Origin of the sequence: Streptomyces sp. HNM0575, from assembly GCF_012726265.1 — a bacterium.
GTDB lineage: Bacteria > Actinomycetota > Actinomycetes > Streptomycetales > Streptomycetaceae > Streptomyces.
In genome coordinates this window covers 115,344-172,296 of sequence record NZ_JAASAG010000005.1, presented here as the reverse complement: position 1 = coordinate 172,296, position 56,953 = coordinate 115,344, and the positions used below count along the sequence as shown (strand labels likewise).

51 protein-coding genes (2 of these 51 only partly in view) are annotated in these 56,953 nt (G+C 70.8%); 18 read left to right on the top strand and 33 right to left on the bottom strand.

Translation table 11 applies throughout. The annotated features are described in order from the left end of the window. Positions 1-289 carry the 5' portion of a helix-turn-helix domain-containing protein gene (locus HCC61_RS14385; protein WP_240969005.1) on the bottom strand. Its footprint begins 62 nt before the window's first position, so 289 of the gene's 351 nt are visible here — the first part of the coding sequence; its start codon is at positions 287-289; its stop codon lies beyond the left edge, outside the window. 166 nt (positions 290-455) lie between these two features. On the opposite strand from HCC61_RS14385, the gene HCC61_RS14380 reads away from it, so the two are divergent. Beyond that, positions 456-1,310 (top strand): NAD(P)H-binding protein, encoded by an 855-nt coding sequence (locus HCC61_RS14380; protein ID WP_169135830.1) that lies wholly within the window; start codon positions 456-458, stop codon positions 1,308-1,310. 131 nt (positions 1,311-1,441) lie between these two features. Here HCC61_RS14380 and HCC61_RS14375 read toward each other — a convergent pair whose 3' ends face one another. The 5 genes from HCC61_RS14375 to HCC61_RS14355 all read right to left on the bottom strand — a co-directional run bounded on the left by HCC61_RS14375 (position 1,442) and on the right by HCC61_RS14355 (position 7,738). Then, complete coding sequence (locus HCC61_RS14375) at positions 1,442-2,641, bottom strand: ABC transporter permease (RefSeq protein ID WP_240968983.1); 1,200 nt, start codon at positions 2,639-2,641, stop codon at positions 1,442-1,444. Beyond that, positions 2,638-3,603, bottom strand: a complete 966-nt coding sequence (locus tag HCC61_RS14370) for an ABC transporter permease (protein ID WP_169135829.1) — start codon at positions 3,601-3,603, stop codon at positions 2,638-2,640. Before HCC61_RS14370 ends, HCC61_RS14375 begins: the two co-directional genes overlap by 4 nt. Next, a complete protein-coding gene (locus tag HCC61_RS14365; protein ID WP_169135828.1) occupies positions 3,596-5,341 on the bottom strand; it encodes a sugar ABC transporter ATP-binding protein in 1,746 nt (581 codons plus the stop codon). Before HCC61_RS14365 ends, HCC61_RS14370 begins: the two co-directional genes overlap by 8 nt. Further along, complete coding sequence (locus HCC61_RS14360) at positions 5,341-6,420, bottom strand: ABC transporter substrate-binding protein (RefSeq protein WP_169135827.1); 1,080 nt, start codon at positions 6,418-6,420, stop codon at positions 5,341-5,343. The genes HCC61_RS14365 and HCC61_RS14360 overlap by 1 nt, the downstream gene beginning before the upstream one ends. Positions 6,421-6,622: 202 nt before the next feature. Continuing rightward, a complete protein-coding gene (locus HCC61_RS14355; RefSeq protein WP_169135826.1) occupies positions 6,623-7,738 on the bottom strand; it encodes a LacI family DNA-binding transcriptional regulator in 1,116 nt (371 codons plus the stop codon). Between the two features lie 172 nt (positions 7,739-7,910). On the opposite strand from HCC61_RS14355, the gene HCC61_RS14350 reads away from it, so the two are divergent. From HCC61_RS14350 to HCC61_RS14340, 3 genes are all read left to right on the top strand, one after another. Continuing rightward, positions 7,911-10,556: a PA14 domain-containing protein gene (locus HCC61_RS14350; RefSeq protein ID WP_346777195.1), complete on the top strand. Its 2,646-nt coding sequence runs from the start codon at positions 7,911-7,913 to the stop codon at positions 10,554-10,556. Between the two features lie 281 nt (positions 10,557-10,837). Further along, positions 10,838-13,207 (top strand): GH92 family glycosyl hydrolase, encoded by a 2,370-nt coding sequence (locus HCC61_RS14345; RefSeq protein WP_169135824.1) that lies wholly within the window; start codon positions 10,838-10,840, stop codon positions 13,205-13,207. A gap of 312 nt (positions 13,208-13,519) precedes the next feature. Beyond that, positions 13,520-14,197 carry a peptidoglycan-binding protein gene (locus HCC61_RS14340; protein ID WP_169135823.1) on the top strand — a complete coding sequence of 226 codons (678 nt, stop codon included), beginning with the start codon at positions 13,520-13,522 and terminating at the stop codon, positions 14,195-14,197. 138 nt (positions 14,198-14,335) lie between these two features. On the opposite strand, the gene HCC61_RS14335 is transcribed toward HCC61_RS14340, so the two are convergent. The 6 genes from HCC61_RS14335 to HCC61_RS14310 form a co-directional block, all read right to left on the bottom strand. After that, positions 14,336-14,941, bottom strand: a complete 606-nt coding sequence (locus HCC61_RS14335) for a hypothetical protein (protein WP_169135822.1) — start codon at positions 14,939-14,941, stop codon at positions 14,336-14,338. Positions 14,942-15,121: 180 nt separating this feature from the next. Next, positions 15,122-15,247 carry an ANTAR domain-containing protein gene (locus tag HCC61_RS30205; RefSeq protein ID WP_206322493.1) on the bottom strand — a complete coding sequence of 42 codons (126 nt, stop codon included), beginning with the start codon at positions 15,245-15,247 and terminating at the stop codon, positions 15,122-15,124. Positions 15,248-15,629: 382 nt separating this feature from the next. Then, positions 15,630-16,448, bottom strand: a complete 819-nt coding sequence (locus HCC61_RS14325; RefSeq protein WP_169135820.1) for a GAF and ANTAR domain-containing protein — start codon at positions 16,446-16,448, stop codon at positions 15,630-15,632. A gap of 424 nt (positions 16,449-16,872) precedes the next feature. Next, complete coding sequence (locus HCC61_RS14320; protein ID WP_169135819.1) at positions 16,873-17,475, bottom strand: isochorismatase family cysteine hydrolase; 603 nt, start codon at positions 17,473-17,475, stop codon at positions 16,873-16,875. Then, entirely contained in the window at positions 17,451-19,382 is a 1,932-nt protein-coding gene (locus HCC61_RS14315) for an MFS transporter (protein WP_346777220.1), read from the bottom strand. The genes HCC61_RS14320 and HCC61_RS14315 overlap by 25 nt, the downstream gene beginning before the upstream one ends. A gap of 80 nt (positions 19,383-19,462) precedes the next feature. Beyond that, entirely contained in the window at positions 19,463-19,924 is a 462-nt protein-coding gene (locus HCC61_RS14310) for a MarR family transcriptional regulator (RefSeq protein ID WP_169135818.1), read from the bottom strand. Between the two features lie 162 nt (positions 19,925-20,086). On the opposite strand from HCC61_RS14310, the gene HCC61_RS14305 reads away from it, so the two are divergent. Next, complete coding sequence (locus HCC61_RS14305; protein WP_169135817.1) at positions 20,087-22,537, top strand: glycoside hydrolase family 32 protein; 2,451 nt, start codon at positions 20,087-20,089, stop codon at positions 22,535-22,537. 27 nt (positions 22,538-22,564) lie between these two features. Further along, positions 22,565-23,857 (top strand): MFS transporter, encoded by a 1,293-nt coding sequence (locus HCC61_RS14300; RefSeq protein WP_240969002.1) that lies wholly within the window; start codon positions 22,565-22,567, stop codon positions 23,855-23,857. A gap of 77 nt (positions 23,858-23,934) precedes the next feature. On the opposite strand, the gene HCC61_RS14295 is transcribed toward HCC61_RS14300, so the two are convergent. Further along, on the bottom strand, positions 23,935-24,441 hold the full coding sequence (locus tag HCC61_RS14295; protein WP_169135815.1) for a nitroreductase family deazaflavin-dependent oxidoreductase: 507 nt from the start codon (positions 24,439-24,441) through the stop codon (positions 23,935-23,937). 168 nt (positions 24,442-24,609) lie between these two features. On the opposite strand from HCC61_RS14295, the gene HCC61_RS14290 reads away from it, so the two are divergent. After that, the gene (locus HCC61_RS14290) at positions 24,610-25,695 is read left to right on the top strand and encodes a PP2C family protein-serine/threonine phosphatase (RefSeq protein ID WP_169135814.1); all 1,086 of its coding nucleotides are present in this window, start codon (positions 24,610-24,612) and stop codon (positions 25,693-25,695) included. A gap of 34 nt (positions 25,696-25,729) precedes the next feature. Further along, positions 25,730-26,266 carry a MarR family transcriptional regulator gene (locus tag HCC61_RS14285; RefSeq protein ID WP_169135813.1) on the top strand — a complete coding sequence of 179 codons (537 nt, stop codon included), beginning with the start codon at positions 25,730-25,732 and terminating at the stop codon, positions 26,264-26,266. A 119-nt stretch (positions 26,267-26,385) separates the two neighbouring features. On the opposite strand, the gene HCC61_RS14280 is transcribed toward HCC61_RS14285, so the two are convergent. Further along, positions 26,386-28,068 (bottom strand): chloride channel protein, encoded by a 1,683-nt coding sequence (locus HCC61_RS14280; protein ID WP_169136038.1) that lies wholly within the window; start codon positions 28,066-28,068, stop codon positions 26,386-26,388. A 361-nt stretch (positions 28,069-28,429) separates the two neighbouring features. On the opposite strand from HCC61_RS14280, the gene HCC61_RS30700 reads away from it, so the two are divergent. The 3 genes from HCC61_RS30700 (at position 28,430) to HCC61_RS14270 (ending at position 30,742) form a co-directional block, all read left to right on the top strand. Beyond that, positions 28,430-28,633: a hypothetical protein gene (locus HCC61_RS30700; protein ID WP_240968981.1), complete on the top strand. Its 204-nt coding sequence runs from the start codon at positions 28,430-28,432 to the stop codon at positions 28,631-28,633. After that, entirely contained in the window at positions 28,623-29,069 is a 447-nt protein-coding gene (locus HCC61_RS14275; RefSeq protein ID WP_240968980.1) for a DUF4142 domain-containing protein, read from the top strand. Before HCC61_RS30700 ends, HCC61_RS14275 begins: the two co-directional genes overlap by 11 nt. 170 nt (positions 29,070-29,239) lie before the next feature. Further along, positions 29,240-30,742, top strand: a complete 1,503-nt coding sequence (locus HCC61_RS14270; protein WP_169135812.1) for an FG-GAP repeat protein — start codon at positions 29,240-29,242, stop codon at positions 30,740-30,742. A gap of 165 nt (positions 30,743-30,907) precedes the next feature. Here the strand turns inward: HCC61_RS14270 and HCC61_RS14265 are convergent, their stop codons facing one another. From HCC61_RS14265 to HCC61_RS14255, 3 genes are all read right to left on the bottom strand, one after another. Continuing rightward, on the bottom strand, positions 30,908-31,588 hold the full coding sequence (locus tag HCC61_RS14265; RefSeq protein ID WP_169135811.1) for a class I SAM-dependent methyltransferase: 681 nt from the start codon (positions 31,586-31,588) through the stop codon (positions 30,908-30,910). An 88-nt stretch (positions 31,589-31,676) separates the two neighbouring features. After that, a complete protein-coding gene (locus HCC61_RS14260; RefSeq protein ID WP_169135810.1) occupies positions 31,677-33,026 on the bottom strand; it encodes a class I SAM-dependent RNA methyltransferase in 1,350 nt (449 codons plus the stop codon). Positions 33,027-33,166: 140 nt separating this feature from the next. Beyond that, positions 33,167-35,323, bottom strand: a complete 2,157-nt coding sequence (locus tag HCC61_RS14255; RefSeq protein WP_169135809.1) for an APC family permease — start codon at positions 35,321-35,323, stop codon at positions 33,167-33,169. 69 nt (positions 35,324-35,392) lie between these two features. On the opposite strand from HCC61_RS14255, the gene HCC61_RS14250 reads away from it, so the two are divergent. Together HCC61_RS14250 and HCC61_RS14245 are read left to right on the top strand one after the other, a co-directional pair. After that, positions 35,393-36,061 carry a TrkA family potassium uptake protein gene (locus HCC61_RS14250; protein ID WP_169135808.1) on the top strand — a complete coding sequence of 223 codons (669 nt, stop codon included), beginning with the start codon at positions 35,393-35,395 and terminating at the stop codon, positions 36,059-36,061. Between the two features lie 34 nt (positions 36,062-36,095). After that, the gene (locus tag HCC61_RS14245; protein WP_169135807.1) at positions 36,096-36,758 is read left to right on the top strand and encodes a TrkA family potassium uptake protein; all 663 of its coding nucleotides are present in this window, start codon (positions 36,096-36,098) and stop codon (positions 36,756-36,758) included. 196 nt (positions 36,759-36,954) lie between these two features. Here HCC61_RS14245 and HCC61_RS14240 read toward each other — a convergent pair whose 3' ends face one another. The 5 genes from HCC61_RS14240 to HCC61_RS14220 all read right to left on the bottom strand — a co-directional run bounded on the left by HCC61_RS14240 (position 36,955) and on the right by HCC61_RS14220 (position 40,474). After that, complete coding sequence (locus HCC61_RS14240) at positions 36,955-37,884, bottom strand: DUF3159 domain-containing protein (RefSeq protein WP_169135806.1); 930 nt, start codon at positions 37,882-37,884, stop codon at positions 36,955-36,957. Positions 37,885-37,887: 3 nt separating this feature from the next. Continuing rightward, entirely contained in the window at positions 37,888-38,298 is a 411-nt protein-coding gene (locus HCC61_RS14235) for an OB-fold nucleic acid binding domain-containing protein (RefSeq protein WP_169135805.1), read from the bottom strand. Positions 38,299-38,599: 301 nt separating this feature from the next. Then, the gene (locus tag HCC61_RS14230; RefSeq protein ID WP_169135804.1) at positions 38,600-39,391 is read right to left on the bottom strand and encodes a DUF3710 domain-containing protein; all 792 of its coding nucleotides are present in this window, start codon (positions 39,389-39,391) and stop codon (positions 38,600-38,602) included. Position 39,392: 1 nt separating this feature from the next. Beyond that, positions 39,393-39,914, bottom strand: coding sequence for a dUTP diphosphatase (dut, locus tag HCC61_RS14225; protein WP_346777194.1), 522 nt, complete (start codon positions 39,912-39,914; stop codon positions 39,393-39,395). Then, on the bottom strand, positions 39,911-40,474 hold the full coding sequence (locus HCC61_RS14220) for a PaaI family thioesterase (RefSeq protein ID WP_206322519.1): 564 nt from the start codon (positions 40,472-40,474) through the stop codon (positions 39,911-39,913). Before HCC61_RS14220 ends, dut begins: the two co-directional genes overlap by 4 nt. A 241-nt stretch (positions 40,475-40,715) precedes the next feature. On the opposite strand from HCC61_RS14220, the gene HCC61_RS14215 reads away from it, so the two are divergent. Beyond that, positions 40,716-41,192 carry a DUF3093 domain-containing protein gene (locus HCC61_RS14215; RefSeq protein WP_169135802.1) on the top strand — a complete coding sequence of 159 codons (477 nt, stop codon included), beginning with the start codon at positions 40,716-40,718 and terminating at the stop codon, positions 41,190-41,192. Between the two features lie 41 nt (positions 41,193-41,233). Here the strand turns inward: HCC61_RS14215 and HCC61_RS14210 are convergent, their stop codons facing one another. The 4 genes from HCC61_RS14210 to HCC61_RS14195 all read right to left on the bottom strand — a co-directional run bounded on the left by HCC61_RS14210 (position 41,234) and on the right by HCC61_RS14195 (position 44,821). Then, on the bottom strand, positions 41,234-41,926 hold the full coding sequence (locus tag HCC61_RS14210; protein ID WP_346777193.1) for a hypothetical protein: 693 nt from the start codon (positions 41,924-41,926) through the stop codon (positions 41,234-41,236). 163 nt (positions 41,927-42,089) lie between these two features. Further along, complete coding sequence (locus tag HCC61_RS14205; protein ID WP_070010553.1) at positions 42,090-42,389, bottom strand: DUF4193 domain-containing protein; 300 nt, start codon at positions 42,387-42,389, stop codon at positions 42,090-42,092. 471 nt (positions 42,390-42,860) lie between these two features. Continuing rightward, on the bottom strand, positions 42,861-44,162 hold the full coding sequence (locus HCC61_RS14200) for a HAMP domain-containing sensor histidine kinase (RefSeq protein ID WP_169135801.1): 1,302 nt from the start codon (positions 44,160-44,162) through the stop codon (positions 42,861-42,863). 5 nt (positions 44,163-44,167) lie between these two features. Continuing rightward, a complete protein-coding gene (locus HCC61_RS14195) occupies positions 44,168-44,821 on the bottom strand; it encodes a response regulator transcription factor (RefSeq protein WP_169135800.1) in 654 nt (217 codons plus the stop codon). Positions 44,822-45,208: 387 nt separating this feature from the next. On the opposite strand from HCC61_RS14195, the gene HCC61_RS14190 reads away from it, so the two are divergent. After that, complete coding sequence (locus HCC61_RS14190; protein ID WP_169135799.1) at positions 45,209-45,382, top strand: hypothetical protein; 174 nt, start codon at positions 45,209-45,211, stop codon at positions 45,380-45,382. Positions 45,383-45,590: 208 nt separating this feature from the next. Here the strand turns inward: HCC61_RS14190 and HCC61_RS14185 are convergent, their stop codons facing one another. Both HCC61_RS14185 and HCC61_RS14180 read right to left on the bottom strand, forming a co-directional pair. Continuing rightward, positions 45,591-46,400, bottom strand: a complete 810-nt coding sequence (locus HCC61_RS14185) for an inositol monophosphatase family protein (RefSeq protein ID WP_169135798.1) — start codon at positions 46,398-46,400, stop codon at positions 45,591-45,593. A 231-nt stretch (positions 46,401-46,631) separates the two neighbouring features. Beyond that, entirely contained in the window at positions 46,632-47,831 is a 1,200-nt protein-coding gene (locus HCC61_RS14180; protein ID WP_169135797.1) for a ferrochelatase, read from the bottom strand. Between the two features lie 197 nt (positions 47,832-48,028). Here HCC61_RS14180 and HCC61_RS14175 point away from each other — a divergent pair, with 197 nt between their 5' ends. Continuing rightward, positions 48,029-49,399, top strand: a complete 1,371-nt coding sequence (locus HCC61_RS14175; RefSeq protein ID WP_169135796.1) for a D-arabinono-1,4-lactone oxidase — start codon at positions 48,029-48,031, stop codon at positions 49,397-49,399. A gap of 723 nt (positions 49,400-50,122) precedes the next feature. After that, positions 50,123-51,226, top strand: a complete 1,104-nt coding sequence (sepH, locus tag HCC61_RS14170; protein ID WP_169135795.1) for a septation protein SepH — start codon at positions 50,123-50,125, stop codon at positions 51,224-51,226. A gap of 173 nt (positions 51,227-51,399) precedes the next feature. On the opposite strand, the gene HCC61_RS14165 is transcribed toward sepH, so the two are convergent. Then, complete coding sequence (locus HCC61_RS14165; protein WP_169135794.1) at positions 51,400-52,263, bottom strand: sulfurtransferase; 864 nt, start codon at positions 52,261-52,263, stop codon at positions 51,400-51,402. Positions 52,264-52,452: 189 nt separating this feature from the next. Between HCC61_RS14165 and HCC61_RS14160 the strand changes: the two genes are divergently transcribed. Further along, on the top strand, positions 52,453-53,349 hold the full coding sequence (locus HCC61_RS14160; protein ID WP_169135793.1) for a VOC family protein: 897 nt from the start codon (positions 52,453-52,455) through the stop codon (positions 53,347-53,349). Here the strand turns inward: HCC61_RS14160 and HCC61_RS14155 are convergent. The 4 genes from HCC61_RS14155 to HCC61_RS14140 all read right to left on the bottom strand — a co-directional run. Then, positions 53,346-54,014: a thymidine kinase gene (locus tag HCC61_RS14155; RefSeq protein ID WP_169135792.1), complete on the bottom strand. Its 669-nt coding sequence runs from the start codon at positions 54,012-54,014 to the stop codon at positions 53,346-53,348. The genes HCC61_RS14160 and HCC61_RS14155 overlap by 4 nt on opposite strands. An 81-nt stretch (positions 54,015-54,095) precedes the next feature. After that, complete coding sequence (locus HCC61_RS14150) at positions 54,096-55,289, bottom strand: nucleotide pyrophosphatase/phosphodiesterase family protein (RefSeq protein WP_169135791.1); 1,194 nt, start codon at positions 55,287-55,289, stop codon at positions 54,096-54,098. Next, positions 55,289-55,873, bottom strand: a complete 585-nt coding sequence (locus HCC61_RS14145; RefSeq protein ID WP_169135790.1) for a DUF5998 family protein — start codon at positions 55,871-55,873, stop codon at positions 55,289-55,291. The genes HCC61_RS14150 and HCC61_RS14145 overlap by 1 nt, the downstream gene beginning before the upstream one ends. A 28-nt stretch (positions 55,874-55,901) precedes the next feature. Further along, on the bottom strand, positions 55,902-56,953 hold the 3' portion of the coding sequence (locus HCC61_RS14140) for a GNAT family N-acetyltransferase (protein ID WP_169135789.1). Its footprint extends 2,098 nt past the window's final position; only the last 1,052 of its 3,150 coding nucleotides appear in the window; its start codon lies beyond the right edge, outside the window; it ends in the stop codon at positions 55,902-55,904.

Sequence of the window (56,953 nt, the reverse complement as noted above, 5' to 3'; positions counted from 1 at the left end):
CCATGCGCTCCTCGGTCCACGCGGCCAGCGCCCGCACCTGCCCGGCGGCCTCACGGCCGAGTCCGGTGAGGGAGTAGTCGACGCGGGGCGGGATCACGGGCTTGGCGTCGCGGTGCACGAGCCCGTCGCGCTCAAGGGTCTGAAGGGTCTGCGTGAGCATCTTCTCGCTGACGCGCCCGATCGCCCGGCGAAGCTCGTTGAACCGGTGCGGACGGTCGAGCAGGAGGATCAGGACCAGGACGCCCCAGCGGCTGGTGACGTGCTCAAGGATCAGGCGGTACGGGCACATTCCCTCGTTGCCGACGACGTACTCGCCGGAGAGGGTGCCGTCCGCCGCGGTGCTGCTGCTTACGGCCATGCCGGTACCTTACTTCAAGGTGGGTACTGACGCCGGGGCAGGTACGAGCCATAAGGTGAGCGAACCTGATACGCCCCCCGCAGAGGAGAACTCAGAGATGCGCACTGTCGTCACCGGAGCCACCGGGAATCTCGGCCGCCACGTCGTCGACGGCCTGCTGGAGAAGGTTCCGGCCGACCAGATCGTCGCCGTCGTACGGAACCGCAAGAAGGCGGCGCCGCTCGCCGCGAAGGGCGTCGCGCTCCACATCGCCGACTACGGCAAGCCCCGCACCCTCAACGGCCTCTTCGCGGCCGGCGACAGGGTGCTGCTGATCTCGGGCAGCGAGGTCGACAAGGACCGCGTCGCCCAGCACACCGCCGTCATCGAGGCGGCGAAGGCCGCAGGCGCCGGGCTGCTCGCGTACACCAGCGCCCCCGGTGGCCTGACCGCCGCGCTCGCCGACGACCACCACGCCACGGAGAAGGTGGTCCTGGAGTCGGGACTGCCGTATGTCCTGCTGCGCAACAACTGGTACAGCGAGAACTACACCGAGCAGCTGGCCACGGTGCTGGAGCACGGTGCCGTCGTGGCCGCCGCGGGCGAGGGCCGCGTCGCCTCCGCCACGCGCGCCGACTACGCGGCGGCGGCCGTGGCCGTGCTGACCGGGGAGGGGTACGAGAACACGACGTTCGAGCTGAGCGGCGACACCGCCTGGGGCTTCGCCGAGTACGCCGCCGAGATCAGCAGGCAGAGCGGCCGCCAGATCGAGTACAGGCCGGTCACGCCCGAGGTCTATGCGGGCATCCTCACGGGCGCGGGGCTGCCCGAGGGCGTCGCAGCGATACTCGCCGACGTGGACGTGTCCATCGGCAAGGGCCAACTCGCCGACACCAGCGGCGAGTTGGCCCGCCTGATCGGCCGCCCGACCACGCCGGTCGCGGACTCCGTCGCGGCGGCGCTCAAGGGCTGAGTCCGGCGCTCAAGAGCTGAGCCGTACGCCCGGGCGGTCCGGGTCCGGGCACGGGTTCGGACCCGGGTGGTCCCGTTCCCGGACCCGCGCCCGGGCGCCGGGAACCGCGGACCCGCCCGGCGCCTTCGGCCTCATGCGGGGGCCGTAAGTCGCGCCTTGCGTCTGCGGCCCAGCCACGTCTGCACGACCACGACCACCACCAGGAACGCGCCGCTGACCACCTGCTGGTAGGCCGAGTCGAGCGAGCCGATCTGGTTGATGACGTTCTGAATGACCTTCAGCAGCAGCACGCCGACCAGCGAACCGCTCACGAAGCCGAGCCCTCCGGTCAGCAGCGTGCCGCCGATGACGACCGCGGAGATCGCCTCAAGTTCCATGCCCTGGCCGAGGATCGTCACGCCGGAGGCCAGCCATGCGGCGTTGAGCGCTCCGGCGAGTCCGGCCAGCAGCCCGGACAGGACGTACACCGAGACCTTCGTACGAGTCACCGACGTGCCCATGAGCGAGGCCGCGTCCTCGTTGCCGCCCACCGCGTAGACGTGCTGCCCGAAGCGGGTGCGGCGCAGCAGCACGCCGCCGAGCAGGAACAGCGCCAGCATGATCCACACCGGTACGCCGACGCCCAGCAGCTTGCCGCGTCCGAGGTCGGCCAGGAGCGAGTCCCTGGCGACGAGGAAGGTGTCGGCCCCCTCGTCGGTGATGTTGAGCATCAGCCCGCGGGCGCCCAGCATCGCGGCGAGCGTGACGATGAACGGCGCCAGCCGTGCCCGCGCGATCAGCAGGCCGTTGACGAGGCCGATCGCCCCGCACACGGTCAGCGCCAGCAGCAGCGCCACCAGCGGGCCGTGGCGCGAACCCCATGCCGCGAGCACGCCGCCCAGCGCGAAGACGGAGCCGACCGACAGGTCGATGCCGCCGGAGACGATCACGAACGTCATGCCCAGCGCGACGATCGCCAGGAACGCGGAGGAGACGGCGATGTTCCCCAGGTTGCCCGGGTCGGCGAAGGAGTCGAAGGACAGCGAGGCGGCCAGCACCGTCAGCAGCAACGCCACGAGTGCGCCGTGCTGTTGGGCGAAGGCGCTGAGGCGTTCGGCACGGGCGCCCGTACCGCCGCGGGAGGTGCGGGCGGTGCCGTCGGCGGTGCGGTCCGCCGGGCGTCCTTCCTTCGGCGGGGCCGCGGGCCCGCCGCCGTCGGGTGCGCCCCGGCCCTGCGAAGCGCTGTCCCCCGAACCGCTGTCGTGTGCACCGCTTCCCTCTGCACCGCTGCCCTGCGAACCGGCGTCGCCGTGCGAACCGGCCTCGTGGCGACGGGTGTTGGTGGCGCTCATCGCTTGCCCCTCTCGCGTGCCGCGTACACCGCGAGCACGATGACGACGGCCTGTGCCATCTGCGTCCAGGAGGCAGGCAGGTCGTGCTTGATGAGCGTGGCCGTCAGCAGCTGGATGAGCACGGCGCCGGCTACCGTGCCGCCGACGCGTACCCGGCCGCCGCTGAGCGGCGTGCCGCCCACCACGACGGCGGTGATGGCCGACAGCTCCATCAGGGTGCCCAGCGACGTGGGGTCGCTGGCCTGCAACCGTGCCGTCGCGAGGAAACCGGCGACGGCCGCCAGCGCCCCGGAGGCCGTGTAGACGCACAACAGCACGCGGCGCACGGGGAGTCCGGCCAGCCAGGCGGCGGGACGGCTGTCGCCGATCGCCAGTAGCTGCCTGCCGAACGTCGTACGCCGCACCGTGAACCCCACCAGCACCACCAGCGCCAGCGCGATCAGCACCGGATACGGAACCCCCAGCAGGTCGCCCGAACCCAGCGCACGCATCCCGGGGTCACGCACGTCCTCCAGCTGCGGCACCAGCACCAGCGCCAGGCCCCGGCCGCCGACCATCAGCGCCAGCGTCGCCACGATGGGCTGCACGCCGGCGAACGCGATCAGGGAGGCGTTGACCATGCCCACCGCCACGCCGCCGAGTACGGCCGCCAGCAGTGCGATCCACGGTCCGTAGCCCAGATACAGCGCCACCAGCGAGGTGGACAGGGCCATCACCGAACCGACCGACAGGTCGATGCCCTCCGAGCCGATGGCCAGCGCCATGCCCAGCGCCACGATCAGGATCGGTGCCACCTGCACGGCCTGCGTGCGGAAGTTCTCCATCGACAGGAAGTTGCCGGTGAAGGCGATGTTGAACAGCAGCAGCACCGCGACGCCCACGTAGACGCCGTACGCCTGGAGCCAGGCGTAGACGGCGGTACGGTCCGGCGCGGTGCGGCGGCCGAGCGCGATCTCAGCCATGCGGCGCCTCCTCTCGCGGGGAACGGGCGGAAGGCGGCCCGGAGTCGCCCTCCGCGGCACGCCGCTCGGCGTCATCCGCGGAACCCGGCCCGGAGTCGTCATCCGCGGCACCCGGCCCGGAGTCGTCCCCCGCGGCGCGCGGGGCATCCTCCGCGCGGGCTTCCATACGGTCCTCCGCCGGGAGGGCCTGCGGCAGGTCCTCCCGCGCCACCTCCCCGTCCGCCGCCGCCGCGACGGCCTCCATCAGCCGGTCCTCGGTGACGTCGTCCCCGGTCAGCTCGCCGACCACGGCGCCGTCCCGCAGCACCACGACCCGGTCGGAGCCCTCGATCAGCTCCTCCAGCTCCGAGGAGATCAGCAGCACGCCCAGGCCGTCCTCGGCCAACTCGTCGACGAGCCGCTGCACTTCGGCCTTCGCGCCCACGTCGATGCCGCGGGTGGGCTCATCCAGCAGCAGCACGCGCGGTTCGGCGGCCAGCCAGCGCGCCAGCAGGACCTTCTGCTGGTTGCCGCCGGAGAGTTCGCCCGCCTTCTGGTGCGGCGAGGACGCCTTGATGCGCAGCCGTTCCATGAACGTACGCACCAGGGAGTCGATCCGCGCCTCCGACACCAGTCCGCCACGGGACAGCCGGGGCAGCACCGCCAGCGCGATGTTCTCCCGTACGGACAGGCCCGGCACGATGCCCTCGCTCTTGCGGTCCTCGGGCAGCAGGGAGATCCCCGCGCGGATGGCCGCGCCCGGAGATCCCGTGCGCACCGGGGCGCCGGCCACCGTGACCCGGCCCGCGCCCGGCGTCAGCGCACCCGCGACGGCCTTGGCCGTCTCCGTACGGCCCGAGCCCAGCAGCCCGCCCAGGCCCACCACTTCGCCCGGCCGCACTGTGAAGGACACGTCGTGCAACTGGTGCGGGACGCTGAGCCCTTCGGCCCGCAGCACGGGCTCGGCCGAGGCCGCCTCGTGGTCGCCGCCGAACTTCGTGGTGCCCTCGGCGCGCACCTCCCCGATCTCACGTCCGAGCATCAGCGAGACCAGCCGCAGCCGCTCCAGCCCCGCCAGGGGGCCGCTGTGCACGCCGCGCCCGTCGCGCAGCACGGTTACCGCGTCGCACACGGCGTACAGCTCGTCGAGCCGGTGACTGACGTAGACCACGGCGACGCCCGCGTCCCGCAGCCGCCGGATGACGCCGAAGAGGGTCTCGACCTCGCGCGGCTCCAGCGAGGAGGTCGGCTCGTCCATGACGACGACCCGCGCGTCGACGGAGACCGCGCGGGCCAGGGCGACCATCTGCTGGGCGCCGACGCCGAGTTCGCCCAGCGGGCGGCGCACGTCGGCGCGCACGCCGTAGTCGCGCAGTATCCGCTCGCTCTCCCGGTGCATGCGGGCGAAGTCGATCAGCCCGAAGCGGCCGCGCGGCTCGCGCCCGAGGAAGAGGTTGCGGGCCACGCTCATCAGCGGGACGAGGTTGACCTCCTGGTAGATGGTGGAGATGCCCGCCTGCTGGGCGGCGAGCGGAGTGGCGAACGAGGCGGGCTCGCCGCGGAGCCGCACCTCGCCCTCGTCCGGCGCGTACACACCGGTGAGCACCTTGATCAGCGTGGACTTGCCGGCGCCGTTCTCGCCGACCAGCGCGTGCACCTCCCCCGCCCGTACGCCGAAGTCGACGCCGTCCAGGGCGAGTACGCCGGGGAAGCGCTTGGTCAGCCCGCGCGTGGAGAGCACGTACTCCGCCTCGGCCATCAGTACGCCTTGCTCAGGTCCTGCTCGGCGTTGGCCGGTGTGTAGGCGCTGTCCTTGATGACGATGGTCTGGCCGACCTTCTTGCCGGCGGTGAAGTCGTCGAGGGTGGAGAAGGCGAGCGGGCCGAACCGCGGGTTGGACTCGATGACCCCGTGGATCCACTTGTCGACGACGCCCTGCACCGCGTTGCGGGTGCCGTCCACGGTCACGATCTTGACCTGGCCGGCCTTCTTGCCCGCGCTCTTGAGGGCGTTGACCGCTCCGAGGCCCATCTCGTCGTTCTCGGCGTAGATCCCGTCGATGTCCGGCTTGGACTGGATGAGCTGCTCGGTGACCTGCTGGCCCTTCTCCCGGGCGAACTCGCCGGTCTGCTTGAAGACGACCTTCAGGCCCGGCGCCTTCTTCTCGATGCGGTCGCGGAAGCCCTTGGTGCGCTCGGTGGTGACGTTGTTGCCGGGCGCTCCGAGCAGGATGGCGATCTTGCCCTTGCCGCCGGTGGCCTTGATCATCTGGTCGGCGGCGCGCCGGCCCTGCTCCACGAAGTCGGAGCCGATGAAGCTGACGTAGTCCTTGCAGGCCTTCGCGTTGATCTTCCGGTCGACGGTGACGATCGGGACCTTCTTGGCCGCCGCCTGCTTGAGCACCGGCTCCCAGCCGTCGGAGTTGAGCGGCGCGATGACCAGCAGGTCGGCACCCTTGGAGATGAGGTCTTGGACATCGCTGATCTGCTTGGAGAACTGCGACTGCGCGTTGGCCGTCAGCAGCTCGACCCCCCGCTTCTTCGCCTCCGCCTTGATCGAGGCGGTCTCGGCTATCCGGAAGGGGTTGGCCTCCTTCTCGGACTGCGAGAAGCCGACGGTGGCCTTCGAGAGATCCAGCTTCTTGCCGCCGTATTGGCCGGCGGTGCAGGTCGCGGCGCCCTTCGCGGGCTGGGCGGCGATCTGGCCGCCGCCCTCGCCGCCCGAGCCCTGCTTCGCCTTGTCGGCGTCGTCCTCGGACTTGGCGCAGCCGGAGGCGAGAGCGAGAGCGGTGAGGAGGGCCGTTGTGGTGGCGGTGAGACGTCTTGCGTACGGCTTCATGGGGACTCCCACGGTGTTCGTGCATACGACGTGACGCTCAGTTTTTATATCGTTGGAAGATCGCTGTAAACAGTGCGCGCCCGAACTGCACGTCGAACGGTCCCCCGCCCGCCGCCGGTTGGCCGCGGGCACGGGCAACGCGGCGGAGCCGTACGTACGTTGAAGTGCCCCCGACGGCGTCCGTTCGCCCCACGCGACGGTGTCAGCGCCGCACGCCGCCCCGTCCGAGCGTGCTCTCCCGCTCCATCAGGGCGAATCCGGGCTGGAGTTGACGGGGCGAGCTGCCGCCGCGGGATGGGCCGCCGCCGTCCCGGTCGCGGCCCGATGCGCCGTCGCCAGCCCGGTCGTCGCCGTCGCCGCCACCGCCGCCCCCTTCCTTGCGCTCCGTCAGGCTGCCCACGACCGACTCCACCGCCAGCCTGGCTATCGCCTGCTTGTCCGGCGCCACGGTCGTCAGCGTCACCGCGCCGTACCGTCCCTCCGTCAGATCGTCGAAGCCGACCACGGCGACGTCCTCCGGCACCCGCAGCCCCCGCTCGGACATCACCCGCATCGCGCCGATCGCGATCAGGTCGTTGTAGGCGAAGACCGCGTCGGGCCGCCGCCCCGCGTCCAGCAGTGCGGCCATCGCCGCAGCGCCGTCGGCGCGTTCCCAGCCCTCCACGGGCGCGATCAGCGCCTCGTCGGCCGTCACGCCCTGCGCGGCCAACTCCGCTTGCCAGCCCAGGAGTCGCAGGTGGGACGGCTGGCTGGGCCGGTCCCCGCGGGCGCCGAGGAAGGCGATGCGGCGCCTGCCCAGGTCCAGCAGGTGGCGTACGGCTGCGCGCGACGCGGCGATGTTGTCGATGGCGATGTGGTCGTACGGCAGGTCGTAGCGCCGCTCGCCGATCAGCACCAGCGGCGCGTTGTCCGTACGGGCCGTCAGGTCCTCGGCCTCCAGCTCCAGCGGATTGAGGATCAGCCCGTCGATGACGCGGGCCTGGAAGCCCTGGGTGACGAGGAGTTCGCGCTCGCGGCGGCCCTGGGTGTGGTCCAGCAGCACCGTGTAGTCGTGTGCGGCGGCGGCGTCGATCACGGCGCCCGCCAGCTCGGCGAAGTACGGATTGCCCAGCTCGGGCACGGCCAGCGCGATGATCCCCGTACGGCCCTTGCGCAGGTGGCGGGCGGTCAGGTTCGGCCGGTAGCCGAGGTCGTCGATGGCACGCTGCACCTTCTCCCGCATGGCCGGGGTGACGTGCTGATAGTTGTTCACCACGTTCGAAACGGTCTTGACGGACACCCCGGCGTGCTCCGCGACGTCCTTGAGACTCACCCTCACCCTGCGCTCCTCATCCTCCGGGGCCGTCGTGCTTCCACCGCGGTCACGCACCTGGACAGGGGACAGCGGCCGTGCTCTCATGCCAACGACCCTTGTTTCCAACGTTATACAAGACGGATCGGATCAAGGGCAGTGCCGCAATCATCTCCTGCACACCTCATCCGGAGGTCCCGTGAGACGCGCACACTCCTGGCCCGCGGCCGCTGTCGCCGCCTTCGCCTTCCTCGTACTCCTGGCGGCCTCGCTGGGACCCGCATCGCCCGCCTCCGCCGCGCCGCCCGACCCGGAGCCTCCTCAACTGCACGGGCTCAAGGGCGAGTACTGGACCCAGTCGGCCCCCGACGCCCACGACTTCGGCACCCTCAAGACCACGGCCTTCGACCCCTCACTCGACTTCGCCGACCTGGAGCCGCGCCTGAAGGAGCGCTCCGGGCAGGCCGACAACGCCAGCGTCCGCTGGACCGGGACGCTCACACCCACCAGGACCGGCGCGCACACCTTCCACATCTCCGGCGACAACGGCTTCCGCATGTGGGTCGACGGCAAGCCGGTCATCGACCACTGGGTCGCCGACTGGGACAACGAGCAGACCTCCGAGCCCGTACAGCTGACGGAGGGCACCCAACACACCGTCAAGATCGAGTACTTCGAGGACGACGGCGGATCGAACCTGCACGTGCGCTGGACACCGCCCGGCGGCGAGAAGAGCGAGATCCCGCAGTCCGCGTACACGCCGCCGGACGACTTCCGTTACGACGGACCGGCGGAGGTGCGCGTCGGCACCTCGGGCCGCACCCTGGAGATGGCCTTCACTCAGCGCCTCGCGGAGCCGCCCGCCGACTTCCCGGAACACCTGGACGCCGTGATCGGCGGCGCCGAATGGCCGCTGGGCGAGGCCCGGTTGAAGCCCGGCGACCCCTACAGGCTGGTGGTCGGCCTCACCGAGCCGGTGGTCGGCCAAGGCGGCACGGCAGACGTGCGCTACGACGGCGAGGGCGGCCTCGCCGGCGCCGGCGGCGACGAGGTCGGCGGCTTCTGGACCTCGGGCGGGAACGACTCGACGTACCAGCTCACGACCCAGTGGACCGACGACGTCGGACCGGACAACGCGCTGCCCGAATACCCGCGCCCCCAGCTCAAGCGCGACGAGTGGCGCAACCTCAACGGCACCTGGCAGTTCGCCGGCGCCGAGAAGGGCGAGGCGCCGCCGGTCGGCAAGCGTCATCGCCTGGACGAGAAGATCCTCGTGCCGTACCCGGTCGAATCGCGGCTCTCCGGAGTCGAGCGGCACGAGGAACGCATGTGGTACAAGCGGTCGTTCACCGTCCCGGACGACTGGCACGTCGGCTCCGGCAAGCGCCTGCACCTCAACTTCGACGCCGTCGACTGGCAGGCCGAGGTCTACGTCAACGGCAAGCAGGTCGGCGGCCACAAGGGCGGCTACGACCGCTTCACCGTGGACGTCACCGACGCCCTGCGCCCCGGAAAGGACCAGGAGCTGGTCGTCGGCGTCTACGACCCGACGGACTCCCCCGACGGCGAGAACCCGCCCGTCGGCAAGCAGCGCCTGGACCCCGAGGGCATCTGGTACACCCCGTCGTCCGGCATCTGGCGGACGGTGTGGATGGAGCCCGTGGCGGCAGAGCACACCACCGACGTCCGTACGACGCCCGACGTGAGCGGGGAGAAGGTGACCGTCACGGCGCGCGGGGTGCCCGACGGTGTGCCCGTCACGGCGGTCGCCTACGACGGCCGGGGCGGCGGCGAGGCGCGAGAGGTCGGACGGGCCACCGGGACCGGCGACCGGCCGTTCGCCGTTCCCGTGCCGGACCCGAAGCTGTGGTCGCCGGACGACCCGCACCTCTACACCCTCAAGGTGACCGTCGGAGAGGGCAGTTCGGCCGACAGCGTCGAGAGCTACTTCGGGATGCGCGAGATCTCCGTGAAGACCGTCGACGGCCGGCGGCACATGATGCTCAACGGCAAGCCCGTCTTCTCCATGGCCACGCTCGACCAGGGCTTCTGGCCCGACGGACTGCACACCGCGCCGACCGACGAGGCGCTCGCCTACGACCTGGAGGCGCACAAGAAGCTGGGCTTCAACTCGGTGCGCAAGCACATCAAGGTCGAGCCGGACCGCTGGTACTACCACGCCGACAGGCTGGGCCTGATGGTGTGGCAGGACATGCCGTCGATGCGCTCGGACCGTACGCCGGACGGCGCGGCGCGCGAGCAGTTCGAGCACGAGATGAAGCAGATGATCACCCAGCACGACAGCCACCCGTCGGTGATCATGTGGGTCACCTTCAACGAGGGCTGGGGACAGTACGACCAGGCCCGTATCGCCGACTACGCCAAGGAGCTCGACCCCACGCGCCTGGTGAACAACATGAGCGGCCACAACTGCTGCGGCGCCGTCGACGGCGGCAACGGCGACATCTCCGACGCGCACGGCTACCCGAGCGCGCAGCTGCCGGACGCCGACGGCGAACGGGCACTGGTCAGCGGCGAGTACGGCGGCCTCGGACTGGCCGTACCGGGACACGCGTGGCCCGTGCGCCACACCTACGTCGGCGTGGAGAAGGAGAAGTTCACCGACGAGTACCTCGCCAAGCTCAAGGAGATCGAGCAGTTCGCCGCCTGCGACGGCAGCAGCGGCGCCGTCTACACCCAGATCACCGACCTGGAAGGGGAGTTGAACGGCCTGCTGACCTACGACCGCAAGGTCTCCAAGGCCGACGCGGGACGGCTGGCCGCGGCGCACCGCGCGCTTCTGAAGGGCGTCGCGGACGGCACCCTCACCTGCGAACGGCGGTAAGGGGAACCGTCAGCACCGTCGGCACCGTCAACTCGCCCCGCACGGGCCCCGGTTCGGCACCGAGCCGAACCGGGGCCCGTCTCGGCCGAGCGGAGCCGCGACCGGTCCCGCGGTACTCCCCCGGCGCAGTCGCTCCTCTTGACGTGAACGCGAATCGATCGAAGAATGCCGCAAGTTGACAACGTTGTCTCTGTTCGTGCGCGTTCCCGTCCGCCAGCCGGCGCCCCACGGAGCGGTCCTCCCCCGCGCACCGGGCGCCCGACCACCGGAGGCCCCCCAGCATGAGATGGACCAGGCGCCTGCACCTTCGTACCGCCGTGGCGCTGACCGCCGCCACGCTGCTGGCCGGCACCCTCACCGGCGCCGCCCCGCAACCGGACGCCCGGCAGGACGGCAGCCCGTCCGGCGCCCGGCAGGACGGCCGGCTCACCGACCTCGTCAACCCGCTGATCGGCACGGAGAACGAGGGCAACACCTATCCGGGGGCGGCCGTGCCGTTCGGCATGGTGCAGCTCTCGCCCGACACCGGCCACAACACCGGCTACGACCACTCCCAGAACCACATACGCGGCTTCTCGTCCGTCCACCTCTCCGGCGTCGGCTGCGGAATCGGCGGCGACCTGCCGGTGCTGCCGACCACGGGCGACGTCACCGAGACCGACGACGCCAAATACCAGGCGCACTTCAGCCACGACGACGAGAAGGCGAGCCCCGGCTACTACCGGGCCGGTCTCGACGGCGGCATCCGCGCCGAGTTGAGCGCGACCGAGCGCACGGGCGTCCAGCGCTACACCTTCCCCGCCACCGGGAAGGCCAACGTCCTGCTCAACGCGGGCCAGTCGCTCCACAAGACGGTCTCCACGAAGGTGGAGATACTCGACAGCAGGACGGTGCGCACCTCGATCACGGGCAGCGGCTTCTGCCAGGACACCCGCCCGTACACCGTCCACACCGTCACCCGCTTCGACCGGCCCTTCGCCACCTCCGGCACGTGGAAGGGCGACGAGGTCAGCGAGGGCTCGAAGGAATCGTCCGCCGGCAGCGGCCGCAACGGAGCGTGGGTGCGCTTCGACACCCGCAAGGACCGCACCGTCGAGGCCACCACCGCGCTGTCCTACGTCGACGCGGGAGGCGCCGCCCGCAACCTGCGCGCGGAGGGCGGCCGTTCGTTCCGGCAGGTCGCGCGGGCGGCGCGGTCGGCCTGGGAGAGCCGCCTGGACGACGTGCGGGTGCGGGGCGGCGACACCACCCTGCGGCGCACCTTCTACTCGTCGCTGTACCGGTCGTTCCTCGCCCCCAACATCGGCAGCGACGTCGACGGGCGCTACACCGGCTGGGACCAGAGGACACACCGTGCCAAGGACTTCACGTACTTCCAGAACTTCTCGCTCTGGGACACCTATCGCACGCAGAGCCAGCTGCTGTCGCTGCTCGCTCCGCGCGAGGCGCGGGACATGGCAGTCAGCGCGCTGCACATCGACGAGGACGGCGGCTGGCTGCCCAAGTGGGGCTACGGCACCGTCGAGACCAACATCATGACCGGCGACCCGGTCACCCCGTTCCTGACCAACGCCTATCAGCAGGGGCTGCTCAAGGGTTACGAGGAACGGGCGTACCGCGCGCTGAAGAAGAACGCCGACGGAGTGCCGCCCGCCGACTCGCCCGCCGCCGGCCGGGACGCCAACAAGCCCTATATCGACGGCGGTTACGCCCCGTATGAGAAGGGCCGCCCGCACAAGCCCGGCGACTCCGACTACGACCAGGGCGCCTCGGCCACCCTGGAGTACGCGCTGTCGGACGCCATGCTCGCCCAGATGGCCCGCGACCTGGGCCACGGCGCCGACGCGAAGCGCTACGCCGGACGCGCCCAGAACTACCGGAACATCTTCGACGGCTCGACCGGCTTCTTCCGCGCGCGTGACGCCGACGGCGACTTCACGGGACCGGCCGACCCGGCCAAGAGCGAAGGCTTCCACGAGGGCACGTCCTGGCAGTACCAGTGGCTGGTGCCGCAGGATCTGCCGGGCATGGTCGGGCTGATCGGCGGCGAGGACGCGGCCAACAAGCGTCTCGACTCCTTCTTCGCCTACGACGAACTGCTGAAGGACCCGGAGAAGACCGCGCGGGAGGTGTGGGTCAACGGCCCGTACGACTACTACAACGCGGACAAGTACAACCCGCAGAACGAGCCCGACCTCATCGCGCCCTACACGTATCTGTCGACGCGTCAGCCGTGGAAGACCACCGACGTGGTGCACGCGGCGCTGACGCTCTTCACCGACGCCCCGACGGGCATGACCGGAAACGACGACCTGGGCACCATGTCCGCCTGGAACGTGCTCTCTTCGATCGGCATCTTCCCGGTACAGCCCGGCACGGACACCTGGGGTCTGTCCACGCCCGTCTTCGACCGCGTCGACCTCGCCCTCGACCGTCGCTACTACCCGCGCGGCGGGCTGACCGTACGGGCACCGGGCACGTCGGACACGGACCGGTACATCCAGTCGGCCCGCACGGACGGCCGCCCCCTGGAGAAGACGTATCTCACGACCGACGCCCTCCGCCGCATCGGGGATCTGTCGTTCCGGGTCGGCGACTCGCCCTCGTCCTGGGGCACTTCGGAGGGTGCCGCACCGCCGGCGCTGAACTGACCTGACGGCCCCGGGCCCGACCTGGCGGCCCCTTCCGTGACACGGATCACACTCAGCCGTGTCATACGGAAGGGGCCGCCTGTGCGTGTGGCGCGTATGCACGCCGGACCGGCCACCCGGTGCAGCGCCGTCCGGCACACCACCGGGCACGCACCGGCGAGGGCCCCGCGACGGGGGCCGGATGCCGGAACGGGGATCGATCCACGAACGATCCATGACATATCGGCTCGACCAAGTACATATGTCACGAGTCTCGGATATCGGGTTCGATACACCTTGACTCTTTTACGTGTACACGTCAGGGTCGCCCGCATGCAGAGAAAACGAGCAGCAATCACAGCCGCCGCTCTCGTCGCGGCCGGCACCATGCTCGCCGTACCGGCAGTCGCCCAGGGCGCCCAGTCCGGCTCGTCGGCCGGTGCGTCGGCACAGGCCTCCGGCCACGGCCTGAAGTGGTTCCAGGCCAAGCACGGGCTCAGCGAGACGGGCAAGGTCAACAAGGCGACCGGGAAGGCGCTCCAGAAGGCCCCGGACAGCGAGATGCGGAAGGTGTTCCGCAGCGCCGCCGACCTCGGCCCGCAGGAACTCGCCAACGCCCGTACGGTCATCGGCGTCGGCAAGGGAGCGAACATCCCCGAACAGGGCATCGTCATCGCCCTCATGACGGCGATGCAGGAGTCGAAGTTCGTCAACTACACGACGCCCGTCGACCACGACTCCCTCGGCATCTTCCAGCAGCGGCCGAGCACGGGCTGGGGCACGCCGGAACAGATCACCGACGTTCCCACGTCCTCCAAGTCCTTCTACGGCGTCGCCCCGTTCGGCTCCAACCCGGGCCTGATCCAGATCCCCGACTGGCAGAACAAGCCGCCCGGCGACGTCTGCCAGGCCGTACAGGGCTCGGCCTTCCCCGACCGGTACGCACAGTGGGAGCAGTTCGCCCGCGACCTGCTCGCCCAGGAGAGCCCCAACTCCCCGCCGATCCCCTGACCTTCACACCCCACCCCCCACCCCGCCGACACCCCCATGAAGCAGGGCCGCACCTCTCCGCCCGGCCGACCACGGCCGCTCATCGGCCCGGAGAGGCGCGGCCCTGCGGTGGGTTGGAGGGGGCGAGCCGCCCGTTCCCTACTTCGTGAGCCGACTCGGCCGCCAGCCTGCGAGCAGCTCGTCCTCCGCTACGCGCACCACGCGCCGGATGGCTTCGACATTGGCGAGGTGCTTGTTCGTGAACTCCCTCTTGTTGCGCGTCCTGCGAATAAAGCTGCGAGTCGCCCCGTAAAGAGAAGCGGCCGCGAGGACGAACAACGGGATGGACACAGGAAGGGTGGCGCTGAAGAAGATTCCCCAGTAGGCGAGAAACAGACCGATCGCTGCAAGCCACGATGTGTTCCACGCTCCGCTGACAGCAGCGGCCTGCCACTTGCTCGCTTGCTCTTCGATCCGGTAGCACTCGTCGGCATCGAGAACATCTACGCCGGTCTCTTGCAGAACCTTCCTGGCCTCTTCCTGCGCCTTCGGATTCGCCCGCACCAGGTCTCGCCTGGGACCGCCGATGATGTCCGCCGCGGGCGGTGCGTCTGTACGGCGGACATTCCAGTAGTGGCGACTGCCGATCTTCTTTGTGCCCAGAACCTCGAAACCCCAGGAATCCGCAATCTGCCCGGCTCGTTCATGGTCGAACGAGGCATTGAAGAGTGCAGCCACCCGCATGTCTTCCGCTGGAACATGCACGGCCCTCCACATGCTCCCCCGCCAGTGATCATTCCGAGTACTCAGGAAATACAGAAAGCTTGACGCTACGCGGTCCAAACTCCCGTCGTCACTCATCCAAACCCCCCTTTGAGCCCATCCGTCAGTGGTCAACAGCCGTCACTACCTACGGCGTTCGCGGCGCCCGCCCCCGCCCCCCGCTCAGGTCGCCGGAAGCTTTCGGGTGCTCACGAAGTCGGAGGCCACGTCCCGTAGTTTGACATTGGTGTGCTGGGAGACCTTCACGAGCATCTCGAACGCCTCCCGTGAGCCGATGCCGTGGCGCATGCGCGGCGAAGACCGTGGCCGTCTCGATGGCGAGGGAGTCGAAGACATGCCGCCGCTTGCCGTGGATGTTGAGCGCGGCATGTATGCCGGGTTCGCCGGGGAACTGGCAGCACAGCATGGAGTGGATGCCCAACTCGCGGGCGCGGCCCGCGAATCGCGGCCAGCGCCGCCTCCAGCGTCGCCTTGAACGCGAGCGCGCTCTGAAGGCGGGTGAGGACCTCTTCCGGCCGGGGCACGTCCAAGGGACGGTTCCGCTGGTAGCACTCCATGCAGGGGCCCGTGAGGTCCTCCGCGGCAGTGCCGGCCATGGCCACGAACGCTCGGCTCACCTGCTGCTCACGGCTCATGATCCGCCTTCCGCAAGCGCAACCGCGAGCCCTGGTCACCGGATACCGAAGTCGTCCGTGCGGTCGATGACGTCCCTGGCCACCTCGGTGACCGTCCTGTCCAGTGCGAAGGCGCGCCCGCGGAGCCTGGCCATGGCGGTGTCGGCGTCGACGCCGAGCCGGACCATGAGCATTCCGGTGGCCTTGAAGACCTCCTCATGGCCGGCCTCGGGCTCTGTCACCCAGGCCGGGCCCGGGTCCGCCGCGTCCGGCTGCCTGAGGTGCGACACCGAGAGCGCCAGGGCGACGGCGTCCCCGGCGCGCAGCGCGAGACGCATGGCGTCGCCGGGCAGCGCTCTGGGAGAAGCGCCGTAGAGATCCAGCGTCCCCATGACGCTCCCGGCCATGTCCAGCGGGATCGAGAAGACGCAGTCGGCTCCGGCCGCGACCGCCTGCCGCGCGAACAGCGGCCAGCGGTGTACGTCCCGGCCCTGGGTGAGATCGCTCGCCGAGACCGGCGCGCGCAGCTCGATCGCCTGCCGGCAGAGCCCCTCACCGAGGCTGTACTGGATCTCGGCGAGCCGGGCGGCCGACTCGTCGCTGGCCGAGAGCGTCACGCGAGCACCGCTGCCGCCGAGTACGGAGATCGAGGCACCGGCCACCGGCAGCACCCGTACGCAGGCCGCGCACAGCCGGGCGGGAAGCTGCTCCAGAGGGCCGCTGCGAAGCTCCGCGGTGATCTCCGAGACGGAGACGGAACTCTCCGCCGGCGCCGCCGAGTTGCCTCCCTCCTCCGCGTCCCGGCCGTACTCGGGACCGTCGTCCGGGCCCTCGCCCCGGCCGTGCTCTCTGCGCACCGCTTCACCTCCGATCACGGCGCTCCTGCACGTCACCCTAGGGAAAGCGATCCGGTCCGTACGCAGGGCCCGCCCGATCCGTCCGTCAGCACGCGTCACCACTTGACGCGGACGCATGCACGAACCCGAGGGAAAACACGGCTCTACGGCGGCCTGCCGACGGGCGGGCCCGCGCGCCCCGTCACGCGCGCCCCCGTCACGCGCGCACCCGCGCACCCACACGCACCCGCAGGCGTCACAAACGGACGGATGTGCAGACGCGCAGACGCGCAGACGCGCGGATGCGCAGACGCGCCAACTACCGCCTCTCACAACGGTGTCGACCGAATCGACGGCGGGCGCTCAACCGGCATTCCGAATAGTGGCGGCGGGGCTCTGCCTCGGAGTCGCCGACCTGGTGCCGTTCACGGTCCTGGTGGCGACGGACAGTTCACCGCCGGTGTCAGGGATGTGACGCCGACGGATCCGCGCCCGCCTTCTCCGTCGCGGCCACCCACTCGTCGACGGTGGTCACCTCCGCCTGCCTGGGGAACACCCGCTCCGTGAGCACGCGGTGGACCTCCTCGTCGCCGTCCAGGCAGCCGTCGGCGAGAACGGTGAGCGCGAAGTCCAGGTCCGCGGCCTGGCGCAGGGTGGAGAGCACGACACCGCTGGTGGCGATGCCCGTGAGGACGAGACCGTCGATGCCCCCGGCCCTGAGCACCACGTCGAGGTCGCTGCCCGCGAAGGCGCTGACCCGCTTCTTGGTGACGACGATGTCGCCCGCCACCGGCGCGACGTCCGGGTGGATCTCCGCGCCCGGGTCGCCCTCGGCGAAGCCGCCGCCACCGCTTCGGGCGATCGCGCTGAACGACGCGTTACGCGGGCTCACTTCGGGGTGGCCCGCACGGAACCCGATGACGACGTGGATCACCTGGATCCCGGAGCGGCGTGCCGCGTCCGTGGCCCGGCGCAGCCCGCCGAGGTAGCCGCCGTCGCCGTCCCCTCCGATGCGGTCCACGATGCCCTGCTGCACGTCCATTACGAGAAGGGCGCTCTTGGCCATTCCTGCTGTCCTTTCGTGGTGTCGTTCCCGCCGGACCGGGCGGGAGCCCCGTCACCGCCGGAACCCTTGCCGTACGAGTCCTCGCCATACGAGTCCTTGCCGTACGAGTCCTCGCCGTACGAGTCCTTGCTGCCCGGCCCCTCGCCGTCCGGATCCGTGACGCCCGGCCCCTCGCCGCCGGGGCCCTTACCACCGGGGCCTTTCCCACCGGGCCCCTTGCTGTACGGACTCTTGCCGTACGGCTCCTTGCCGTACGGCTCCGCGCCGCGGCGTCCACGCAGCCCGGAGGCGAGCGCGGCGACGAGAGCCATCGCGGTGGCCGCGCTGAAGACCGTGACGAGCCCGTGGTGGAAGGCTCCGGAGACGAGTTCGGGGAAGAAGCGGGTGCCCGTCAGGGTCCGCACCGCGTGCTCGGGCAGCCGCTCCAGCACGCCGCTGGGCCCGAGGAGATGCCCGATCGGGTTGTGGCCGAGGAAGGTGGCGAACAGCGTGCTCACCGGGGGCAGTTCGGCCACGTGACCGGCCGTGCCCGCGGGCACGCCGTGCGAGCGCAGACCGCTCTCCAGGGCCCCGGGCAGCGAGCCGGCCAGACCCGAGATCATCAGCGAGAAGAAGAGCCCGATGGACAGCGCGGTGCCCGAGTTCTGGAACGTCGAGCGCATGCCGGAGGCGACCCCCCGCTGCTCCGGTGCGACGCTGCCCATGATCGCGGAGGTGTTGGGGGCGGAGAACATGCCCTGGCCCAGCCCGCTGAGCAGCAGCAGACCCGCGAACGCCGGGTACGCGAAGTTCACCGGCATCGCGAGGAGGCCGACGAACGCGGCGGCCACCAGCAGCAGTCCGGTGGTGGAGAACAGCCGCGCCCCGAAGCGGTCCGAGAGATGACCGGAGAGCGGCCCGGCGATCAGGAACCCGACCGTCAGGGGCAGCATGAAGATCCCGGCCCACAGCGGCGTGCTCTCGAACTCGTAGCCGTGCAACGGCAGCCATATCCCCTGCAACCAGATGATCAGCATGAACTGCATGCCGCCGCGGGCGATCGCGGTGAGCAGGGCCGCCAGATTGCCGGCGGCGAACGCGCGGACGCGGAACAGCCCGAGCTGGAACATCGGTTCGGCGACCCGGTTCTCGGCGACGCAGAACAGTGCGAGCAGCCCCACGCCGGCAGCGAGTCCGCCCAGCACCCAGGGGTTGGTCCAGCCCGTGGAGTGGCCGCCGTAGGGCTGGATCCCGTAGGTGATGGCGGCCAGCAGCCCGCCGGCCCCCACGGTGAAGGTGAGGTTGCCGATCCAGTCGATGCGGCCCGGCCTGCGCGAGCCGGTCTCCCGCAGACTGCGGTACGACCAGAAGGTGCCGACCACCCCGATCGGGACGCTGATCCAGAACACCGCGCGCCAGTGGACGGTCGCCAGCAGTCCTCCGGCGAGCAGCCCGAGGAACTGGCCCGCCAGCGCGGTGATCTGGTTGACGCCGAGGGCCATGCCGCGCTGGCGGGCCGGAAAGGCGTCGGTCAGGATCGCCGCCGAGTTCGCGGTGAGCATCGAGCCGCCGAAGGCCTGCACGACGCGGAACCCGATGAGCCACAGGGCGCCTCCCCCGCCGCGCAGCGGATCGAGGGAGAGGGCCAGCGACGCGCACGCGAAGATCGCGAAGCCCATGTTGTACATCCGCACGCGCCCGTACATGTCGCCGAGCCTCCCGAGCACGACGACGAGCACCGCGGAGACCAGCAGGTATCCCAGGATCATCCACAGCAGATAGCCGATGTTGGCGGGCAGCAGCGGGTCGAGGCCGATGCCGCGGAAGATCGCCGGCAGGGAGATGATCACGATCGAGCCGTCCATGGCCGCGATCAGCACGCCCAGCGTCGTATTGGACAGCGCGACCCACTTGTAGCGCCCGTCCACCGGGGCGGGCCCGGAGGCGCCCGCGGAGCCGGAGGGACTCGAAGTGCCCGAAGCGCCGGGCCCGTTGGGCCGTCCCGTCGTCACAGCTGTTCCGCCAGGCGTTCCAGGAGCGGCAGCACCGAGTGCAGCGTCCGGCGCTCGGAGGGCGTGAGCTCCTCCTCGATCGCGTCGGTCAGCAGCCGTACGGATTCCGACCGGCGGTCGGCCAGCAGCCCTCGCCCCGATTCGGTCACGGACATGGCGGCCCGTCGCCCGTCGGCTGCGTCCTGCCGCCGGACCACCAGGCCCCGCTCCTCCAGCGCGGCGAGCGTGGAGGCCACGGCCTGCGGACGCACCCGCTCCAGTTCGGCGAGCGAGCCCGGTGACGCGGCACCGTCCCGGTCCAGCCGCGCGAGCACGGAGACCTCGGAGAGCGTCAACTCCCCCACGCTGTGGGCCTGTCGCACGCGGCGGGCGATGCGCCCGACGACCAGCCGCAGCGCGGCCGCCACCTCCGCGGCATCGCCGGACCTCGGCCCCGCCCCCGTTGGCACTTTCTTCATGGGTGCTAACCATAGGTTAATCAAGCAGATGTAACTACCTGCGGACGGAATCCCGTGCGTGCGGCCGGATGCGGCTTGTCTCATACGTTGACGAGTCGGGCGAGCAGTCCCATCATCCAGCGTGATGGCATGTCCATGCCCTAATTCAGAGGGTGGGTTCACGTGCGTCGAAGAGCCTTGCTCGTCTCCCTGGCCGCGCTCCTGCCGGGCACACCGACCTTCGCCCGCCGCGTGTCCGTCTCGCCGGCCGCGCTACGGGCCGGCACACCGGCCGTCACCGGCGGCGTGCCGGACTACCCGGAGTTCCCCTACCCGCCGACCGCCTACGACGAGCCGTACCGGGGCCGGTTCCACTTCAGCTCCCGCTCCGGCTGGATGAACGACCCCAACGGCCTCGTCCACGCCAACGGGCACTACCACCTCTTCTACCAGCACAATCCGCACGGCCTGTCCTGGGACACCATGCACTGGGGCCACGCCACCAGCCCCGACCTGGTCCACTGGACGCAGAAGCCGGTCGCGCTGGAGCCCGGCGTCCATCACGGCACGCTCTTCTCCGGCGGCGGCGTCGACGACAGGGACAACACCTCGGGTCTCAAGACCGGTTCGCTCGACCCGATCGTCGTCTTCTCCAACACCGACGGCGTGAGCGTCTTCTACAGCAACGACGACGGGCGGACCTTCCAGGAGTACGACAAGGGCCGCAAGGTCATCGAGATCCCCGACGAGAGCCGCGACCCGAAGGTGTTCTGGGACGCGGCCCGGCAGCGCTGGGCGATGGTGGTGTGGTCCTCGCAGGGCGGCAACGGGGTGGACGTCCACACCTCGCCGGACCTTCTGCACTGGACGTTCGCCAGTCGCTTCAGCGCCCCATGGCTCTTCGAGTGCCCTGACCTGTACCCGCTCGACCTGGACGGCGATGCGGGACGGCGCCGCTGGATCCTGACGTCCGCGTCCAGCCAGTACGTCGTCGGCTCCTTCGACGGAGAGACCTTCACCACCGACTGGCAGCAGCCGCAGCTGATGGACCTCGGCACCACCCACGCGGGCGGCGGCTTCTACGCAGCGGAGACGTTCACCAACACACCCGACGGACGCACGGTGCAGATCGCCTGGCAGGGCGGCAACGAGGGCAGCACCTGGACGGGCAACGCCACCTTCCCGGCGGCGCTCGCCCTGGTGACCAGCCCCGACGGCCCCCGCATCACCCGCACCCCCGTCGCCGAACTCACCTCCCTCGCCTCGGACATGAGGACCTGGAAGAACACGACGGTCGACACCGCCGGGAAGGGCAACCTCCTCGCCGGCGTCAGGGCCGACACCTATGAACTGACGGCGCAGTTCGACCTCAGGGGCGCGACGGCCAGGCAGTTCGGCTTCGAGTTGCACCTTCGCCCGGACGGAACCGCCGACCGCAAGGTCGTCTACGACACCGAGGCGCGGACGCTACAGGGCAAGCCGCTCGAGCCGAGAGACGGCAGAATCGCGATGCGCATCCTCGTGGACCGGGGGCAGTTGGAGATTTTCGCCGACGGCGGCCTGTACTCCCTCTCCGACAACGCCTTCTTCGATTCCTCCGCTGACAGCCAGGGCATCGGGCTGTTCTCCGTCGGCGGGACGGTGACGCTGGACAGCGCGACCCTGAGGCGCCTAGGCAGCAGTTGGGGCACCGGCCAGTCCACGCTTCAGAGCAACCTGAAGGGTCCCTGGCACGCGGTGAGCGGAGCATGGACCGACGTCAGCGGCGGCAAGCAGGCGTCCACCTCCGGTGACGCCTTCTACCTCAGCGCCACGGGCGGAAGCGACGCGACCTACCAGGGCGACATCCGCCTCGAATCCGCGCGGGCCGGTGGTCTCACCTTCCGCGCCGACGAGGCGGGCGCCGGATACACGGCGGACATCGACACCAGCGGAGCGGTCAAACTCCGGCGCCCGGGACACGACATCGCGACCTTCAAAACGACCATCGCCGAAGGACGCACCCACCACCTGAAGGTGCACACGAACGGCAACCGCATCCGCATCCATCTCGACAACGGCAACGACCCGGTCATCGACGCCACCGACGACACCTACACCGACGGGCAGTTCGGAGCGCACGTCTACGGCGGCACCGCCACGGTGCAGAACCTCGACACCGGATCAGGCGGCTTCGCGGCATTCCCCGCGGGACGGTGGACCCCGTACGCCGGTACGTGGACCGTCGAACCCGACGGGTTGCACGGCCGCAGCGCGCAGGACGGCTTCTACCTCAGCGACCGCACCGGCACGGACTTCACCTACCAGGGCGACCTCACCGTCACCAACGGCACCGCCACGGGCCTCACCTTTCGCGCGAACGGGACAGGAGCGGGATACACGGCGAACATCGACACGACCGGCGCCGTCAAACTCTGGCGCCCGGGACGCGATATCGCGACCTTCAAGACGACCATCGTCGAAGGACGCACCCACCACCTGAAGGTGCACACGAACGGCAACCGCATCCGCATCCATCTCGACAACGGCAACGACCCGGTCATCGACGCCACCGACGACACCTACACCGACGGGCTGTTCGGCGTGAACGCCTTCGCGGCGAACACCATCGCGCAGAATCTGACCGTCAGTTGAGCGGCTGAGTCGCAGACTGGAACGGTGATGGAAGCGCGAGACGGCACGGCGACCGATGATGAGCAGGCCAAGAGGGCAGCGGTGCGCCCGCTTTCCTATCGACGCGTACTCATCTCCCGCAACGTGCCGCAGCTGCTGGTGGCCGCTTCCGCGTCCCGGCTCGCCAATTCCATGCTGCTGTACGTCATCGTCCTCTACGTCATCGCCCGGTTCGACTCGGCCGCTGTCGCAGGGCTGAGCGGCTTCTTCCTGGCACTGCCGGGATTCGTGATCAGTCCCGTCGCCGGAGCTGTGCTGGACCGGATGGGAGCCGTGCGCGCGGTGGGCTTCGACATGGTATGCAGCGCGGTCTTCATCGGCGGCATCGCGGCCTTGTCGATTTCCCGACTGCTCACCGTCCCCCTGCTGTTCGTGCTGCTGACGCTCTATTCGCTGACCAGCCCGCTGTCCACCGGCGGCATACGCACCCTCTTCCCCCGCCTTGTTCCGGAAACCGCCTACGACAAGGCCAACGCCCTTGACCTGAGCACCTTTTCGATCATCGAGGTGGGTGCGCCGCTCGTCGCCGGTGTCCTCTTCCCTCTTGTCGGTCCCGACCCCACGCTGCTGTGCGTGGCAGGCATGTACGTACTCGCCGCGCTCAGCCTGGCGCTGCTGCGCGGCGGGGCCCTCGCCCCTCCGGTGTCCGGCGAGCGGCGGCTGCTGCGCTCGGCCTGCGAAGGGATCACGTACCTGCTGCGCAACGCCACCCTGCGTGGTCTGGCTGTGTCCTATTCGCTGTACCAGGTGGCCTCGGGCATGCTGATCGTCATCGTCCCGGTGGCCGTGGCCGCCTGGCTCGGCGACGGCCGGTCGGCCGACCGTTACACAGGTCTGATGTGGGCCGTGGCAGGGTTGTTCGGGGCGATCGGCGCGCTGGCTGCGGGGAAGCTGCTGCACGCAGGAGTGGAGCGCCGCTACATGCTGGGAGCGACGCTGGTCACGGCCGTCGCCATCTTCCCGTTGAGCGCTCTGGGTTCGCTGCTGACGCTCGCCGCCGGGCTCGCTCTGGTCGGGCTGATGGAGGGCCCGATCAATGTCAGCCTGCTCTCGCTTCGTCAGCGTCGTACGGATCCCGGGTGGCTCGGACGTGTCATGACCGTCTCCATGAGCGTGAACCTGTCCGGTTTCCCCGTCGGGACCGCCCTGGGCGGCCTGCTGGCCTCCCACTCCCTCACGGCGGCCTTCGCGGTGGCCACCGTGATGACCTTGCTGTCCGCCGTGAGCGTCCGTGCCCTCGTACCCTCCGCTTCCGGCGGGGCCCTCCAAAGCGGCGGGTAGACACGTACCGGCATCTTCTGTTGAAAGCTTGATCGAGGATGTTCGGCTCCGTTGTCCGCGCGATGTGTTCCGCGAGGTCACCGCAGCCGAGCGTCGGTGTCGGCGTCCAGGCGTACGAAGGGGATGGCCCGGCCCGCCGTCCTGAAGCCGGCATCGGTGCCGTCCGCAGGAAGTCCCATGAAGGCGCACAGGCGACGCGCAAGCCGAGGGTGCCGCCGGCCGTTGCGGGCCATGATCTCGGCACCGGCCTCGGACGGGAGGAAGTGTGCTGTGACGGCGTGATGGCGGTTGCCCACCTGGATCGTCGTCCTCGGTTCCGCCTGGAGGTTGAGGTACCAGGCCGCCGTGGGGCCGAAGCCCGATGCGATCGTCCAGTTGCCGTCGGCGGGGTCGCACTCCACCACTTCGAGGACCACTCGGCGGTCCAGGCCGGTGACGCGGCCCTTGTGGTGCAGCAGGAGCAGCCGGTTGCCGAAGACCCATGCTGCCCGCCACCGGAAGAGGACGATCGGGAGGCGTGCGATGAGGCGACGCCAACCGACGGGGAGGGGCGGCCGGTTCGGTGTGGTCTGTCGGTCGGGCATCCGTGCCTCCCGGAAGACGGATATATCAGCTCTCGATATCTGTTGAGCAAAAGGCGACCGGGAGCGGCCGCCGCCCGACAGGGATCTTTGCACAGTCTAAAGGTGGAAGTAGTCTGCGCCGGAAGTGCTCAGGTATCTCGCCCGTGCTGTGACATCTCTGGAGGGCGCATGACCGTGGAGAGACCGACGCCCCGTTCCGCGGTGCTGGCCTGGATGCCGGTGGCGGTGATGTCCGTGGTGGCTGCGGCGGACGTCGTCGCCGGGGCGGGCGTGGGGTTCCTGCCGCTGGTCTCCCTCGGGCCGGCCTTCTCCGGGCTGGTCGGCGGATGGCGGCGTACGGCGGTGATCGGCGCGGTGGCACTGCTGTTGTCGATCGGGCTCGGCTTGTACGACGGACTCTTCGAAGAGCGGCGGGGGTTCACGGCGATGGTGTCGGTAGCGGGTGTCACCGGCGTAGGCATCGCTGCCGCGGTGATGCGCTCCCGCCGGGAGGCGGAGCTGGCCAGCGTGCGGTCGATCGCGGAGGTGGCTCAGAGGGTGCTGTTGCGGCCCGTACCGCGGACTGCGGGCGCGCTGCGGGCGACTGTGTCGTACACCTCGGCCGTCGCCGAGGCACGCATCGGCGGTGACCTGTACGAGGTGGTGGCCTCACCGCACGGGATCCGCGTGATCGTGGGGGATGTGCAGGGCAAGGGCCTGGGCGCGGTGGAGACCGCCGCCGTCGTGCTCGGCGTGTTCCGGGAGGCCGCACATGACGAGCCGGACCTGATGGTGGTGGGCGAGCGGCTGGAGCGCAGCGTGGCCCGGGAGTTGGAGGGGGAGAAGTTCGTCACCGCCGTCCTCGCGGAGATCGGTCACGATGAGGCCGTCCTTCTCAACTACGGTCATCCGGCGCCCATGGTCGTGCGCCAGGACGGGACCGTCGACTTCCCGGAACCGCCCTCGTACGCGCTTCCCCTGGGCCTGGGCGCCTACAGCAACGAAGGAAGGAAGCCCTACCGGGTCGGCTTCACGCCCGGGGAACAGCTGTTGCTGTACACCGACGGCGTCACCGAGGCCCGGGATGCGGGCGGTTCCTTCTACCCGCTCGGCGACCGGGCGGACTTGCTCAAGGAACCCGACGCGGACCGCGCGCTCGAGAGCCTCCGCGAGGATCTGGTGCGGCATGCTGCGGGACCGCTCCACGACGACGCGGCCATGCTCCTCCTTCGCTATCACGATCACGCGGAAGGAGATTCCGTCCCCATCGGGTGAGAGGGCTGCAGCTTCGGCACGGTAGAAAGGACACATGGCCGAACGCGAGCTCCCTGCGGGGACCATGGACGATGTCGATGCGGTGACCCGGGCGGTCCTGACCGCGTCCCGTCTGCTGGTGGCGGTCTCCGCTCGCTCCCTCGCCGCGGTTGAGGAAAGGGTGACGCTGGCTCAGTTCCGCATGCTGGTCGTGCTGTCCACCCGGGGAGCCACCAAGCTGGTCGCGCTCGCGGAGCTGCTCCAGGTGGCACCGTCGACTGCCATGCGCATGGTCGACCGGCTCATCGCCGCCGGCCTCGCCCACAAGCAGACCAACCCCGACAACCGCCGCGAGACCCTCTTGCGACTCACCGACGAAGGCCGTCGCACCGTCGAGGACGTCACGGCCCGGCGCCGCGTCGAGATCGCCGAGATCGTCGCGCGGCTGGGTCCGACGCAGCGGCTTGCGCTCATCGAGGCGCTCAACGCCTTCAACAAGGCCGGAGGAGAGCCGCCGGCCCCCGCCTTGGACGACCCCGAACTGCATCCGCTCGGCTGGGTCATGGACGCTGCGCCGGCGCGCGAAGCCTGACCCGTCTTTCTTGCACAGTTCTTTCTTGCACAGTGCAAATCAAGCCTCGTACACCGGCGGCAACATGGGCGACGACCATCCGACCGCTTCAAGTTCCTTGCCCGCATGGGGAGTTCTGCTCAGGCGACCGGGCGGTGCACAGCGCGCAGGACGCTCTGGTGACTGAGCCAGCCGATCGGCTTGCCGCATTCGGCGTCGAGGACGGGAACGCCGGTTCCGGCTGCCGACAGCAGGACGGGCATGGCCTGCACGAGGGACTGATCCGCGGTGACCGCCCCTGGCGGCTCGGCGAGTTGGCCGATCGATGTCGGTGCGGTCTCCGGTCGTTCCGTAAGAGCCTCGGCCACGGCCTGGGCGGTGGCGACGCCGACGTAGTCCCCGGACTCGTCGATCACCGGGAGCGCGCCGTGGCCGGAGAGCGGGAGCAGGTCGGCGGCCTCGGCGAGTGTGCCGGCCGCAGCGAGTGGTGCGGGTAGGGGCTCCATGACGGCGCCTACCCGCTGGGGGCCGACCGGTGCGCCAGGGGCGGCCTTTTCGAGGTCGATGCCACGGCGGCGCAGCTTGAGTGTGTAGACGGTGTCGCGGGTCAGCAGGCGGCTGCCGGCGGTCGCCAGCACGATGGCGAGCATCAGCGGAAGAATGATCGAGTATTCGCCGGTCAGCTCGAAGAGGATCACCACGGCGGTGATCGGGGCCCTGGCGGCTCCGGCGAACACCGCGCCCATGCCGACGAGGGCGTACGCACCCACGGCGCCGCCCGAAGCAGGCAGCAGGTGGTGGACGCCGATGCCGTACGCGGCCCCCAGCATCGCCCCGATGAACAGGCTGGGCGCGAAGACCCCACCCGAACCACCGGCGCCGATGGTCAGGCTGGTCGCCAGCATCTTGCCCACCAGTAGCAGAAGCAGGAAGCCGGTCGCGTATCCGCCCTCGGCCGCCTTCTGGAGCACCGGGTACCCGACGCCGTACATCTCCGGCAGAGCCAGCAGCACCGGACCGAGCACGAGACCGCCCACCGCCGGGCGCAGCCACTCCGGACCACGCCAGAGCCAGTCACAGGCGTCCTCGATCAGATACAGCAAGCGCGAGAATCCCACCCCGACCACCGCCGCGACCATGCCGAGCAGGGCGAACAGGCCGTACTGAGCGAGATGATCGACGTGGAAGCCGGGCAGGTTCAGGAAAGCCCTGTCGCCGAAGGCCGCCCGTCCCATGACGCTCGCGGTGACGCTGGACAGCACGGTCGCACCGAACGCCTCCGCGGAAAACGTGCCGAGGACCAGCTCCATGGCGAAGAAGACGCCGGCCAGCGGCGCGTTGAAGGTGGCCGCGATCCCGCCCGCAGCACCACACGCGACAAGGAGCTTCATTCTTCCCTCAGGCATCTTCGTCACGCGGCCGACCGTCGAGCCCAGCGCCGAGCCGATCTGCACGATCGGGCCTTCGCGGCCCACCGAGCCTCCAGAGCCGATGGTCAGTGCGGAGGCGAGCGTCTTGACGACGGCGACCTTCGGGCTGATCCGCCCACCGCGCTGAGCGACCGCGAGCATCACCTCAGGCACGCCGTGTCCGCGTGCCTCCTTGGCGAATCGGTTCACGAGCGGCCCGTAGAGGAGACCGCCGATGACCGGGGCCAGCAGGACGAAGTACGCCCCGAGCCACGGCACTTGCGGATTGCCCGCCCCTGGAGCAGCCGCATAGTCGGGGTGACCGGAGAAGAGCCGCGTGAAGGTCGTGACGCACCAGCGGAAGATGACCGAACCCGCACCGGTCCCCGCACCCACCACGACGGCGAGCAGCATCAGTCCCCACGGAGCGGTCCGGACCGGCGCCGGCGTACGGCCGTCCTGTGCTTTCTCCGACGACCGCCTGCCGCCGGCCGTTGTCGCCATGCCACTCACCGCATCCCCTTCCACTCCCTTGCATTATGCAAAATAGGTCGCGGCGCCGGACGCCCGGGGTCGCGGCAGGGAAGCGCCCCGGATCGACGGCACGGCAGCGAGGTGGGCGGCGATCTGCCGGGAGCGCGATCCGATGTTCTGCACCGCAACGGGATCGGCTGCTGCCACGGTCCTTATCGACTCCGGATGAAGCCCGGCAGCGTTCCCGACTACATCGCCAACGTCCTTTGCACAGTGCACCAGTTGCGGAAGAGGAGGCGGGATGAGGTCGTTCCTGGCGAACGGACGAGCGATCGGCACCGTTGTGGTCGTCATCGGTCTCGTAGCGACATTGGCGGCACTGGTGATGCCGAGCCCCTGGTTCGAGGGGAACCGGAATATCGCGAAGGCCCGAGCCGGATGGCAGGACGACGGCAAGGGGGACGTGGAAGACGAAGTACGGGCCGCTGACTCCGATGGGACGTGACTTCATCCGGAAGGTGCGCTCGGCAGGATTGTGGGAACTGCCCGCTGGTCGCTCCGCCCAGGAACGGGGCACCACGAAGTCCGTACGGATCGCCGGCGACCATCTCGTAGCAGGCCACACGGAGTTGGACAGGAGAGCCGTCAAGGCCGGGCGGGCCATGGGGGTTTCGCTCCCGACTCAGCCGACCGGCTCGCAGCAGGAGTACCTGGGCGACATGGAGAAGGCCAGGGGCAAGGACTTCGACAAGGTGCTCGTCAACCACCTGCGGAAGCAGCACGGCGTGGTCTTCGGCATCATCGGCCTGGTGCGGGACCAGACCCGCAACTCGATAGTCCGATCCTTGGCGACCAGGGCCAACGCCATCGTCCTCGATCACATCACCGTCCTGGAAGACACCGGACTTGTGAACTTCGAGAAACTGAACGACGTGAAGTGACAGGCGCTGGTGCGCCCTTGCGGGTCGGCGTGGCGGGTCGGGCGCGGTGATGCGCTCGTCCCCGGGTGGAGTCCGGGGAAGGACCGGCTTCTCGGCCGGGAGTTGAACCGATCGGCGGCTTCCGGGCGTCCTTCTCCGGACCACCCCCCGTATCCGAAGGAAACCGAACCATGAGCCATGTAAAACGCCCGGCCGACCGCAGCGAGCCGCGCCCCCGCAAGGTGCGGGTCGCCCGTGTTACGGCATCCGCCGCCGCCTTGGTGCTGGCGACCGCCGGCGGATTGACCGCCTGGTCACTCTCCTCGCCGAACGCGAACGCCTCGGGAGAGCAGAACAAGCCGGCTGCGAAGAAGTCCGACAAGGGAGAGGACTTGAACGGCGACGGCTACGCGGACCTGGTGAGCGGCGCCCCCGGAGGAACCGTCAGCGGCAAGGCGAATGCCGGCTACGTGACCGTGACGTACGGCTCAGCCAACGGGCTCGACACCTCGCACAAGAAGCTGGTGGACCGTTCGACAAGCGGCGTGCCCGGATCGGCCGCCGGCAAGCAGCAGTTCGGCGCGTCCTTCAGCAAGGGAGACCTCGACGGCGACGGCTACGGCGACCTCGTCATCGGTTCCCAGGACGCCTCGGCGGGCAGCGTCGTCCTGTGGGGCTCGGACAAGGGCCTCACCGGCGGCACGGCCATCCCCTCGTACGGGATCACGCCGCAGATCGGCGACTTCGACGGCGACAAGAAGGCCGACCTCGCCCTGCTCGGCGGCCCCGGTCTGAGCGGGGACGAGCCGGTCAAGCAGTCCGCGGCCCTGTGGAAGGGACCCCTCACGCGGTCCGGGACCCCTGCCAAGAAGCTCGACTACCTGGAGAAGTCCGAGTGGGACAGCGACACCAACAGCGCCAAGTCGATCAGCGGCCCCTCCACGGCCCGCGGCGTCGGTGATGTCAACGGCGACGGCCGCCAGGACCTCGCGCTCTGGCGCTACGAGGGAGACGGCGTCTACAGCAGTGACGCACTGCTCGGCAGCGCCTCCGGCTTCAAGGTGTCCAAGGGGCCCGAGGACGGCGCCGAGGACATGGAGACGGGCGACGTGGACGGCGACGGCTACGACGACTTGGTGGCGAGCGAAGGAAGCGACCTGGAGGACCAGGTCACGATCGTCTTCGGCTCGAAGAGCGGCCTCTCCGGCCGCAAGCAGACCTTCAACCAGAGCCTCGACGGGTTCCCCGGTGAGCCGCCCGAGAGCGGCGAGAATCTGGGCTCCTGCGTCTCGGTCGCGGACGTGACCGGCGACGGCCGTGCCGAGGTCGCACTCGGCATCAGCCAGAAGGACAGCGGGGAGCAGCACGGCGCGGGCGCGGTCGCCCTGCTGCACGGCTCCAAGTCGGGCGTCACCGGCACCGGCAGCCAGGTACTGGACCAGGACTCCCCGGGCGTGCCCGGAGTCGCCGAGTGGAAGGAAGAGTTCGGCGCGGCCTGCACCCTTCTCGACGTCAACGGCGACGGGCACCGCGACCTCAACGTGTCCTCGACAATGGAGAACGACTCCTCCGGCGCCGTGTGGTCACTGCGCGGCACCGGCACGGGCCTCACAACGAAGAACGCGGCCTCCTTCGGACCGAGCGACCTCGGCACTCCCGCGAAGAAGGCGCAACTCGGAAGCTCGCTCCGCTGAACCGGACCGCGGCCGGGCCCCCGCCCAGCGGGCCCGGCCGCGGCCCCGCATCTGCCGTACGGGAACGCCCCGTTCACCCTTCACACAACGGCGGCAGCAGCCGGTCGGGCCCCGGTGCCTTCTCAACGTGGGTGTCGTGTCCGGTCGGTCCTCCACGCGTCACCACTACGAAGAAGGGTCTTCCAAGCCCTGGCGGTGCGCCAGCAGCACGCCCAGCGTGCGCGCTGCCGACGTGAGCGTGGGGTGGGCCTCGACTTCGAAGCCGGCCTCGTCGAGCCAGGCGGCGACTTCGCTCGGCCGGCGACGACGGACGTAGGACTCCGGCCGGCTCTCTGCGTTCTCCTGGTGCTCGGGCGGAGACGTGTCGCCGACATGGAATCCCAACAGCAGCAGACCGCCCGGCCGCAGCACCCGATGGAAGCCGGCGAGGACCGCGCCGAGCGCGTCATCGGGGACGTGAATGATCGAGTACCAGGCGATCAGGGCGGCCAACGAGCCGTCCGCAAGGTCGAGTCGAGTCATCGACCCCACCTCGAACCGCAGACCGGGATGCTCCCGCCGCGCCACCTCGATCATCCGGGGCGACAGATCGATACCGAAGGCGTCCACACCGAGCTTCCTCAGGTGGGCGGTGATCCTCCCGGGCCCGCACCCCACGTCCGCGACGAGCCCGCCGCCGAGCGCCCGCACCCGCTCGGCGAACAGCGCCATCACGTCCCGCTCGGCCGGCAGCCTCTCCAGGAGGTTTCGCACCTCCTCCGCGTAGCCGGTGGCGTCGGCGTCGTAAGACGCCCGGGTGTCCGCCAGCCACCTCTCAGCCTGTGGGCCTTCCCGTCCGGTGCTCACGCCCGCAGGCTAGCCCAGCAGCCGGTCGCCGCGTCCGACAGCGCACAACGCCCGCAACGCGCATGATGCACATCGGTGAAAGCGCAGCTCAGGAGGTCTTGGCCACCGGCTCCAGGATCGCCACGCACTCCAGGTGGTGCGTCATCGGGAAGAGGTCGAAGGCCCGAACGAAGCGCGGCACGTACCCCGCGTCGCGGAAATAGCCCAAGTCCCTTGCCAGCGCGGCCGGATCGCACGCCACATAGCCGACGCGGCGCGGCCCCAGCCCCGCGATGCGGCCCACCGTCTCCTTGCCCGCGCCCGCGCGCGGCGGGTCCAGGACGACCAGGTCGGCCTCCTCGATGCCCGTGCGCGGCAGCACCGACTCGACCTTGCCCTGCTCGACACGGACCCGGGGGAAGTCCGCCAAGTTGTGCCGGGCGTCGTCGACGGCCCGCTTGGACGACTCGATTCCGAGCACGGCACCGCTCTCGCCGACACGGTCGGCGATCGCGCCCGCGAAAAGGCCGGCGCCGCAGTACAGATCGAGCGCCATCTCGCCCTTGCGCGGCGTGAGTCCGCGCATCAGCGCGTCCACGAGCAGCTCCGCGGCCTGCGGATGCACCTGCCAGAAGCCTCCGGCGCCGACGCGCCACGTGCGGCCGTCGGCACGCTCGCGTACGAAGTCCCGGCCGTGCACCCGGTGCAGCCTGCCCTTGTCGCCGCCGCGCTCTCCCGTCCTCAACACCGAGACGGGACGGTCCAGTTCGACGAGCGGAAGCCTGGCCCCGGGCCTGGGCGTGAGCACCACCTGGCGGTCCTGGGAGCCGGTGGCGGCCGTGGCCTCGATGCCCGCCATCCCCGGCCACTCGCGCCGTTCGACGCCCAGTTCCTCCACGCCGGGGGCCGCGATCAGGCAGTGGTCGACGGGCTCGACCTCGTGCGAGCGGTGGCGGCGCAGACCGGCACGGCCCTCCTCGTCGACGGCGAACTGCACCCGCGTACGCCACCCCGGGACCTCGCCCGCGGGAAGCTTGTCGCCCGGAGCGGGCTCGACGGTGCCGTCCCACGAGACGTCCTCCGGGGTCATCTGCGCCAGCCGCCAGAGCTGTTCGGAAAGCACCTCGCCCTTCATCCGGCGCTGCGCACCCGGTTTGACGTGCTGCCAGTCGCAGCCGCCGCAGCGCCCTGGACCGGAGAAGGGACACGGCGCGGTGATGCGGTCCTTGGCGGCCTCCAGCACCTCCACGGCGTCCGCGCGCAGGAAGCGCGAGTCCTCGCGTCCCTCGGTGACCCGGGCGACGACCCGCTCGCCGGGCAGCGTGTGACGTACGAAGAGCACCCGCCCCGCCGACGTACGGGCCACGCAGTGCCCGCCGTGTGCGACGGGGCCGATCTCGACCTCGTACTCCTCGCCGACGAGCGAGGGAGCGGGGGCGTCTGCGGGGGCATCGGGCATGGCGGGTGAGCTCCAGAGGTACGGAAGTGGAGGCGGAAGCCGGTGCCGGCGACGCGGACGGCGCGACGGCCGGCGGCCCGGCGGCCCGGGGCCTCGACGGCGGCGTGAACGTGCGCGAGTACGCGACGCGACCGTGCAGTCTACTGCCCGTCGCCACCCGTCCCGCCGGGCGCTCCCCCGCCGCTCTTGCCGTTACCGCTCTTGCCGTTACCGCTCTTGCCGTTACCGCTCTTGCCGTTGCCGCCCTTGCCGTTGCCGCCTCCGCGCCCCGCTCCCGGACGCGCCGCCGGTCCCCGCCGGACGGAGCCCGGAGCGCTCCACTCCGCGCGCTTCCTGAGCCGCTTGCGCGCCAGTTCGGAGGACTCCAGCTGCCAGGGGACGGAGGTCACCATGACGCCGGGCGTGTAGAGCAGCCGTCCCTTGAGACGCAACGCGCTCTGGTTGTGCAGCAGTTGCTCGTACCAGCGGCCGACGACGTACTCGGGGATGTAGACGCTGACGACGTCCCGCGGATTCTCCTTGCGCAGCCGCTTGACGTAGTCGATCACCGGGCGCGTGATCTCGCGGTACGGGGAGTCGAGGATCTTCAGCGGCACATCGATCCCGGCCTCCTCCCACTCCCTGCGCAGCTGCACGGTCTCCTCGGCGTCGACGCTGATGGTGAGGGCCTCCAGGGTGTCGGAGCGCATCAGCCGCGCGTACGCGAGCGCGCGCAGCGTCGGCTTGTGCGTCTTCGATACGAGCACGATGGAGTGCACCCGCGAAGGGCGTACGCGCTTCTCGTCGGGGTCGTCGGCCTCCAACTCCTCGGCGACGAGGTCGTAGTGGCGCCGGATGGCGGTCATCACGCCGTAGAAGAGCAGCATCCCCAGCAGCGAGACCCAGGCGCCGTGCCCGAACTTGGTGATCAGCACGACGACCAGCACGAGGCCCGTGCAGAACGCCCCGAAGGTGTTGATGGCCCGCGAGCGGTGCATGCGGCGGCGGGCGGTGGGATCGCGCTCCTCGGCGAGCAGCCGGTTCCAGTGCCGGACCATGCCGGTCTGGCTGAGGGTGAAGGAGACAAATACGCCGACGATGTAGAGCTGGATGAGGCGGGTGGAGTCCGCGTTGTAGACGACGACCAGTATCGCGGCGGCGCCGGCCAGCAGCACGATGCCGTTGGAGAAGGCCAGACGGTCGCCCCGGGTGTGCAACTGCCGTGGCAGGTAACGGTCCTGGGCCAGGATCGAGCCCAGCAGCGGGAAGCCGTTGTACGCGGTGTTCGCCGCGAGGAAGAGCACGAGCGCGGTGGCCGCCGCGAGGAAGATGAAGGGGAAGGTGCCGTCCCCGAAGACGGCTGCGGCCACCTGCGAGATGACCGGATTCTGCGCGTAGCCGGAGCCCGCGGGCCTGCCGTGGATGAACAGGTTCGTCGCCGGGTCCTCCGCCATCTTCACGCCCGTGACCAGTGCCAGGACGATCACCCCGCAGAACATGACGACCGCGATCAGGCCCATCATGGCGAGCGTCGTGGCGGCGTTGCGGGACTTGGGCTTGCGGAAGGCGGGCACTCCGTTGCTGATGGCCTCGACGCCCGTGAGCGCCGCACAGCCGGAGGAGAACGCACGCAGCAGCAGGAAGGCGAGTGCGAACCCCGTGAGCCCGCTGCTGTGTTCGGCGTGGATCTCGAAGTCCGCGGTGGGCGCCCTCATCTCCTGACCGAGCACGGCCCCGCGTATGACGCCCCAGAGGATCATCACCATGACGCCCGCCACGAAACAGTAGGTGGGGACCGCGAAGAGCTTGCCCGACTCCCGTACACCGCGCAGGTTCATCAACGTCAGCAGCACGATCGTCGCGACCGCCGCAAGCGTTTTGTGCTCCACGACGAACGGCACGGCGGAGCCGAGGTTCTCCACACCCGACGCGATGGACACCGCGACCGTCAGCACATAGTCGACGAGCAGCGCGCTCGCGACGGTAAGCCCGGCCCGGCGGCCCAGGTTGGTGGTGGCCACCTCGTAGTCGCCGCCGCCGGAGGGGTACGCGCGCACGTTCTGCCGGTACGAGGCCACCACCGTGAACATCAGCACCACGACCGCCAGGGCGATCCACGGGCTGAAGTGGTAGGCCGAGACCCCCGCCACGGACAGCACCAGCAGTACCTCGCCCGGTGCGTACGCGACCGACGACAGCGGGTCGGAGGCGAAGACGGGAAGCGCTACCCGCTTGGGCAGCAGCGTTTCGCCCAGCCGGTCGCTGCGCAGGGCACGCCCGAGCAGAAGTCGCTTCGGTAGATGGGTCATCCTTGGCACGGGGAGGATCGTATGCGGTCAGCCGTGCGATGCTGAGACGGCCCGCTGTATGTGACGAGAGGGACGGGCGTGCATGTAGTGATCATGGGCTGCGGCCGGGTCGGCGCTGAGCTCGCACAGGCGCTGGAGCAGCAGAGCCATACCGTCGCGGTCGTGGACCAGGACCCGACGGCCTTCCGCCGCCTCGGTTCGGGCTTCGGCGGGCGCCGGGTGTCCGGGGTCGGCTTCGACCAGGACACGCTGCGCGAGGCCGGGATCGAGGAGGCCGGGGCGTTCGCCGCGGTCAGCAGCGGCGACAACTCCAACATCATCGCGGCCCGGGTGGCACGCGAGATGTTCGGCATCGAGCACGTCGCGGCACGCATCTACGACCCCAAGCGGGCCGAGGTCTACCAGCGCCTCGGCATCCCCACCGTCGCCACGGTGCGCTGGACCGCCGACCAGATGCTGCGCCGGCTGCTGCCCTCCGGGGCGGAGCCGCTGTGGCGCGACCCCAGCGGCGGGGTGCAGCTCGCGGAGGTGCACACGTCGCCGGACTGGGTGGGCCACCGGGTGAGCAGGCTCCAGGAGGAGGCCGGGGTCCGGGTCGCCTTCCTCACGAGAGTGGGCGAGGCGATGCTGCCGACCTCGGAGACAGTGCTTCAGGAAGGCGATCTGGTGCATGTGATGATGCCCTGCGATCAGATCGCCCAGGTGGAGGCCGCCTTCGCGAACGGACCCGAGGAGGGCCGGTCGTGACGGGCGCACGCACAGCGGACAGGGAGCTCTGCCGATGAGGGTAGCCATTGCGGGCGCGGGCGCCGTGGGCCGCTCCATCGCGGGCGAGCTGCTGGAGAACGGGCACGAGGTGCTGCTCATCGACAAGGCTCCGACCGCCATCTCCGTGGAGCGGGTGCCCCAGGCGGAGTGGCTGCTGGCCGACGCCTGCGAGATCACCTCCCTCGACGAGGCGGCCCTGGAGCGCTGCAACGTCGTGATCGCGGCCACCGGCGACGACAAGGTCAACCTGGTCGTCTCGCTGCTCGCCAAGACGGAGTACGGCGTCCCGAGGGTCGTCTCACGCGTCAACAACCCCAAGAACGAATGGCTGTTCAACGAGTCGTGGGGCGTCGACGTAGCCGTCTCGACCCCGCGTCTGATGTCGGCGCTCGTCGAGGAGGCCGTGAGCGTCGGCGACCTGGTGCGGCTGCTGCGCTTCTCCCAGGGCGACGCGAACCTCGTCGAGCTGACGCTGCCGCCGGAGGCGGCGCTGGCCGGCACACGCGTCGGCGACGTGACATGGCCCGAGGACACGGCCCTGGTCACCATCATCCGGGGCAACCGCGTCCTGGTGCCCGACCGTGACGACGCGCTGGAGGTGGGCGACGAGCTGCTGTTCGTGGCCGCACCCGCACGCGAGGCCCAGCTGGAGGACCTGCTGTCGGTACGGGGCTAGGCCCTGTCCCGGTCCTGTACCGACCCTGTACCGCCATGCCCCGGGACGGGCTGGACGGGCATGCCGTACCGGAACAGGCCGTACGGGACCGGGCACGTACCGACGGGACGGGCCCTCCACACAGAAGGGTGCCGAGAAGGGCCCGTCAGCAGCGGTGAGCAGGCTCAGCGGTGCGGCAGGCTGAGCGGGAGCGGGCTCAGCGGCGGTGCCGCCCGCCCGAGCCGCCCGGCCCGGGGCGCTGCGGGCCGGAGCCCGTCTCGTCCCGTAGCGCTTCGGAGTCGGCGAGCAGGTCGCGGCCGGTGTCGTCGAGGAGCCCCTCGCCGATCGCGTCGAGCGTGCTGCGCTCCTGCTGCTTCTGCTCCTCCTGGCGCTCGCGCTCCTTCTCGGCCTCTTCCTCCGCCTCCATCTCCGCGATCACGTTGATGGGGGCGGGCGCCTTAGCCAGGAAGATCCACGTCAGATAGACCGCGAGCAGGAAGGGCGGGATCTTCAGCGCCACCGTCACCCAGCCGAAGCGGGTCGTGTCCCCCCACAGATACAGCGGGAAGAGGACGGCCGACTTGCCGAGCAGGATGAGACCCCACGCGTAACTGGCCTTCGTGTAGGCCTTCTTGCGGCCCGGGTTCCGCTTGCGCCAGGACAGGTTCTCCTTGAAGACCGGCCCGAGCACCAGCCCCAGCAGCGGCACTCCGGCCACGGCGGTGACGATGTACGCGACGGCCAGGCCCAGCGTGTAGAACATGCCCGGCAGATAGAAGTCCTTGGCGTTGCCGGTCATCATCGCGAAGAGCACGCCGAACGCGACTCCGAAGACGCCGCTGAAGGCGTGCTTGACGGTGTCGCGGCGCACCAGCCGGAAGACGCCCATCACCGCGGAGATCGCGAGAGCCGTCAGGGCGGCGGCGTGGATGTCCTTGTCGACTGTGTACATGGTGATGAAGACCAGGCCGGGAAGCGTCGTCTCCACCAGTCCGCGGAGACCGCCGAAGGCTTCGAAGAGCGCGGCTTCGGTCACGGCGCGGGAGGCGGGCGCCTCTCCGTCGGCCCCGGTCCCGGATCCGGATTCCGAGCCTGCACCGGGATCTGCTCCGGTTCCGTCCGTGGTCGGCTTGTCGAGGGGGGTCACCCACTACTCCTGTCCGAGGGGTCGCAACTCGTACTTCGGGTTGAACATCACCGGGCGGCCGTGGTTCATCGAGATCCGCCCCCACGCGATCAGGCCACGGCCCGGTTCGATACCGGCGATGGCCCGACGGCCCAGCCAGACCACGTCCAGCGCGGCGGACCCGTCGAACAGCTCCGCCTCCAGCGTCGGCACCCCGGCCCGCGGACGCAGGGTGACGGTGCGCAGCGTACCCGTGACCCGCACGACCTGACGGTCACCGCAGGCCGCGATGCGGGTGCAGCCCTTGCTGTCGGCCTCCTGCCGCAGCTCCTGCGAGTGCAGGTCCTCCTCGGAGGAGGACAGCCGCTCAAGGAACCGCCGGAAACGCCCGCCTGCGCCCCGCTGTTCCTCATCTGCTCGGGTGGCGCCTGTCATGCTGCCCAGCGTACCGGTGGAGCCGAGCCCCCATGAGGGCGCGGGGATTCCGCCGGGAGTCTCCCGGCAGCAGCGATCCGGGCGCCTGCGCCGGTCCGCGCGAGAAGGCCGGAGGAGACAACTGCAAGGCGGGACAAGGCGCCTGGAAAACAGCGAGCCGCCGGCGGCCCCGCCCAGGGGCACGCACGGCGGCTCACTGCTCTCGGCCGTCAGTGCCGTCACGACCTTCATGACCGGCACGATCGTCCTGACCGTCACGGTCCCCGGATCGTGTCCCGGATCCCCGGCGGCCTTCGTACGCTCAGCGGACCTCGGTGATCTCCGGGCCGCGCTGAAGCTTGTCGAGCCCGCCGGCGAAGCGCGAGCCCTCCTCGACGGTCTCCTGCTGCACGCCGTCCGGCACCATCTGTGCGTCCTCGGGCAGCTTCAGCACGATCGGGTCGCGCGGCGCCATCGGGGACTCACCGCGCACGATGACCGTGTCGCGGAAGACCTGCTCCAGCAGCCCGCCGGTCTGCGGCTGGACCGCGCCCTGACCGGAGATCACGCCGCGCAGGAACCAGCGGGGGCCGTCGACGCCGACGAAGCGCACGACCTGCACGCCGTTCGTACCGTCGGGCAGCTGCACCGGGACCTGGGCACGCAGCTCCCAGCCCAGCGGCCCCTCGACCTCGTCGATCACGCCGCCCTGCCTGGTGATGCCCGTCGCGATCTCCTCGCGCACCTCGTCCCACAGGCCCTCGCGCTTGGGGGCGGCGAACGCCTGGAGCTGGAGGGCGCTGTCCTGCACGACCAGCGTGGCCGCGACGATCGACTCCCCCGCGACCTCGACCCGCAGCTCCATTCCCTCCACGCCCGGCACGTACAGACCGCCGAGATTCACGCGGCCGTTGCCGGGGTCGGTGACCTCGCTCACGTCCCAGGGGCCGTCGGGGCGCGGCGCCGGCGGCAGCTTCACGCGCGCCCCCTCGGCGTCCGTGACCGCGCCTGCGGAGCGGGAATCGTCCGGCGCGGCGTCCTCCTCGTACGAGCCGAAGTCGTCCGAGGTGCCCTTCTCAGGCTCTTCGCTCTTGTTGCGACGACGTCCGAACACGTCACTGTCCTCTCAGGTCGGAATGCCGGTCGGCCCCGACCGGAACGTAGTCATTCTGATGTGCGGCGGCCTGGCTGTGACCGCCTGTGGAGCCGAATCCCCCTGCGGCCCGCGCCGAGCCCGGCAACTCCGCCACCTCGTGGAAACGCACCTTCTCCACTTGCTGGACGACGAGTTGGGCAATGCGGTCGAGACGCTCGAACCGCACGGTCGTACGCGGATCAAGATTCGCCACGATCACCTTGATCTCTCCACGGTACCCGGCATCGACCGTTCCCGGTGCATTCACCAACGAGATACCGCAGCGGGCCGCCAGCCCCGACCGGGGGTGGACGAACGCCGCATAGCCCTCGGGCAGCGCGATGGAGATTCCGGTGGGCAGCACGGTGCGCTCCCCCGGCGCCAGCTCGGCGGCCTCGGTGGTCACGAGGTCACAGCCGGCGTCGCCGGGGTGCGCGTAGGACGGCACGGGGACGCCGGGGTCCAGGCGCCGCAGCATGATGTCGACGGGGTCCCTGCTCACGGGTTCACCTCGAATGCCCTCGCCCTGCGCACCTGGTCGGGGTCCGCCATGGCCGTCTTGATCTCCTCGTCCCGCCCGTGTTCGGTGAAGTGCTCGACGTTCACCTTGATGAACAGGGCCTGGGCGCGCAGGGCGACCGGCCCGTCGGGCGCCCCGATGCGGCCCGCGGCGCTCGTGAAGACCTTCCGCCCGTCGACGGCGGTGACCTCAGCGCCGAGGTGGAGGACCGTGCCGAGCGGCACGGGCCGTACGAAATCGGTCTCCAGGCGGCCCGTCACCATGACCGTATGCATGAGCCAGCCCAGCGAGCCCATCGTCTCGTCGAGCGCGGTGGACAGCACACCTCCGTGTGCGAGGCCCGGGGCTCCCTGGTGCACGGCCCGTACGGTGAACTCGGCGGTGACGTCGACCCCTTCGCCCGCTCTGACCTCCAGGTGAAGGCCGTGCGCCTGGGCGGCGCCGCAGCCGAAGCAGTGCTCGTAGTGGGAGCCGAGGAGCGCTCCGGGCGGCGGTGCGCTGAGATGCCGTACCGCCGCGTCGGCGCCGGCCGGCGGCGTCAGCGGAGTCCTGGACGATGTCGTCGGCGGTGTCGTCGGCGGGGCGGGCCGGCCGCCCTCCGGCGCGTTCCGCGATCGGGCTGTACTCACGTGTGCAGACCCTACCGCCGGGTCACCGGACGACGGCCCTCAAGCGGCCCGGGTACTTCTCACAGGACCTGGTGGCTCGTCCCGTGCCCTCTGCCCCGGGCTTCCCCCCGGAGCCCGGCCGCGGCCTCCGCACGGCGCGTGACAGGCTTGGCGCATGACCGCTCAGCAACAGCCCTACGACGAACGCCTCACGGCCCCCGGCTCCTGGTGGCTCATCGCCGCCCTGGTGGGCGTCGGGGGTGCGCTGGTGATGTTCCCGCTGGGCGTTCTGCCGATGCTCGCGGGGCTGGCGGCGTCGGGGGTCCTCGCGGCGCTCGCGGTCAGTTCGTACGGCTCGGCACGCATCCGCGTCGTCTCCGGCTCACTCGTCGCGGGGGACGCGAAGCTGCCGCTGTCGGCGCTCGGCACCGCGCACGTGCTGGACGAGGAGGAGGCCTTCGCCTGGCGCACGCACAAGGCGGATCCGCGTGCGCACATGCTCCTTCGCAGCTATGTCCGCACCGCGGTGCGGGTGGAGGTGACGGACCCGGACGATCCGACGCCTTACCTCTACCTCTCCACGCGTACGCCGCGACGGCTCGCCGATGCGCTCTCGGAAGCCGGGGAACGGCGGACGGCGCCGCCGCAGTGAATGCCTCGGGGCAGGAGAACTACGGGGCGGGGGCCGGGAGTTCAGTGCGAGGAAGGCGGCAGAGCGGGCCTGCCGGAAGTGGCGCCGAGACGCTGCGTGCCGCTGCCTGAGCCGTCCCCGGGCGGCAGCGCCTCCCAGCCGTCGCCGTGTGCACGGAGATCTTTCCTGATCTTCTCGGCGATCTTCTTCGTGTCACGGCTGTTCATCACGGCGCCCACCGCGGCGCCCACCAGGAAGGGCGTCAGGTTCGGAAGGTTGCGCACGGTGCGCTTGAGCAGCTGCTGTCGCAGCTCGCGCTTCATCTGGCCGCCGAGGGCGGCGTTCAGGGTCGTGGGCCGGGTGACGTCGATGCCACGCTCGGAAGTCCACGCCCCCAGGTAGGCGGTGGCCCGCTGCTTCGCATTGCCGGGCGGCCGCCGTCCGTACAACTCGTGCAGCTCGGCGATGAGTTTGAGCTCGACGGAGGCCACTCCGACGATCTCCGCGGCGAGTTCGGCGGGCATCGCCGGTGGTACGGGCAGCATCGCGGCCGCGCCCACTCCCGCACCGACGGTCGCCGAGCCGCGAACCGCTCCGGCGACCAGCTTGTCCGCGATCTCCTCCGGGCCGAGCCCGGGAAACTGTCTGCGCAGCGTCTCGAGGTCCCGCACCGGGATCCGGGGCGCCGTCTCGATGACGCGGTCGGCGACCACCCCGAGGAAGGCGCGCACCTTTCCGTCGCCACGCTGCTTCACTGTGTCGCCGTCTCCCGCGGTCCTGCCGCCCCCCTTGCGCGGCCACGGGAGAAGGGACCGCTGACGCGGCTTCGCAGGCACCGGCACGAGCGAGGTCCGCTGGTCGGGCTCGCCTCGCTCGTCGTCACGCGTTCCGTCCGCCACTACGGCAGCCCCGCGCCGATCAGGCCGCGCAGTCGCGGCAGACGGGCTGGCCGTTCTTCTCGGCCGCGAGCTGGGACCGGTGATGGACGAGGAAGCAGCTCATGCACGTGAACTCGTCGGCCTGGCGAGGCAGCACCCGCACGGACAGCTCTTCGTTGGAGAGGTCCGCGCCGGGCAGCTCCAGGCCCTCGGCCTGCTCGAACTCGTCAACGTCCACGTTGGACGCCGACTTGTCGTTACGCCGGGCCTTCAGCTCTTCGATGCTGTCTTCGTTGACGTCGTCATCGGTCTTGCGTGGGGTGTCGTAGTCCGTTGCCATTTCGCTCTCCCCCTCTGGGTTTCTGTGGTGTCTCCAGCGCACGTAACGCGTGAGAGGCCGGACTTGTGCCCGACCTGAGGCGGAGATTTTGCCTCACATCAAGGTCTGTTACTCAATCGACACCCAACCGCACCCCTGAAGAGGTGATCGCGTCGGCTGCCGAGGAGGACCTTAAACGGTCCCCTGCTCGCGCTGCGCGCACGCACCCCGGGTACTGCCCACGATCTCCACCAGCGGAAACCTGGATTTTCCGGTAATTCTTCCCGTAGCCGCGTCACCCAGGGTGCGGGCCGGAAAATCGGGTGTGTGATCGATCACAGAAATGATCGCTTCACGCCACGGGACAAAATTCCGCATATAGCGAACCCCTGAAGTTATCCTCCAGGGCTCCCGCCCTCGCAACTCGTCACTGTGCGTGCCTTCTTGTGCACGTCTCGCGATGCGTCTTCCGTATCCCCATCCCCCCGGCTCTCAGACCGGCAGTACGACGCGCAGCGCCAGACCGCCCTCCTCCCGTCGCTCCGCGGTCACGGTGCCGCCGTGGGCACGTGCCACGGAGCGCACGATCGACAGTCCGAGGCCCACGCCCTTGTCGCTGCCCGTACGGTCGCTGCGCAGCCGCCGGAAGGGCTCGAAGAGGTTGTCGATCTCGTACGCCGGGACCGCCGGGCCCGTGTTCTCGACGAGCAGCATCGCGTGACCGGGCAGGGCCTCGGTGGCGACGGAGACCCATCCCTCCTCCGGAAGGTTGTAACGCACCGCGTTCTGCACGAGGTTGAGCGCGACCCGCTCCAGCAGCACGCCGTTCCCCTGTACGTACACGGGGTGCCGTGCGCCGCGAAGCTCCACGCCCTTGCCCTCCGCCTCGGCACGGACCTGCTCGACGGCGTGGGCCGCGACCTCGGCGAGGTCGACGGGCTTGCGGTCGACGATCTCGTTCTCGCTGCGGGCCAGGAGCAGCAGCCCCTCCACGAGCTGTTCGCTGCGTTCGTTCGTGGCGAGCAGGGTCTTGCCGAGCTGCTGCAACTCCGGTGACGCGTCGGGGTCGGAGAGCTGGACCTCCAGCAGGGTGCGGTTGATCGCGAGGGGTGTGCGCAGCTCGTGGGATGCGTTCGCGACGAAGCGCTGCTGCGCGGTGAAGGCTCGGTCGAGCCGGTCCAGCATGTCGTCGAAGGTGTCCGACAGCTCCTTCAGTTCGTCGTCCGGCCCCTCAAGTTCGATCCGCTTGTGGAGGTCGGAGCTGGCGACCTGGCGGGCGGTGCGGGTGATGCGGCCCAGCGGCGACAGGACCCGGCCCGCCATCACATAGCCGAACGCGAAGGCGGCCACCGCGAGACCGAGCAGCGCCAGCAGGGAGCGCTGGAGCAGTTCGTCGAGGGCGGCGGCGCGCTGCGCGTCGGTGCAGTCCTCCAGCCGCTCCATGAACTGCTCGCTGGGCAGCGTGCCCGAGAGTCCGGGGCAACTGTCCGAGGTGAGCTGGGCGTTGGCGTCGAGGATGCGGAAGGGGAGCTTGCTGCCCTCGTGCAGGGCCTCGGCCGCGAGCAGATAGATGAGGGTGAGAAGGACCATTCCCGCGATGAGGAACATGCCCCCGTACAGCAGCGTGAGCCGTATCCGGATCGTCGGGCGCAGCCAGGGATAGGGGCGGGAGGGGTCGGCCGGGTCCCAGGTGGGCTTCGGCGGCGCCGCGGCGGGCACGGAGGACGGGCCGCCGCCGGACTCCGCGGGCTTCGCGGGCTCGGACGGCTCGGAGGGTGTCGTGTGGGCGGCCATGGCGATCAGATCCTGTATCCGGCGCCGGGGACGGTGTGGATCACCGGGGGCTCGCCGAGCTTGCGGCGCAGCGTCATCACGGTGACCCGCACGACGTTGGTGAAGGGGTCGGTGTTCTCGTCCCAGGCCTTCTCCAGCAGCTGCTCGGCGGAGACGACGGTCCCCTCCCCGCGCATCAGCACCTCCAGCACGGCGAACTCCTTGGGGGCGAGCTGGATCTCGGCGCCGTTGCGGAAGACCTCGCGGCGGTTCGGGTCGAGCCTGATGCCCGCCCGCTCCAGCACAGGCGGAAGCGGAGAGGTGGCGCGCCGACCCAGCGCCCGTACGCGCGCGACCAGTTCGGAGAAGGCGAACGGCTTGGGCAGATAGTCGTCGGCGCCGATCTCCAATCCCTCGACGCGGTCGCTGACATCGCCGGACGCGGTGAGCATCAAAACTCTCGTGGGCAGCCCCAGGTCGACGATGCGGCGGCAGACGTCGTCGCCGTGCACCCGGGGGAGGTCGCGGTCGAGGACGACGACGTCGTAGTCGTTGACGTCGACGCGCTCCTCGGCCGCGGCACCGTCGTAGACCACGTCGACGGCCATGGCCTCCCGGCGGAGCCCCGTCGCGACGGCATCGGCGAGCAGCTGCTCGTCCTCGACGACGAGTACGCGCACGGCGGCTGCCTCCCTGTCCTGCTGGTTCCGAGCCGGTGTCTCCGGCTTGCTGGTGCTGGGACCACGGCAGCGTGTCCCGGCCGTACGGATGCGGTGCGGGGGCTGCTGCGATGCTGCAATCCTGCCCCGTACCTCGGTAAATCGCCGGTAAGGGCCGGGTCGGACCGGGGGCGGGAGATTTTTCGGGGCTTGAGGTTTCTCTGAGGTTGCCGACGGGGAGGACGAGGGGCACACCCCGCGATCACGCCCTGTAGGCGGCTAGCCACCCGACCGAGAGATCTGTCGCTCCGGCTGCCGACCGTCCAGCCAGGGAGCACGTCGTGATCATGATCGACAGAACCCTCGGCACACTCCCTGTGCCACCGACCCATGACGAGGGGGCGCAACATGGACGCGTTCACTGCCGGACTTCTCCAGCGTATACAGAACACCGAGAGCGACCTGAGCCGCGCTCGTGAGTCGGGCGACGACTTCCTCGTGGACGTCGAGCAGTCGGAGCTGGAAGACCTCCGCAGGATCGCCGCCGAGCACGGCGTGGAGATCGGCGCCAGCACGGTCTGAACGCCCTGGGCCGCGGCGGACGGCCTTCTCCGTCCGAAGCCGACGGCCGTACCGGACCCCATACGCAGCGATCGAGCCCCGGGAGCCCCCGCCCCGGGGCTCACTCATGTCCGGCGGAGGCCGGGCCTGGCGCATGCCGGAACCGTGCGAGCCGCGGATACGCGCGAGCGCCCGCGCACACGGCGGGCGGGGAGCCGGAGCGTGCGCCTCAGTCGTGCCAGGCGCCGAGGCGGTCGAGCAGCGGCTGGAGGATCTCGAAGACGCCCGGTGACGCCGCCACCGCGAGTTCGCCGTCGGGCGGCAGCCCCGGCCGGCCGCCCGTGCGTGCCCCCGCCTCACGTGCGATGAGGTCGCCGGCCGCGAGGTCCCATGAGTGCAGGCCGCGCTCGTAGAACGCGTCGAGCCGTCCCGCCGCCACGTCGCACAGGTCGACGGCGGCCGAGCCGGAGCGGCGGATGTCGCGGACCCGGGGGATCAACTGCCGCACCAGATCGGCCTGGACCGCGCGCCGCTCCGCCACGTAGTTGAAGCCGGTCCCGACGAGCGCCTGGTCGAAGGGGGGCGCGGGACGGCAGCGGACGGGCTGGGCGTTGCGGAAGGCGCCGTGGCCGAGCGCGGCGCGGAAGGTCTCGCGGCGCGGCGGTGACTCGACGACGCCGATGACCGTCTCGCCCTCGAACTCCGCGGCGATCGAGACGGCCCATCCGGGCAGTCCGTACAGATAGTTGACGGTGCCGTCGAGCGGGTCGACGATCCAGCGGACGCCGCTGGTGCCCGCCGAGGACGACCCCTCTTCGCCGAGGAACCCGTCGTCGGGGCGGCGCTCCGAGAGATAGCCGGTGATCAGCTTCTCGGAGGCGAGGTCCATCTCCGTGACGACGTCCACGGAGCTGGACTTGGTCGCGGAGACCTCCAGGTCCTCGGGGCGTCCGTCGTGCAGGAGGGCACCGGCGCGGTGGGCGGCCTCCAGGGCGAGTTCGAGGAGTTCGGCCTTGAGCTGGTCGACCTGGGCGCTCACGATTCTCCTTGCTCGGGCTCTCGTCGTGCTTCGTGGTACTTCAACGTGCTTTGTGGTGTGTCTGGTGCGCGCTGTGCGGGCGGTGCGTGTGATTCTCGCGGTGCGTGTGGTCCTCGTGGTGCTCGGCGGACCCGGTGCCGGGGTGCGGTGCAACCGGTTCCGGCGGCGGGTCCCACCTCAGTGTTCCCACGCGGGCGCGGAGTCGGCTGTCCCGAGTCTGCCCGCCGGGAGTCACGGGTATGGACTGTCCTCTCCGGCGGCGGCGGGCTTCGCAGTACGGCCGGGGCAGCAGCCCACCGGGCACACGTCGTGGCTGGGCCCCAGTCCGCCGAGGGCGCACCGTTCCGGGCTCGCGCCGCGCTCGGCGGCGGCGCGCTCCAGCACCAGTTCCCTTACGGCGGCGATGAAACGCGGGTCGGCGCCGACGGTCGCGGAGCGCGCCACCGGCAGGCCGAGTTCGCGCGCCTTGGCCGTGGCCTCGGTGTCGAGGTCGTAGAGGACCTCCATGTGGTCGGAGACGAAACCGATCGGCACCATCACTGCCGCGGGTGCGCCCTGGGAGTGCAGCGACTCCAGGTGGTCGCAGATGTCCGGCTCCAGCCACGGCACTTGGGGCGGGCCGCTGCGGGACTGGTAGACCAGCTCCCACGGGCGCTCGGTGCCCGTGCGCTCGGCCACCGACGCGGCGACGAGCCCGGCGACGTCCAGGTGCTGCGCCACGTACGCCCCGCCGTCTCCGTGGTCCGCCGGCGGCCCGGAGGTGTCCGCCGCGGCGGTGGGGATCGAGTGGGTGGTGAAGGCGAGCCGGGCACCGTCCCGTACGTCCGCGGGCAGCGAGCCCAGGGCGGCGAGGACGCCGTCGACCATGGGCTCCACGAATCCGGGGTGGTTGAAGAAGTGGCGCAGCTTGTCGACGCGGGGCGGCGTCAGCCCCTCCCCCTCGACGGTCGCCAGGGCCTCCGCGAGGTTCTCCCGGTACTGACGGCAGCCCGAGTACGAGGCGTAGGCGCTGGTGGCGAACGTCAGCACCCGGCGGCGGCCGTCGCGCGCCATCTCCCGCAGGGTGTCGGTGAGATAAGGGGCCCAGTTGCGGTTGCCCCAGTAGACCGGGAGTTCCACGCCCTGCTCGGCGAAGTCCTTGCGCAGTGCGTCGAGCAGGGTCCTGCACTGTGCGTTGATGGGGCTGACACCGTCGAAGAGGAAGTAGTGCTCGCCCACCTCCACGAGGCGCTCGCGCGGGATGCCGCGCCCCCTGGTGACGTTCTCCAGGAACGGCACGACGTCGTCGGGGCCTTCGGGACCCCCGAACGACAGCAGCAGGAGGGCGTCGTAGGGACGGGCGCCGGCGGGCCCGTGAGCACCTTCGGTGTCACCGGCCGTGCCGGGGGCCGGATCGGTGGCGGGGTCGCCGGCGTGGAGCGCATCGGACATGTTTCCCGATCCTGCCATCCCCGGGTACGGGACGTCGGCGCGGCTCCCGTGCGCGTACATGCGGCTCCGGTGCGCGCACATGTGGCCGTGCGCCTCCGGCCGTGTGCCTGCGGGCGGGCCCCGGAGGCGGCCCCGGGCGTGGAGGGCCCGGGGCCGTGAGTATGATCCGATGTCACCGCGAGAGGGGGCACGGCCTGATGAGCGCGCAGCCGACGAGCAGTGGACGGAGCGAGGGCCGTGACGCCCGTCCGGGCCGCAACGGCCGGAGCAGCCGCACGACCTGGCGCAACTGGGCCGGAAACGTCGCCGTCGCCCCCGCCCGCACCGTCTCCCCCTCCACCACCGAGGCGCTCGCGGAGACCGTACGCCGCGCCGCCGAGGACGGACTCCGCGTCAAGGCCGCCGGCACCGGCCACTCCTTCACCCCGGCGGCGGTCACGGACGGCATGCTGATCCGGCCCGAACGGCTGGCCGGCGTACGGAAGTTGGACCGGGACGCGGGCACCGTGACGGTCGCCGCCGGTACGACGCTCAAGCAGCTCAACGAGACCCTCGCCGCCGCCGGACTGTCGCTGACCAACATGGGCGACATCATGGAGCAGACCGTCTCCGGCGCCGTGAGCACGGGGACGCACGGCACCGGCCGTACGTCCGCGTCGCTGGCCGCCCAGGTCACCGGGCTGGAGCTGGTGTGCGCCGACGGCTCGGTGCTGCGCTGCTCCGAGCAGGAGAACGCCGAGGTCTTCGCGGCGGCCCGGCTGAGTCTCGGGGCGCTGGGCGTGATCAGCGAGCTGACGTTCGCCGTCGAGCCGGAGTTCCTGCTGACGGCCCGCGAAGAGCCCATGCACTTCGAGCAGGTGACCGCCGAGTTCGATCAACTCGTCGCCGAGAACGAGCACTTCGAGTTCTACTGGTTCCCGCACACCGACGGCTGCAACACCAAGCGGAACAACCGCAGCGACGGTCCGGCGAAGCCGCTCCCCCGGGTGCGCGGCTGGGTCGACGACGAGCTGCTCTCCAACGGCGTCTTCCAGGGCGTCAGTTCGCTGGGGGCGGCGGTCCCGGCCCTCGTGCCTGCGATCGCCCGCGTCTCCAGCAGGGCGCTGTCGGCGCGTACTTACACCGACATCCCCTACCGGGTCTTCACCAGCCCGCGGCGGGTGCGCTTCATCGAGATGGAGTACGCCCTGCCGCGCGAGGCGGCGGTGCCCGCGCTGTGGGAGCTGAAGCAGACGGTCGAGCGCTCACGGCTCCGCGTCGGTTTCCCCGTCGAGATACGCACGGCGCCCGCGGACGGCATTCCGCTGTCGACGGCGAACGGGCGCGAGACGGCGTACATCGCCGTGCACATGTACCGGGGCGCGCCGCACGAGGCGTACTTCGCCGAGGCGGAGCGGATCATGACCGCCCACGGAGGCCGCCCGCACTGGGGAAAGATGCATACGCGCGACGCCTCTCATCTCGCCGCCTCCTATCCGCAGTTCGGGGAATTCACCCGGATCCGCGACAGGCTCGATCCGCAGCGGATCTTCGGAAACGACTATCTGCGGCGGGTGTTCGGGGACTGAGCCGGGCCCCCGGACCGGCCGACCGGGCCCAGCTGCCCGGCCGAACCCGGCTGCCCGGCGCGCAGCGGGAGCACGCGCGAGATCCGTTCGCCCGCGATGTGCCTCCGTCCGCCCCCGGCGCTCCCCCTTCGCGCTGCGTGCACATCCGCGGCGTTCTCTCGCACGCCCTGAGCGCCGTCCGTACGTACGGAGCCCTTTCCGTACACAGGTCGTGCTCCCGCACACGCACTGCCCTGCCGTGTGTGCGAAGTCGTCGCCGATCCGGGGGACTTGCCGCTCCCGCCAGCCGATGGGCGGTCAACTGGCAGCAGTGAGCGCCCCGTTCATAAACGGACACGTAAGCGGGCAATATCCGAAGGCAATGGTTCCGTTCCGGCCGGATCTGTGACTCTTGCCACCACCCGAGGCCCTTTCTGGGCTTGCCCGAACCGCAAACCCCGTTCCCTGACTGCAATTTGAACGGCGCGGCGGTCCACCCGCGTGGCCCCAATGGAGTAGTGTGACGAGCCCTGGCCTCGGCTCACACCCGGCTCAGGCAGCACAGGTGACGAGGACGGTCACTATGCGTTGCGAAGTGATAACCGAGCCGTATGCAGCTCCGGGAAGGCCCCGGACGGCAGACAGATCGGCAAGGTTGTGGCAGGCCGCTCACGGGCAGGCCACACTCGTCCAGCGGGAGCAGCGACGCACGTGATGTCGGCAGGCACCACCCGGGAGGTTCACATGCCCGAACTGCGTGTCGTGGCCGTCAGCAACGACGGCACACGTCTGGTGCTCAAAGCTGCCGACAGCACGGAATACACGCTTCCGATTGACGAGCGGCTGCGCGCCGCCGTACGGAACGACAGGGCACGCCTCGGCCAGATCGAGATCGAGGTCGAGAGCCATCTGCGCCCCCGCGACATCCAGGCGCGTATACGGGCCGGTGCCTCCGCTGAGGAGGTCGCACAGCTCGCGGGCATCCCGGTCGACCGCGTGCGCCGCTTCGAGGGACCCGTGCTCGCCGAGCGCGCGTTCATGGCCGAGCGCGCCCGCAAGACGCCCGTGCGCCGCCCCGGTGAGAACGCGGGCCCGCAGCTCGGCGAGGCCGTGGCCGAGCGGCTGCTGGTGCGCGGCGCCGACAGGGACGCGGTGCACTGGGACTCGTGGAGACGCGAGGACGGCACCTGGGAGGTGCTGCTCGCCTACCGCGTGGCAGGCCAGCCGCACTCCGCGACATGGACGTACGACCCGCCCCGGCGCCTCGTGCAGGCCGTGGACGACGAGGCGCGCTCGCTCATCGGCGAGACCGACGACACGCCGGAGCCCAGCACGCCGTTCGTCCCGCGCATCGCCCGGCTTCCCAGGGAGCGCGGCGACCGCAGCGAGCGGGCCGCGGAGCGCGGCGGCGACCGCGCCGAGTTGGAACCCGCCGGCTTCTCCGGCGCATCCGGTGACGGCGCGGACGCCTCCGGCGACGAACCGGACTCCCTGACAAGCCTGTTGGAGGCCGTGCCGAACTTCCGCGGCGACATGGTCGTGCCGGAGCAGCAGAGCGCTCCGGCCTCCGCCGCCCACACCTCGTCCTCGTCGGACGCGGAGAGCTCCTCCGAGGACGACCGGGAGGCCGAGGAGGAAGAGGAGCCCGTGGAGCCTCCGGCGACGGCCGCGGGCGCCGGCTCGGCGTACGCGGACGTGCTGATGCCGCGGTCGGTGAGCGCGCACCGCGACAGGCTGAAGGGGAACACGGACCGGCAGGCCGAGGCGGACGGCGTGCGGCCCGGAAGGCGTGCCGCCGTGCCGAGTTGGGATGAGATCGTCTTCGGCACGCGCCGCAAGAAGGACTGAGCGCCGGACCGGCACGCGTGTGCCGTCCCACGTACGCACCGGGGCGTACGGGCCGTATCACCACACGGTCCGTACGCCCCGTTCTCATGGCTCTCATGCGCGTGGTTCTCATGCGCGGAGGGGAGCCAACCGGCCGCCGCCCGGGCTGAGTCGGCCGGCAGCCCGTCGGCTGTTCAGCCGGGCCGGGGGCCGGTGGCGACCGGCCGCTCCGGGTCGGCGGACCATTCGCTCCAGGAACCCACATACAGCGCGGCGTCGATTCCCGCCTGCGCCAGTGCCAGCACCTCGTGGGCGGCCGAGACGCCGGATCCGCAGTAGACGCCCACCTCCGTGTCATCGGTGACGCCCAACTCGCGGAAGCGGGCGCGCAGTTCCTCCGGCGAACGCAGCAGCGGCGGCCGGTCCCGGCCGGCGGCCTCGACGACGTTCTCGGACGTCGGTGCGGAGACCGCGCCCGGGATGTGCCCGCCGACGGGGTCGATCGGCTCCACCTCGCCCCGGTAACGCTCCCCTGCCCGCGCGTCCAGCAGCATCCCGCGCCGGGCCAGCGCGGCCGCGCCGTCCGCGTCCAGCGCGCGCACCGTCCCCGTCATCCCCGTCGTCCCCGTCCGTGGCGTGAAGTCGCCTGGCTCGGGCGTCACTTCGCCCGTCTCCAGCGGTCCGTCCCATGCGGCGAGGCCGCCGTCGAGCACGCGTACGTCGCCGTGGCCGGCCCGGCGCAGCAGCCACCAGGCGCGGGCCGCGGCCCAGCCCTGCCCGCCGTCGTAGACCACCACGGGACGGTCCCCGGAGACGCCCGCGCGGCGCATGGCCGCCGCGAAGACCTCCTGATCGGGCAGCGGATGGCGGCCCGATTCGCCCGGCGGGCCCGCGAGTTCGGTGTCGAGGTCGACGTAGACGGCTCCGGGCAGATGACCCGCCTCGTAGTCGGGCCTGCCGTGGGGGCCGCCGAGCTGCCACCGTACGTCGAGGAGCACGGGAGCCTCGCCGCGGGCGAGCCGGTCCGCGAGAGCCGATGCCGAAGTGATCGCTGTCATCCCGCCATTTTCCCTCAGGCCCGAGGAACAGACCGACGCGAAAAGGGAACTCGCGGCGGTGTCGGTGAGAATGACGCCACAGGGGGTGCGACGATCGGTCAGCGGCACGGAAGCACGGAATCCGAAGCGGTCCACCGCGGTCAACATACGACGCGACCACATCGACGATGGTCACTAGGGAGACGACGCATGACGGAGTCAGTAGCTCGGCACGCGCATTCGAGACAGAAGCCCGGCACGCCGTGCTGGGCGAGTCTGCTGGTGCGGGAGCTCGGCCGGAGCCAGGAGTTCTACCACAAGCTGTTCGGCTGGGAGTTCTACTCCGGACCGGATCAACCGGGGCCGTACGTACGGGCGTCGGCCGGCGGGCACGAGGTGGCCGGCCTCGGGGAGATCGTGCCCGGACGGAGCCTCAACGTCGCATGGCTGCCGTACATGGCCAGCGACGACGCGGACGAGACCGCCGGCCTGATCCGGGAGCGCGGCGGCACCGTCGCCGTGGGCCCGCTGGAGGCCGACAGCGCGGGACGGATGGCCATCGCCGCGGACACCACGGGCGCGGGCTTCGGCGTATGGCAGCCGACGCCGCAGCCCGGCGGCCTCAGCCCGGTGACGGCCGAGGTGCCGGGCGCACCCGTCTGGTACGAACTCGTCACCCGCGACTCCTCCACGGCCGGCAGCTTCTACCCCGCGGTCTTCGGATACGAGCCCACGAAGGGCCACTCGCCGGGGGACGGCGAGGACGACGGCGTCAGCGACGGCGGGGCCGGCGAGGACCCCGCGGAGGACGACTACGTGACACTGCGCGTGGACGGCGCACCCGTCGCCGGCATCCAAGGCATCGGACGCGCCCTGCCTCGCGACCGCGGCCCGTACTGGAAGACGTACTTCGCCGTCTCCGACACCGACGACACCGCCCGCCGCATCCTCGAACTCGGCGGCTCCCTCGTGCACTTGCCCACCGACACCCCGCACGGGCGGGTCGCAACGGCCGAGGATCCGGAAGGCGCGCAGTTCAGCGTGATCGCACAGGGTGCGGGTAGCGCATCCGGCGGCCGGGGCAGCCGGGCGGACCTGGGCGGCTAGGTGACGTGCGGCGTGGCGGGGGCGTCGATGGGCAGCACGTCCGGGGAGAGCGCCCCCGCCCGCGCCGTCGCGGAGGTCAGCCGCCGCCGGTGGTGGCGGCGGCACAGCACCTCGTAGCCGACCTCGCCGGTGGGCTCGCCCACGTCGCCGACGACGACCTGCGCGCCCTCGACGACCATCTTGCCGCCGACCGTGCGGGCGTTGTGCGTGGCCCGCGCACCGCACCAGCACAGCGCCTCGACCTGGAGCACCTCGATGCGGTCGGCCAGCTCCATCAGCCGCTGCGAGCCGGGAAACAGCCTCGTCCGGAAGTCCGTGGCGATGCCGAAAGCGAAGACGTCCATGCCCAAGTCGTCGACAATGCGGGCCAGTTGGTCGATCTGCCCGGGTGTGAGGAACTGCGCCTCGTCCACGATGACGTAGTCGGCACGCCCGCCCGCCGTCAGATGCTTGACGAGGTGCGAGTGGAAGTCGAAGCCGTCTCTGGCCTCGACCGCGTCCGTGACGAGCCCCAGCCGCGACGACAGACGCCCCTCCCCCGCGCGGTCGTTGCGCGTGAAGATCATCCCCTGGAGGCCGCGCGTGGACCGGTTGTGCTCGATCTGGAGAGCGAGTGTCGACTTGCCGCAGTCCATGGTTCCGGAGAAGAACACCAGCTCTGGCATGGAGAGGTCGGCCTTTCTGAGCGGGCGGGCAGGGCGTGTGCGCTCTTGCGGTCGTGAGCCCACGGACGTGAACGTACCGCTCTACGTGCGCACTTCGAGGAGCGGGACGAGCTGTTCGGCGGACGTGGCGGAGCCGTGCATCCCGATCAGCGCGGACTCCTTGGGCTCGCGCTCGGTGGCCACGACGGCGGCGTCCCCGCTCATCGCCGCCACCACGTCGCCGATGCGGTCGTGCACACGGTCATCGATCCGCGGCCCGAACCACCCCAGTTCGACGGCCTCTTCGCGGGTGGCCACCCAGGCGTCGCCCGCGAGGACCTCACGCCACACCGACGCCACGTCGCGCGCCGCACCGGGTACGACGTAGAGGTGGCGCATCCGGCCCTCGCCGCCGAGCTGCGCGAGGCCCGCGTTCAGCTCCCAGTCCTCGTCGACGTCGAAGCGGGCCTCCGGCGTGCGGGGCACGTCCACCATGCCGTGGTCGGCGGTGATGTACAGCGCGGAGCGGGGCGGCAGTTGCTCGGCGAGACGCTGCGCGAGCCTGTCGACGTACATCAGCTGGCCGCGCCAGGCGTCGGAGTCGATGCCGTACCGGTGGCCGTGGCCGTCGAGTTCGGCGTAGTACGTGTAGACGAGCGTGCGGCCGGCCGCGGCGAGCCGGGCGGCGGCCTGGTCCATGCGCTCCTCCGCGCTCAGCACTCCGTAGAACGTGCCGCCCGACAGGGCGACTCGCGTCAGCGGCGTCTGCTCGAAGTGCGGGGCGGAGACCTGGCTGGCGGTGATGCCGGCGGCGTCGGCGAGCCGGAAGACCGTCGGATAGGGCTGCCACGCCTCCGGGTCTGTCCAGGGCTGCCAGCGCAGCTGGTTCATCAGCCGCCCGGTGTCCGGGTCGAGCGCGGTGTAACCGGGCAGTCCGTGCACGCCGGGAGGCAGGCCCGTACCGACGGACGCCAGCGAAGTCGCCGTCGTGGAGGGGAAACCGGCGGTCAGGGCGGTGCCGGTGCCGCCGAGGGAGGTGTCCAGGAGCGAGGTGAGGAAGGGCGCCTCCTCCGGATGTGCCCGCAGCACCTCCCAGCCGAGGCCGTCGACGAGGAACACACAGGCGCGGTCGGCCGGTTCGAGCCGCAGCCCCGTCTCCAGCCCCTCCATGCCCTGCGCGGTGACGACGGCGGGCAGCAGGTCCGACAGCGACGCCCGTCCGTAGCGCGGAACGGGAGCGGTGCGCGGATCGAGGGGCAGCGGCTCCTGCGGGTTCTCGGTGGCGGCCTGTGCCATCAGGAAGGGGTCACCGTCGCCTCTGAGAGCGCCTGCGCGAAGGCCAGGGTCTGCCGCACCGTGTCCGGGCCGTCGGCCGCCTCGCTGACGCGGAGCGAGAGGTCGTCGGCCGTGGAGGAGCCCGTATAGCCGTGGTCCGCCTCGCAGTTGGGGTCGCCGCAGGTGGCGGGCTCCATGTCGAGCCGCGAGACGGCGCCCCAGCCGATCGTCAGCACGACCTCCCGGGGCAGCGTCCCCGGGGTGTAGGACTCGGGGTCGGCGACGACGCGGGAGAGCACAACGGACGAGATGCGCTGGATCTTCACCGACTCCGTGGACGTCGTCGCGTACGGGGACGAGGACGTGCCGTCCGCGGGCTGCTCGTCGGTGTGCGAGACGAGGAAGCGCGTACCGGTGAGGACGAGGACCGTGACGTGGCGGCGCACCTCGTTGGAGTCGAACGTCGTCTCCTGGTGCACGAGGTAGGAGTTGACGGGCTCCCCGCCCACCGCCGCTTCGACGGCCTCTCCCACGAGGGTCGGGTAGTAGCCGCTGCGCTCGATCGCCTCACGCAGCCCCTGGGTCGTCGTACCGGTCTTCGCCATGCGGGCCATCCTACGGGCCGGTGGACTCTCAGTAAGCGGGCAGGCTGCGGCGGCCCAGGTCCGTCTGCGGCGGCGGCTCGGCCACGCGTACGGTCGCGCCGAGCACCGTACGGCCGCGTGGCGCCACGACTACGGGCTCCAGGTCGACGGCGACGATCTCCGGGTGGTCGTGCAGCAGCCGGGAGACCCGCAGCAGCAGGTCCTCAAGGGACGCGACGTCGACGGGCTGCGCGCCCCGCCAGCCGAAGAGTATCGGGGCGCTGCGGATGGCCCGCACGAGCTCGGCGGCGTCCTTGTCGGTGACGGGGACGAGCCGGTGGGCGACGTCTTCCAGCAGTTCGGACGGGGTGCCCGCGAGGCCGAAGGAGAGCACGGCGCCGATGGTCGGGTCGACGGCCGCCCTGACGACGGTGTCGACGCCGCGCGGCGCCATCGCCTGTACGACGGGACGCAGCTCGCCCGCGTCGCCGAAGGAGTCGGTCAACTCCGCGTAGGCGCGGCGCAGTTCGGTCTCGGAGGAGATGTCGAGACGCACGCCGCCCAGGTCGGCGCGGTGGCGCAGGTGGGGCGCGGTGGTCTTCAGGGCTACCGGGTAGCCCAGGCGCCGCGCCGCGGCGGCGGCCTCGTCCGGGCCGGGGGCCGGGCTCGTGGGCTGGACGGCGATGCCGTAGAAGCCGAGCAGGGAAACGGCATCGTCAGCGCCGAGGGTGACGCTGCGGGCGCGCTCCGTCGCGGCCTGCGCCTCGCGGCGCCCGGCGGGGGGTACGGCGGGGATGCCGGGCTCGGAGCCGGAGGGGCCGGGCTCGCGGCCGGACTCAGCGCTGGCGCCAGCGCCGGAAGCGCCGGTGCCGGGAGCGCCAGCCCCCGCAGACGCCGACTCGTCCGCCGCGGGCGCCCCCACCTCGACGTCGGCATCGGAGCCGGAGGAGCGGGACCCGGAGCCGGAGGCCGCGGCCGCAGCGTCGGCCCCGGCGCCCGGGGTGCCGGACCCGGGACCGGGCCAGGAGCCGGAGGCCCCGGCCTCGGACTCGCCGTCGGGCTCAACGTCGAAAGCACCGGTGCCGGGTGCGCCAGCCCCCG

What these genes read in the sequence shown, in the direction of transcription:
- HCC61_RS14380 (WP_169135830.1), top strand. Translation starts at nt 456, where the DNA reads ATGCGCACTGTCGTCACCGGAGCCACCGGGAATCTCGGCCGCCACGTC.
- HCC61_RS14375 (WP_240968983.1), bottom strand. Translation starts at nt 2,641, where the DNA reads ATGAGCGCCACCAACACCCGTCGCCACGAGGCCGGTTCGCACGGCGAC.
- HCC61_RS14370 (WP_169135829.1), bottom strand. Translation starts at nt 3,603, where the DNA reads ATGGCTGAGATCGCGCTCGGCCGCCGCACCGCGCCGGACCGTACCGCC.
- HCC61_RS14365 (WP_169135828.1), bottom strand. Translation starts at nt 5,341, where the DNA reads ATGGCCGAGGCGGAGTACGTGCTCTCCACGCGCGGGCTGACCAAGCGC.
- HCC61_RS14360 (WP_169135827.1), bottom strand. Translation starts at nt 6,420, where the DNA reads ATGAAGCCGTACGCAAGACGTCTCACCGCCACCACAACGGCCCTCCTC.
- HCC61_RS14345 (WP_169135824.1), top strand. Translation starts at nt 10,838, where the DNA reads ATGAGATGGACCAGGCGCCTGCACCTTCGTACCGCCGTGGCGCTGACC.
- HCC61_RS14340 (WP_169135823.1), top strand. Translation starts at nt 13,520, where the DNA reads ATGCAGAGAAAACGAGCAGCAATCACAGCCGCCGCTCTCGTCGCGGCC.
- HCC61_RS30205 (WP_206322493.1), bottom strand. Translation starts at nt 15,247, where the DNA reads ATGCGCCACGGCATCGGCTCACGGGAGGCGTTCGAGATGCTCGTGAAG.
- HCC61_RS14320 (WP_169135819.1), bottom strand. Translation starts at nt 17,475, where the DNA reads ATGGCCAAGAGCGCCCTTCTCGTAATGGACGTGCAGCAGGGCATCGTG.
- HCC61_RS14310 (WP_169135818.1), bottom strand. Translation starts at nt 19,924, where the DNA reads ATGAAGAAAGTGCCAACGGGGGCGGGGCCGAGGTCCGGCGATGCCGCG.
- HCC61_RS14300 (WP_240969002.1), top strand. Translation starts at nt 22,565, where the DNA reads ATGGAAGCGCGAGACGGCACGGCGACCGATGATGAGCAGGCCAAGAGG.
- HCC61_RS14295 (WP_169135815.1), bottom strand. Translation starts at nt 24,441, where the DNA reads ATGCCCGACCGACAGACCACACCGAACCGGCCGCCCCTCCCCGTCGGT.
- HCC61_RS14290 (WP_169135814.1), top strand. Translation starts at nt 24,610, where the DNA reads ATGACCGTGGAGAGACCGACGCCCCGTTCCGCGGTGCTGGCCTGGATG.
- HCC61_RS14285 (WP_169135813.1), top strand. Translation starts at nt 25,730, where the DNA reads ATGGCCGAACGCGAGCTCCCTGCGGGGACCATGGACGATGTCGATGCG.
- HCC61_RS14280 (WP_169136038.1), bottom strand. Translation starts at nt 28,068, where the DNA reads ATGCTGCTCGCCGTCGTGGTGGGTGCGGGGACCGGTGCGGGTTCGGTC.
- HCC61_RS30700 (WP_240968981.1), top strand. Translation starts at nt 28,430, where the DNA reads ATGAGGTCGTTCCTGGCGAACGGACGAGCGATCGGCACCGTTGTGGTC.
- HCC61_RS14275 (WP_240968980.1), top strand. Translation starts at nt 28,623, where the DNA reads ATGGGACGTGACTTCATCCGGAAGGTGCGCTCGGCAGGATTGTGGGAA.
- HCC61_RS14270 (WP_169135812.1), top strand. Translation starts at nt 29,240, where the DNA reads ATGAGCCATGTAAAACGCCCGGCCGACCGCAGCGAGCCGCGCCCCCGC.
- HCC61_RS14260 (WP_169135810.1), bottom strand. Translation starts at nt 33,026, where the DNA reads ATGCCCGATGCCCCCGCAGACGCCCCCGCTCCCTCGCTCGTCGGCGAG.
- HCC61_RS14245 (WP_169135807.1), top strand. Translation starts at nt 36,096, where the DNA reads ATGAGGGTAGCCATTGCGGGCGCGGGCGCCGTGGGCCGCTCCATCGCG.
- HCC61_RS14235 (WP_169135805.1), bottom strand. Translation starts at nt 38,298, where the DNA reads ATGACAGGCGCCACCCGAGCAGATGAGGAACAGCGGGGCGCAGGCGGG.
- HCC61_RS14215 (WP_169135802.1), top strand. Translation starts at nt 40,716, where the DNA reads ATGACCGCTCAGCAACAGCCCTACGACGAACGCCTCACGGCCCCCGGC.
- HCC61_RS14205 (WP_070010553.1), bottom strand. Translation starts at nt 42,389, where the DNA reads ATGGCAACGGACTACGACACCCCACGCAAGACCGATGACGACGTCAAC.
- HCC61_RS14200 (WP_169135801.1), bottom strand. Translation starts at nt 44,162, where the DNA reads ATGGCCGCCCACACGACACCCTCCGAGCCGTCCGAGCCCGCGAAGCCC.
- HCC61_RS14190 (WP_169135799.1), top strand. Translation starts at nt 45,209, where the DNA reads ATGGACGCGTTCACTGCCGGACTTCTCCAGCGTATACAGAACACCGAG.
- HCC61_RS14180 (WP_169135797.1), bottom strand. Translation starts at nt 47,831, where the DNA reads ATGTCCGATGCGCTCCACGCCGGCGACCCCGCCACCGATCCGGCCCCC.
- HCC61_RS14175 (WP_169135796.1), top strand. Translation starts at nt 48,029, where the DNA reads ATGAGCGCGCAGCCGACGAGCAGTGGACGGAGCGAGGGCCGTGACGCC.
- sepH (WP_169135795.1), top strand. Translation starts at nt 50,123, where the DNA reads ATGCCCGAACTGCGTGTCGTGGCCGTCAGCAACGACGGCACACGTCTG.
- HCC61_RS14165 (WP_169135794.1), bottom strand. Translation starts at nt 52,263, where the DNA reads ATGACAGCGATCACTTCGGCATCGGCTCTCGCGGACCGGCTCGCCCGC.
- HCC61_RS14160 (WP_169135793.1), top strand. Translation starts at nt 52,453, where the DNA reads ATGACGGAGTCAGTAGCTCGGCACGCGCATTCGAGACAGAAGCCCGGC.
- HCC61_RS14155 (WP_169135792.1), bottom strand. Translation starts at nt 54,014, where the DNA reads ATGCCAGAGCTGGTGTTCTTCTCCGGAACCATGGACTGCGGCAAGTCG.
- HCC61_RS14150 (WP_169135791.1), bottom strand. Translation starts at nt 55,289, where the DNA reads ATGGCACAGGCCGCCACCGAGAACCCGCAGGAGCCGCTGCCCCTCGAT.
- HCC61_RS14145 (WP_169135790.1), bottom strand. Translation starts at nt 55,873, where the DNA reads ATGGCGAAGACCGGTACGACGACCCAGGGGCTGCGTGAGGCGATCGAG.